Origin of the sequence: Streptomyces sp. NPDC090994 (assembly GCF_044768905.1) — a bacterium.
In the GTDB taxonomy this organism is placed as follows: Bacteria; Actinomycetota; Actinomycetes; order Streptomycetales; family Streptomycetaceae; genus Streptomyces.
Window position 1 is genome coordinate 336,032 of sequence record NZ_JBIVWS010000005.1, and the last position, 56,485, is coordinate 392,516.

Below are 56,485 nucleotides of genomic sequence, written 5' to 3' on the forward strand. Positions count from 1 at the left end.
GAGTCGTAGCGCATGGATATCAGGCCATACCGCCGGCGACGGCCGGCAGGATCGTGACGTTGTCGCCGTCGGTGAGCTTGGTGTCGATGCCGTCGAGGAAGCGGACGTCCTCGTCGTTGAGGTAGACGTTGACGAAGCGGCGCAGCTTGCCGTCGTCGACGATGCGGGCCTGGATGCCCTGGTGGCGGGTGTCGAGGTCGGCGAACAGGTCGGCGAGGGTTGCTCCGGTGCCCTCCACCGCCTTCTGACCGTCGGTGTAGGTGCGGAGGATGGTGGGGATGCGGACCTCGATGGCCATGGCTCAGGGCTCCTGTCGGAAGTGTCGTGGGTTTCGGAGGGCGCGCGTCAGCACGCCGCGGCTCACGGCCGTACGGCGGCAGGGCGGGGTCAACAGATGGCGCTGGCGAGCCTGCACAGGTCGACGTGCAGCCGCGCCACGAGCAGCGTGCCCGGCGTCTTCGTGCTCACGTCGTGGGAAACCATGCGGTCATCGTATCGATTCCCGGTCCGGGTTCTGGAATGTGATCTCATCCTTCGGACGATGTTCATCCGCAGTGCGAGAAGCCCGGGAATCCACCCAGATCAGTACGCCTCGACGACCTTCACTTCCTCCTCCGTGACCTCGCCCTCCACGATGCGGAAGGAGCGGAACTGGAAGTCGCCGGCGCCGTCGGTGTCGGCGGTGGAGACCAGGACGTAGTGGGCGCCGGGCTCGTTGGCGTAGGAGATGTCGGTGCGCGAGGGGTAGGCCTCGGTGGCCGTGTGGGAGTGGTAGATGACCACCGGTTCCTCGTCGCGGTCGTCCATCTCGCGGTAGAGCTTGAGCAGGTCCTGGGAGTCGAACTCGTAGAAGGTGGGCGAGCGGGCGGCGTTCAGCATGGGGATGAAGCGCTCGGGGCGGCCTGCGCCGACGGGGCCCGCGATCACACCGCACGCCTCGTCGGGGTGGTCCGCGCGGGAGTGGGCCACGATCTGGTCGTACAGCGTCTGGGTGATGGTCAGCATGAGAAGCAGGATAAGCAGAGGGGCCGTCCCGTACCGGTGGGTGGTACGGGACGGCCCATATGCCGGACAGCGGCCGTATCGGCAGGCGGACGGGGTCAGCCGATCTTCTCGAACTCCGGCTCTCCGCCGCGCTCGCCGCCCCGCTGGGTGACCTCGGAGTTGCGGCTCTTGAGCACCGCCCAGCCGATGCCGAGGGCGACGGCCCAGCCGGCCATCACGTACAGGCAGACGCGGGCGTCGGCGTCGTAGGCGATCAGGCCGGTGACGAAGAGCAGGAAGGCGATGGCGATGTAGGAGCAGACCGAGCCGCCGGGCGCCGGGAAGGAGGAGGCGGGCAGGCGGCCCGCGACGACCTGGCGGCGGTAGAGGACGTGGCTGATCAGGATCATCAGCCAGGTCCAGATGCCGGCGGCGGTGGCGACCGAGGTGACGTAGCCGAACGCCTTTTCGGGGACGATGTAGTTCAGGACCACGCCGATGCCCATGAAGACCACCGAGACCCCGATGCCGAGGGCCGGGGTCTTCGTCGCCGAGAGGCGGCTGAAGAAGCCGGGGGCCTCGCCGTTGTCCGCGAGGGTGCGCAGCATCCGGCCGGTGGAGTACATGCCGGAGTTGCAGGAGGACAGGGCGGCGGTGAGGACGACGAAGTTGACGATGCCGGCGCCGGCCGGGATGCCGATGACCGCGAACGCCTTGACGAAGGGGCTCGCTCCCCCGGCGAACTCGGTCCACTTCACCACGCAGAGGATGACGGTGAGGGCGCCGACGTAGAACAGGGCGATGCGCCAGGGCAGGGTGTTGATCGCCTTGGGGAGGGTCTTCTCCGGGTTCTCGGACTCGCCGGCGGTGACGCCGACCAGTTCGACGGCGAGGTAGGCGAACATCACGCCCTGGAGGGTCATCAGGGAGGAGCCGACGCCCTTGGGGAAGAAGCCGTCGAAGGCCCACAGGTTGGAGACGGCGGCGGTGTCGCCGGCCTGGCTGAAGCCGAAGGTGAGCACGCCGAGGCCGATGACGATCATGCCGATGATGGCGGTGACCTTGACCATCGAGAACCAGAACTCGATCTCGCCGAAGAGCTTGACGGAGATCAGGTTGGCGACGAACAGCACGATCAGGAAGACCAGGGCCGTCACCCACTGGGGGATCCCGGGGAACCAGTAGTTGATGTAGATCGCGGCGGCGGTCAGCTCCGCCATGCCGGTGACCACCCACATCAGCCAGTACGTCCAGCCGGTGAAGTAGCCGAAGAAGGGGCCGAGGAACTCACGCGAGTACTCGGCGAAGGAGCCGGAGACCGGGCGGTAGAGCAGCAGCTCGCCCAGGGCCCGCATGATGAAGAAGATGATCAGGCCCGCGAGGGCGTACATGACGATGAGGCTGGGGCCGGCCTTGGCGATGTTGGCCCCGGCGCCCAGGAACAGGCCGACGCCGATGGCGCCGCCGATCGCGATCATCTGGACCTGGCGGCTGCCGAGCCCGCGCTCGTAGCCCTCCTCGGGGGCCTGGTCAGGACCCTTGTCCGTGTCGACCTTCGCTGAGGTCATGTGTGGTGCGCCTTTCTCCACAACCGACCCGGGCCTTCTCGGTGGCCGCGGATCGGATCTCGATCCCCCCGGATACTGGAGCTGAGCGGGCCTGACGTCCCGCTCGTGCCTGGCCGGCGGTCCGCCGGCTCGGTGGCGCACCCGGTCGACATTCGGGTGGTGTCGGCCGGGCGATCGTGAAGATTTACCACGACTGCCTCGTGGGACACAGGGCCGCGCTGTGACACACGCCACGGACAGATGGTGGGAAAAGGGCACCGAAGGGTGCACAGCAGGGCGCCAAGGTGACGGGATCGTTATCCGGAGGCGAGGTCCCGCTGAACGGGTTCAGGGCATGAGCGTGGCGACCAGCGTCTCCTGGAGCCCGCCCAGCCACAGGTACGCCATCACCATCGGCTTGCGCGGGTCCTCGTCCGGGAGGCGGTAGAGCAGGTCGGTGTCGTCCTCGTCGGCGATGTCCAGCCGGGAGCCGATGGCCAGGCGCAGGTCGTTCAGACAGCTCAGCCACTGCCGGGACTCGTCCGGCGACAGCTTCAGCACCGCGCCGCCCTCCCCGGCGGAGGCCGCGGCGAGGGCGTCCAGGGAGCCGACCACCGCCAGCGCGTTCTCCCGCTTGCCGGCCCTGAGGTCGTTCTCGGTGAACCGGCGGAACTCGGCGGAGTGCGCCCGCTGCTCCTCGGCCTCGGCGGCCTGCGGGGTGCCCTCGGGGTCGATGTAGGCGTCCGGGAACAGACGCCTGAGCACCGGGTCGGCGGGCGGCTCGCTGGGGCCCTCGGCGAAGAGCTCGGCGAGCGGGTCCTCGGAGGCCTCCCCGCCGGGTCCGGGGCCGATCAGCTCCAGGAGCTGCACGGCCAGCGACCGGATGATGGAGATCTCGACGTCGTCGAGGGCGACGGCCGCGCCGCCGCCGGGGAGCGGTTCGAATTGTCCTGGCATGAAGGGGTGTCAGCTACTTCCCGGTCCTGGCTGCTCGCGGTCCTGCCGGCTGCTTGCGGCCCTGGCTGCTTGCGGTCCTGCCCACTGTGCGGTCCTGCCCACTGTGCGGTCCGCCCCGCTACTTCCGGTCCTGCTGGAGGGTGGCCCACAGGCCGTAGCCGTGCATGGCCTGCACATCGCGTTCCATCTCCTCGCGGCTGCCGCTGGAGACGACCGCCCGGCCCTTGTGGTGGACGTCGAGCATGAGCTTGGTGGCCTTGTCCTTGGAGTAGCCGAAGTACGTCTGGAAGACGTAGGTCACATAGCTCATGAGGTTGACCGGGTCGTTGTGGACGATGGTGACCCAGGGGACGTCCGGCTCGGGCACGGCGAAGGCTTCTTCGGCCGGGTCGGTGCGTTCGATCTCTACGGGAGCGGGTGACGTCACATCACCATGCTGCCACCGCAGGGGGGCGGTCGCACAAACGGGCCTGTGGCGCGGATCAAAATCGTCAGACTGACGAAATGGGGGTACGATTCCGCCATGAACACAGCGGACCTCGGGCTGCCGGTCGACGTTCCCTCGACGGCGCTCTTCACGGACCAGTACGAGCTGACGATGCTGCGGGCCGCCCTGGCGGCGGGCACGGCCGGGCGCCGCAGCGTGTTCGAGGTCTTCACCCGGCGGCTGCCCGACGGACGGCGGTACGGCGTGGTGGCCGGCACCGGGCGGGTCCTCGACGCCGTCGAGAACTTCCGCTTCGACACCGGCGTCCTCGACTTCCTGCGGGAACGGGAGATCGTCGACGAGCCGACCCTGGCCTGGCTGGCGGACTACCGCTTCAGCGGCGACATCTGGGGCTACCCGGAGGGCGAGGTGTACTTCCCGGGCTCGCCGGTCATGCGGGTGGAGGGCAGCTTCGCCGAGTGCGTGCTGCTGGAGACCGTGATCCTGTCCATCCTCAACCACGACTCGGCGATCGCCGCCGCGGCCTCCCGGATGGCCTCCGCGGCCGGGGAGCGTCCGCTGATCGAGATGGGCGCCCGGCGCACCCACGAGCTGGCCGCCGTGGCCGCCGCCCGCGCCGCCTACGTCGGCGGTTTCGCCACCACCTCCGACCTGGCCGCCGGTTTCCGCTACGGCATCCCGACCGTCGGCACCTCCGCGCACGCCTTCACGCTGCTGCACGACCGCGAGCGGGACGCCTTCCGCGCCCAGGTCGACTCCCTCGGCTCGGGCACGACCCTGCTGGTGGACACGTACGACGTGACCGAGGCGGTCCGTACGGCGGTGGAGGTGGCCGGTCCGGAGCTGGGCGCGGTGCGGATCGACTCCGGCGACCTGCTGCTGGTCGCGCACCGGGTGCGGCAGCAGCTCGACGAGCTGGGCGCCCGGGACACGAAGATCGTGGTCACCTCCGACCTGGACGAGTACGCCATCGCCTCGCTGGCGGCGGCGCCCGTGGACGCCTACGGGGTCGGCACCCAGCTGGTGACCGGCTCCGGGCACCCGACCGCGTCCATGGTCTACAAGCTGGTCGCCCGCGCGGAGTCCGACGACCCGAAGGCGCCGCTGGTGCCGGTGGCGAAGAAGTCCAGCGGCGGCAAGACCTCCATGGGGGGACGCAAGTGGGCCGCGCGACGGCTGGACGCGGACGGGTACGCCGAGGCGGAGGTGGTCGGCACCGGGCCGGTGCCCGCCGCGCTGGCCGGCCGGCAGCTCCTGGTCGAGCTGGTCAAGGGCGGTGCGGTGGTCGCCCGCGAGCCGCTGGACGTGGCCCGGGACCGGCACGCGGCGGCCCGCGCCGCCCTGCCGCTGTCCGCCACCCAGCTCTCCCGAGGGGAACCCGTGATTCCGACGGAGTACGCCGCCGAGGGCTCGGGTAGCTAAAGCGAGTGCGCAGCGACACCTCCGGCGGATCTCCGCCCACCTCAGTCATCGCCGTTCCGACAGCCGAAGGACACCGACCATGCGCCGCGCCTTGATCGTCGTAGACGTGCAGAACGACTTCTGTGAGGGGGGCAGCCTCGCCGTCGCCGGGGGCGCCGACGTGGCCGCCGCCGTCACCGAGCTGATCGGGCAGGCGCCGGCCGGGTACCGCCATGTGGTGGCCACCCGGGACCACCACATCGCGCCCGGCAACCACTTCGCCGACCAGCCCGACTACCGGCACACCTGGCCCCCGCACTGCGTCGCCGGGACGGAGGGCGTCGGCTTCCACCCGAACTTCGCCCCCGCCGTCGCCTCCGGCGCGGTCGACGCCGTCTTCAGCAAGGGAGCGTACGCGGCGGCCTACAGCGGCTTCGAGGGCGCCGACGAGAACGGCGTACGGCTCGGGGACTGGCTGCGGGAGCGGGAGATCGACGAGGTCGACGTGGTCGGCATCGCCACCGACCACTGCGTGCGGGCCACCGCGCTGGACGCCGTACGGGAGGGCTTCCGTACGCAGGTGCTGCTCGACCTGACCGCCGGGGTGGCCGCCGCGACCACCGAGCGGGCGCTGGAGGAGCTGCGGGAGGCGGGCGTGGAGCTGTCCGGGAAGCCCGTCGTGCAGTGAGCCGTCACATCGGGGCGGTCGAGGGTCTGAGCAGCGCCCGGATCGGGTGCCACAGCTCCTGGACCGGCTCGGGGCCGGGGGCGGCGGTCTCGGCCGGGGCCGTGCGCCACACCAGGCCGTCCGGGTGGTGCAGTACGGCGGTGATCTCGTCGGGGGTCGGCGGGGCGGCGTTGCCCCGCAGGTAGACGGCGCGCAGGCCGAGGTTGCGCAGCCTGGTCAGGGCGCGCGCCCGGTTGCCGGCGTGGACGAGGACGCGGACGGCGGGGCTCGGCAGGTCGAGCGCCACCACCACGGTGCCGTTGGGCAGCTTGGAGAAACCTCCTGTGGCCATGCGGTCATACCCCCGTGCCAGCCGGTGTCAATAAGAGAACCACACCACGCACCTAAACACGGATCGGCGGCGACCCGCCAGAGGGTCGCCGCCGATCATGCTCTGACCTGCGCTGATGCGGATTATTTCACCGCGGGGCCGACTTCCAGCTCGATCGTGGAGCCGTCGCGGGCCTCCTTGGTGATCTTGATCTTGGTGTTGGTGTCAGTGACCCGGACGCCGCCGGTCGGGTTCGACTCGTCGTAGTAGTCGCTGGCGTGATCGTCGAAGACCGGCACCCCCTTGGCGGACGGGACGCGGGTGACGACGTCCGCCTTGTGCAGGGTGAGGGCGTCGGTGCGGTAGGTGCTGAAGGGCGAGTCGTACGCCTGGAACCTGTTGCGCATCAGCGTGCCGTCGGACCACTTCAGGGCCGTCGGGTGCGCGTCGACGGGGAGGATGAGGCCGGTGCCCGGGTGGACGCTGGTGTTGTCGTCCGCCTGGGAGGTGTCCCACTTCCAGATCAACAGGCCGTTCTGGTACGGGAAGTGCTCCACCCAGTCCGGACGGGTCGTCGAGAAGCCGAAGTTGTACGGGCCCGTCTTCAACGTCGTGTCGTAGGAGACGTACTGGCGGTTCTCCGCGATGTAGTACTGCGCGTAGTCCTTGGTGAAGGACGCGCCGACGCGGGAGAAGCCGGTGGCCGTCCAGGCCGCGTCCGCGGACTCGGCGTCGTCGCTGAACAGCGCGGTGCCGTCGGCCGTGACCGTGATCTCGTCGGCCGTGAAGCCCTTCTGCGCCACGCCGCCGTCGGTCTGGTAGCGGAAGCGGACGTCGATCTTCTGGCCGGCGTAGGCGTCCAGCGGGTACGCCAGCTCCTGGTGGGCGTCGACCGAGCCGGTGAGGGCCGGCTTGTCGCTGCCGTCGCGCGGGATCGCCTGGCCGTCGGCGGTGCCGTCCAGGGGCGTCCAGGTGGCGCCGGCGTCGGTGGAGACCTCGGTGTAGAGGTAGTCGTAGCCGGACTCGATGTCCCACCAGCCGTCGAGGGTGAGTGCGGCGGAGGACTTGCCGGTGAGGTCGACGGTGCGGGCGAGGGTGTTGCGCAGGTCGTCGCCGCTGCCGCTCCACCACTGGCTCGCGCCCTGGGCGGGCTCGACGACCTCGGTGGTGACGGTCTTGTCGGGGAGGGTGACGATCAGCGCCTGGTCGTTCCTGGTGTTGTACTCGGCGACGCCCAGCTTGTGCCGGGACTTCTTCCCCGCCTCGGCGGTGGTGTAGTCGAGCCAGCCGAGCTGGAGCTTGTCCCAGGCGTTCATGTCGCCGGGCAGGTCACCGATGGCGTCCTCGCCCCGGCCGAGCCAGGAACCGGAGGACATCAGCGTCCAGAACCCGGTGGAGTTCTCGCCGCCGGCCGTGTCGTACTCGTCGGGCAGTCCGAGGTCGTGGCCGTACTCGTGGGCGAAGACGCCGAGGCCGCCGTTCTCCGGCTGGATGGTGTAGTCACCGACCCACAGACCGGTGTCGCCGATCTCGGTGCCGCCGAGCTTGTTGTCGTCGGGGCCGGTGGAGCCGGCGTCGGTGCCGAAGGCGTACCAGCGGTGCGCCCAGATCGCGTCCTCGCCCTGCGCGCCGCCGCCGGCCGACTCGTCCTCGCCGGCGTGCACCAGCTGGAAGTGGTCGATGTAGCCGTCGGGTTCGTTGAAGTCGCCGTCGCCGTCGTAGTCGTAGCGGTCCCAGAGGTCGTACTCGGAGAGGTCCGCCTTGATCTCGGCGAGCGAGCGGCCCGCGGCCTCCTGGTCGGCGACCCAGGCGGTGACGCCGTCCTGGACCGCGTTCCAGGCGCAGGTGTCGCAGTCGTTGGAGCCGTAACGGGCCTCGTTGTAGGGGACCTTGACCCAGTCGGTGACCTCGCCGTCGACCGAGTAGCGGCCCGAGGACTGCTTCTCGTAGTACTTCTTCAGCGAGTCGGTGTCCTCGCCGGTGCCGAAGTAGAGGTCCTCGTAGTGCTGCTGGTCGTAATCCGCCAGCCAGTCGGTGCTGTTGTCGACGGAGCGGTCCGGCTCGGCGATCTGGTTGTGCAGCGGGCCGGGGGTGCCGCCGTAGCGGCTGTCGATCTGATCACCGAACTCGACCAGGATGGTGAAGATCTTGTCGGTCTTCTCCCGGCCCAGTTCCACGTACTTGGTGTCGCCCTTCTTGCCCTTGAGGGCGACGACCTTGGAACCGTCGCGGTCCTTGGCGGTGGCGTCGCCGGATATCAGCCGGTTCAGGGCCTCTTGGCGCTGCGCCTCCTGGGTCTTGCTGAGCGGGCCGTCGAGGTCGTGCTCCCGCTGCTTCGTGGGCTGCGGGTCGTGCCGGTCGACGGCGGCGGGCCGGGCGGACGGCGCCTCCTCGGCCGCCGCGGCGGTGGAGAACGTGGCGGTGGCGGTGGCGGCGGCGAGCGCTACGGCTGTCGCGGCCACCCGGAACGTCCAGGGTCTGCTGGTCACTTGAGATCCTCCCCCGCGTCCGCGTGCGGTGCACGCGTGTTCAACGCGTGTAGTCAAGTGACGACATTTGACTGGAGATTCAGAAGAAAAGACAGACCTTGACTTGGACAGATCAAGAGCGTTATGCGGATGCGTGATCCGGTTAACGGACACGTGGGGGAAATGGCGGGGAAACCTGACAGGCGCGTATGACTGTCCACTTGGTGGACGTCATGACACCGTGCGCCCCCCGTGCTGCGCACCGTAGGTCAGGTCACGCTTACCGTTCGTTCCCCTCGGGCATGCGACCGATTAGAGTCGTTTGGCGGAACGCTTGGGAGTCGGCGGAAAGCCAGGCCGACCGCCCGTCTCACCCCCGAGATCACCCCTTTTCGAGGACACGATGGCCATGCCCCGTCCGACTGTCGCACAGTTCGCCTACGGTTCCCTCACCGTGATCCTCTCGACGTTCGCCATGCTGCTGCTGTCGCAGACGACCTCCGCCGGGTGGATCGCCGTCGTCGCCGTCGTGGCGCTCGCCCTGGGACTGCTGGTGGCGATGACCGTACCGACGCCCGAGCCGCGTACGGTCGCCGTCCACCGGCCGGCCGCCACGACCGGCGCCGCCGCCGACGCGGCACCGGTGCCCGTGGCGTCCCGCGCCGCCGGCGAGGCGGTGGGCCAGCGCGCGGCCTGAGGCACACGATCGCGTGACATGTCTGTGGGGCGGCCCCTGGAGGCCGCCCCACAGACATGTCACGGGTGCTCAGCGGGCGCTCACCACCACCGTCTTGGCCGCCTTGTCGTGCAGGCCCTGCTTGTAGGGCCGGTCGAAAAAGCTCCAGCCGCCGCAGATGATCGTCCACACGCAGGCGCAGCAGAACGCGAACGGGACCCACAGCACCGCCGCGCGGATCAGCGAGGTCTGCGTCGAGGGCGTGGACCCGTTGTCCAGGTTCGCGACCCGCAGGCCGAGCCACTTCTTGCCGAGCGTCTGGCCCGTCGCGCCGATCAGGAAGGTGTCGTAGGCGACGTAGAGCACGGCGGCGATCACCGACTGCCAGATGGAGTTGCCGACCCCGACCTGGTCGCTGTCCACGTCGTAGTTCTGCACGTCGAAGGCCCAGGTGAGCAGCCAGACCACGAGGCCGACGAGGATCATGTCGATGATGCGGGCGAGGACGCGCTTGCCGCTGTCGGCGAGCGGCGGCATCCCGGCGAGCGGGTCGGCGGGGCCGCCGCCGTAGGGGTCACCGCCGTAGGGGCCGCCGCCGTAAGGGCCCCCGCCGTAAGGGCCGCCGCCACCGCCGTAGGGAGGAGGCTGGCCGCCGCCGTAGGGCGGGGGCTGCCCGCCGCCGGGCGGAGGGGGCTGCCCGCCGCCGGGCGGAGGCGGGTTGTCGTACGGGGAGCCCGTGCCGCCCGCGCCCGGACCGGTTCCGGACGGCGGGGGCTGCTTCCTGAACGGGTCGTCTTCCGGCGGCTGCCGGCCGGGGCCGGGAGGCGGTTCACTGCTCATGGCCCGAGTGGACCGCGAACCCCCGGGCGGCGCATCCGGCGAGCGGCCGTCCGGGCTACGGAATTTCTTACGCCGTTCGCCGCAGGAGGTCAGCCCGCGACGAACGTACGCGCGGCCTTGTCGTGCCAGCACTGGTGCCACGGCCGGTCGAACAGACACCACAGGACGCCGACGACCCCGATGGCCAGCAGGCCCGGCACGCTGTAGACGAGCCAGCGGCGCAGGGCCGCGCCGAACGACGGCGGCTCGTGCGCCTCGATGTCCCGCACCTCCAGGCCGAACAGCTTCTTGCCCAGCGTGCGGCCCCACTTGGCGGTGGGCAGCGCCTCGTAGAGGACGCCGAAGAGGAGGAGGACGGCGAGGACGATCCCGAGGTACACGGAGGTCGTGCCGTCCAGCAGCCACACGGTGACGGTCTCGCCGGAGAGCCTCGCCTCGTCGATCTTGCCGTTGATGTGGTCGGCGGCCTTCATGCCGAGCGGTACGCCGGGTGCGGCGGTGACGGCGGCCAGCACGACGGTGTCCAGCAGCCGGGCGGCCAGTCGCTTGCCGAGCCCGGCGGGGCGGGCGGCGGCCTGGCGGCGGGCGGCGGCCTGGAAGATGTCCTCGGCGGGCGGCCGCCAGGGCGCCACGGGCTGCTCCTCGCCCCCGGCCCCGGCTCCGGCGAGTTGGTGCACCTGCTGGGCCCAGGAGGACTGTCCGCCGCCGGGGCCGGAGGTCAGGGGAGCCTGGGAGGTCAGAGGGGCCTGAGGGGTCAGAGGGGCGTGGGGAGCCTGCGGGGCCTGCGGGGCGGGCGTGGGCGCCGGGGCGGGGGCGGGTGCGGCGGGTGCCGGAGCCGGGGACTGGGCCGGGACGGTGCCCGGGGTCAGCTGGGGGCCGGACGGAGCCGCCGGGGGCTGGTGGTGGGCGGGGCCCTGCTGGGCGGGGAGGGGCTGGTGGGGCGCCGGGGCCGGCTGGGCGGCGGGGCCCTGGTGCGCGGCGGGGGCGCCCGCGCCGGGGAGGTCGCGGGGGGCGGCCGGGGCCGGGGCCCGGGTCGGGTCCGGGCGCCGGGGGCCGCCCGGGGAGACCGCCCGGAACTTCATCGTGCCCGGGTCGTCGTCACCCCCGGGGGCGGCGGCCGGTCCCCGCGCGGGCGCCGACTGCCGTCCGGCGGCGGCGCCGGGGCGCCGGAACAGGACCGTGCCGTCGGACTCCTCCTCGGGCCCGCCGGCCGACGCCGTACCCTCCCGGCCCGGACCGTCGACGGGGGCCGACGGCCGGGGCACCCTCGGGTCGGCCCCCTGCGGGGACGGCCAGGCGGGCTGCTGCTCCTGGCCGGTGCCGGGGCCGAGGCCCGCCTGGCGGGCGGGGTCGGCGCCCCAGGCCGAGGCGGGCTCGGGGCGGCTGCCGTGCTGGTCCGCCCGTGCGGAGGCCACCGGGGCGGGCTCGTCGGCCGGGTCCTCGTCGAAGAAGTGCGGGCCGGTCTCCTCCACCGAGGGGCCGGCGGGCCGCACGCCGGGCGGCGGGGCGAGCGGTTCGCCGTCCTCGGGCGCCGGGCGGCTGGTGCCCGGCACCCAGGAGGCACCGTTCCAGTACCGGACATATCCAGGAATGGACGGGTCCGGGTAATACCCTTCGCGGGGCTTGTCGTCGCCCGGGGCCGGGGTTGGGGCGCTCATGTCCGTCGTCCCGTATCTGCTCGGTGGTGGTATGGAGGGGTCCACATCTATCAGACCGGCGCATCCCGCACCGCCGGTCCCGCCCTTCCCGCCCCTTTCCGGGCGACCTCACGCAGAGGCTTCACACACTTCCGAGGATTTCCCCGGTGATCTCGTCAGAAGAGCTTGCCGGGGTTGAGGATGCCCAGCGGGTCGAAGGTCTGCTTGACCGCGCGCTGCATCTCCAGCCCCACCGGGCCGAGTTCGCGGGCGAGCCACTCCTTCTTCAGGACGCCGACGCCGTGTTCGCCGGTGATGGTGCCGCCGAGTTCCAGGCCGAGGGCCATGATCTCGTCGAAGGACGCGCGGGCGCGGCGGGACTCGTCGGGGTCGGCGGCGTCGAAGCAGACCGTGGGGTGGGTGTTGCCGTCGCCGGCGTGGGCGCAGACGCCGATGGTCAGGCGGTGCTTCCCGGCGATCCGCTCGACGCCGTCGAGGAGGTCGCCGAGCCGGGAGCGGGGCACGCACACGTCGTCGATCATCGTGGTGCCCTTGACCGCTTCGAGGGCGGTGAGCGACAGCCGCCGCGCCTGGAGCAGCAGTTCCGACTCGGCGGCGTCGTCGGCGGGGACCACCTGGGTGGCCCCGGCCGCCTCGCACAGCGCGCCGACGGCGGCGAGGTCGCCGGCCGCGTCGGGGGTGTCGAAGGCGGCAAGAAGGAGGGCCTCGGTGGTCTCCGGCAGTCCCATGCGGGCCAGGTCGTTGACGGCCTTGACGGTCGTACGGTCCATCAGTTCGAGGAGGGAGGGGACGTGCCCGCCCTCCATGATCCGGCACACGGCGTCGCAGGCGGCGCCCGCCGAGGCGAACTCGGCGGCCAGCACGAGCTGCGCGGGCGGCTTGGGGCGCAGGGCGAGGACGGCGCGGACGACGATGCCGAGGGAGCCCTCGGAGCCGACGAAGAGGCGGGTGAGGTCGTACCCGGCGACGCCCTTGGCGGTGCGGCGGCCGGTCCTCAGCAGGCGGCCGTCGGCGAGGACGACGTCGAGGCCGAGGACGTACTCGGCGGTCACCCCGTACTTGACGCAGCACAGGCCGCCGGAGGCGGTGCCGATGTTGCCGCCGATGGTGCACGTCTCCCAGCTGGAGGGGTCGGGCGGGTAGGCGAGGCCGTGCTCCTCGACGGCGCGGGAGAGCGTGGCGTTGACGACGCCGGGTTCGACGACGGCGATCCGGTCGACCGGGTTGATCTCCAGGACGCGGTCCATCTTGGTCAGGGAGAGCACGATCCAGCCGTCATGGGCGTTGGCGCCGCCGGACAGGCCGGTGCGGGCGCCCTGCGGGACGACGGGGACGCGCAGCTCGGTGGCGACCCGCATGACGTGCTGGACCTCTTCGACGGTGCGCGGCAGGACGACGGCGGCGGGGGTCCCGGCCGGGCAGAAGCTCGCCATGTCGTGGGCGTAGGAGGCCGTGACGTCGGGGTCGGCGAGGACGGCGTCGGCGGGCAGCCCGCCGAGCAGCCGGTCGAGGAGGTCGCCGGTCGTCGCGGTGTCTTCGTCGCGAGGCGCTTCGATACGGCTCATGATCCTCAGGGTGGCACCGGGGGCCATCGGTGTGAACCCCGTCGGCACCGCCCTTCGCCTGCGCGGGTGTCCTGACCGTACGGGCGCACAGTGTGCGGTATGACAATCCGACTTAAGCGGCGTCGGGCCGGGTGGCGGCGGTGGCTGATCGCCTCGGTGGCCGGGTGCGCCGTCCTCGGCGTCGCGCCGTCCCTGCTGCCCGGGGAGCTGTGGCCGCCGGCCCCGGTCACGGCGCCCGCGCCGGGCCCGGCCGCCCTGGCGCGGGGCGCGGTGGCCGCCGGGGCGCCGGCCGCGCTGCCCGGTCTGGCGGTGCTGATCGCCGAGCGGGAGGCCCGGGTGCGGGCGCACCCGCGGGACGCGCGGTCCTGGGCGGTGCTCGGGGCCGCCTACGTCGAGCAGGGGCGGCGGACGGCGGACCCCGCGCGCTACCCGAAGGCGGAGCGGGCGCTGCGCACCGCCCTGCGGCTGGAGGAGTCGCCCGCCGTCCTGGAGGGGCTGGCCGCGCTGGCGGTGGCGCGGCGGGACTTCCCCGGGGCGAAGCGGTGGGGGGAGGCGGCGCGGCGGCTGGCGCCGGAGCGGTGGACCACGCAGGCGGTGCTGATCGACGCGTACACCGGGCTCGGCGACCACAAGGCGGTGGGGCGGGCCCTGGAGCGGCTCGTGAAGCTGCGGCCGGGCACGGCCGCGGTGCGGGCGCGCAAGGCGGCCGTCTACCGGGACCGGGGCTGGCGGGAGGACGCGGTGGCGCAGATCACCGACGCGGTGGCGGTGGCCCGGACGCCGGCCGAGCGGGCGGCGTACCTGGAGCAGGCCGGGCGGCTGGCGTTCGAGCGCGGGGAGCGGGAGGAGGCGCTGCGGTACTTCCGGGAGGCGCTGCGCACCGATCCCGACCAGCGGGCCGCGCAGGCCGGGCAGGGGCGTGCGCTGGCGGCCCTGGGGCGTACGTCGGAGGCGCTCACGGCGTACCGGGCGGCGCTGGACCGGCAGCCGCGCCCCGAGGACGCGCTGGAGCTGGGCGAGCTGTACGAGTCGCTGGGGCTGGGGCGGGCCGCGCGGGTCCAGTACGACCTGCTGCGGGAGCGGGTGCGGGCCGCCGCCGCGGGCGGGGCGGACGAGGAACTGGTGCTGGGGCGGTTCGAGGCGGCGCACGGGGACGCGGCGGCGGCCGTGCGGCGGCTGCGGGCCGAGTGGCGGCGGCAGCCGTCCACCGCCGTGGCGGACGCGCTGGGCTGGGCGCTGTACCGGGACGGGCGGGCCGGGGAGGCGCTGGAGTACGCGGTGCGGGCGACGGACGGGGAGCGCGGGGGCGGGGTGCGCAGTGCGGCGTACGTGTACCACCGGGGGATGATCGAGCGGGAGGTGGGGCGGTACGGGGCGGCTCGGCGGCATCTTCAGGAGGCGTTGCGGATCAATCCGTGGTTCTCGCCGTTGGACGCGCCCCGGGCGCGGGAGGTGTCGGCGGAGCTGGGCGAGCCCTCGGTGGAGAGCCCGCCCTCGGGATAGCGGACCGTCCTTCAGAGGTTGCCGCGCTTGGCCTGCTCCCGCTCGATCGCCTCGAAAAGGGCCTTGAAGTTGCCCTTGCCGAAGCCCATGGAACCGTGGCGTTCGATGAGTTCGAAGAAGACGGTCGGGCGGTCCTGGACCGGCTTGGTGAAGATCTGGAGCAGGTAGCCGTCCTCGTCGCGGTCGACCAGGATCCTCAGCTCGCGCAGCACGTCCACGGGGACGCGGGTCTCGCCCGCCCACTCGCCGAGGGTGTCGTAGTAGGAGTCGGGCGTGTCCAGGAACTGGACGCCGTTCGCCTTCATGGTGCGCACGGTGCGGACGATGTCGTTGGTGTTGAGCGCGATGTGCTGGACGCCGGCACCGCCGTAGAACTCCAGGTACTCGTCGATCTGGGACTTCTTCCTGGCGACGGCGGGCTCGTTGATCGGGAACTTGACCTTGAGGGTGCCGTCGGCGACCACCTTGGACATCAGGGCGCTGTACTCGGTGGCGATGTCGTCGCCGACGAACTCCTTCATGTTGGTGAAGCCCATGACCTGGTGGTAGAAGCCGACCCATTCGTTCATGCGGCCGAGTTCGACGTTGCCGACGCAGTGGTCGACGGCCTGGAAGGTGCGGTCGGCGGGCGGCTCGACGATCGGGTCGGCGGCGGCGTAGCCGGGGAGGTAGGGGCCGTCGTAGCCGGTGCGTTCGACCAGGGTGTGACGGGTCTCGCCGTAGGTGGCGACGGCGGCGAGGACGACCGTGCCGTGCTCGTCCTCGGCCTCGTACGGCTCGGCGAGCGAGCGGGCGCCGTGCTCGACGGCGTAGGCGTGCGCGGCGCGGGCGTCGGGGACCTCGATGGCGAGGTCGATCACGCCGTCGCCGTGCTCGGCCACGTGCGCCGCGAGGAAGCGGCCGTGGTCGGTCGACGGTTTGATGACGGAGGTGAACACGAAGCGGGCGGAGCCGTTCTCCAGGACGTACGAGGCGGTCTCGCGGCTGCCGTTCTCCGGTCCGGAGTAGGCGACCAGCTTCATGCCGAAGGCGGTGGAGTAGTAGTGCGCCGCCTGCTTGGCGTTGCCCACGGCGAAGACGACCGCGTCCATTCCCTTGACCGGGAAGGGGTCGGCCTGCCGGGCGGTGTCGGGAGCGGGGGATGTGGTCTGCGTCATAGCCGCAGGGTCCCCCCGGCCCGCAAGGTGCGCAATAGTTCGCGTCTTTGCTGGGCAGCCTGACCAGTGCTACGGCGGTCAGGCCGGGCGATCTGTACAACATGACCAGGTCGGAGGCGGGGCGGATGGGGATCGACCGGCTGGACGGGCGGATCATCGCGCTGCTGGCGCGGGAGCCGCGGATCGGGGTGCTGGAGATGTCCCGGCGGCTGGGGGTCGCCCGGGGCACCGCGCAGGCGCGGCTGGAGCGGCTTCAGTCGAACGGAGTCATCCGCGGGTTCGGGCCGGAGGTGGACCCGGCGGCGCTCGGCTACCCGGTCACCGCGTTCGCCACGCTGCAGATCCGGCAGGGTCAAGGGGCCGATGTGCGGGCGCACTTGGCGTCGGTGCCGGAGGTGCTGGAGCTGCACACCACCACCGGCGCCAACGACATGCTGTGCCGCCTTGTGGCCCGTTCCAACGCCGATCTCCAACGGGTGATCGACCGGGTTGTCGGTTTTGATGGCATCGTCCGGGCCGCCACGGCGATCGTCATGGAGAATCCCGTCCCCCTGCGGGTCATCCCGCTGGTGGAGCAGGCGGCCGAGGACCGGTGAGCGACCGGGACGACGAGGCGGTGAGCGGCGGTGGACTTCTGGGAGTTCCTCGGCAGCCGCCACCAGCAGCTGCTCGCGGACGCCGGGCAGCACGCCAGCGCCGTCTTCCAGTGCATGGTGGTGGCGACCGTGCTGGGCGTAGCGATCGGTGTGGTCACCTACCGCAGCGAGTGGGCCGGGAACCTGGCGACCCTGGCCACCTCGACGATCCTGACCATCCCCTCGCTGGCCATGATCGGCCTGCTCATCCCGGTCGTCGGGCTCGGGGTGCCGCCGACGGTGACCGCGCTGACCCTGTACGGCCTGCTGCCCATCGTGCGCAACGCGATCGTCGGGCTGCGCGGCGTCGACCCGGCGCTGGTGGACGCGGCCAAGGGCATCGGCATGTCGCGCCCGGCCCGGCTGCTGCGGGTGGAGCTGCCGCTGGCCTGGCCGCCGATCCTGACCGGCATCCGGGTCTCCACGCAGATGCTGATGGGCATCGCGGCGATCGCCGCGTACGCCTCCGGACCCGGGCTCGGCAACGAGATCTTCCGCGGGATCGCCTCGCTGGGCAGCGAGAACGCGCTCAACCAGGTGCTCTCGGGCACGCTCGGGATCATCGTCCTGGCGCTGCTGTTCGACGCCGCGTACGTCCTGCTGGGACGGCTGACCATTCCCAGGGGGATCCGTGCCTGAGCCGACCGCCGCCTCCGCCACGGGGGCCACCATCGAGCTGGAGAACCTCACCAAGCGCTACCACGGCAACCCGCAGCCCGCCGTGGACAACGTCTCCATGCAGATCGGGGCGGGCGAGACGGTCGTCTTCGTCGGCCCCTCGGGGTGCGGCAAGTCCACCACCCTGAAGATGATCAACCGGCTGATCGAGCCGTCCGGCGGCCGGATCCGCATCAACGGCGAGGACGTCACCGACATCGACCCGGTGCGGCTGCGCCGCAAGGTCGGCTACGCCATCCAGTCCTCCGGGCTCTTCCCGCACATGACCGTCGCCCAGAACATCGCCCTGGTGCCCCGGATGACCGGCTGGTCGAAGGCGCGGATCAGGGACCGGGTGGAGGAGATGCTCGACCTGGTGGGCCTGGACCCGGGCGAGTTCCACGGCCGCTACCCCCGCCAGCTCTCCGGCGGCCAGCAGCAGCGGGTGGGCGTGGCGCGGGCGCTGGCCGCCGATCCGCCGGTGCTGCTGATGGACGAGCCGTTCGGCGCGGTCGACCCGATCACCCGGGACCACCTCCAGGACGAGCTGATCCGGCTCCAGCGCGAGCTGCACAAGACGATCGTCTTCGTCACCCACGACTTCGACGAGGCGATCAAGGTCGGCGACCGGATCGCGGTGCTGCGCGAACAGTCGCACATCGCGCAGTTCGACACCCCGGAGGCGATCCTCACCAACCCGGCCGACGACTTCGTCTCCGGCTTCGTCGGCGCCGGGGCGGCCCTGAAACGCCTCAACCTCACCCGCGTACGGGACGTCGGCATCACCGACTACCCGACGGTCACCATCGACGACCCGCTCCAGCACATCTTCGACCGGCTGCGGGACAGCGGCAGCAACGAGATCCTGCTGCTGGACAAGCGGCGGCGCCCCTACAAGTGGCTGCGGCGCGGCGATCTGATGCGGGCCAAGGGGTCGCTCGCGCGGGCCGGGGCGCTGGTGCACGACACGGTGACGCGGGACGCCACGCTGCGGGACGCGCTGGAGGCGGTGCTCACCGACAACGCCGGGCGGGTCGCGGTCACCGGGCGGCACGGCCGGTACGAGGGCGTCGTCGACATGGAGACGCTGATGAACTCCGTGCACGAACTCCTGGAGGCGGACCGGCTGGACGCGCTGGAGCACCAGCACGACCTGGAGGAGGCGCGGGCCGACCGCACCCACGCCGAGCAGGAGGGCTTCGGACCGCCCACCGGGGAGGCTCCGGCGTGATGTGCCCTGCCTCCCGCTTCCCCCGGCCCGGCGACGGCCCCCCGGCCGCCGTCCCGGACGACGGCGCCGACGACGGCGCCACGGAGACCGGCGCCGCCGCTCCCCCGCCGTCCCCGGCCGCCACCCGGCGCCGGATCGGCTGGCGGAAGCTGACCTTCCTGCCGGTGGTGCTGGTCTGCGTGCTGCTGGCGACCTGGCTGTGGTTCCGGCAGGCCGACCTGGACGCGCTGAGCGAGAACGCCCTGTCCGGCGGCCAGGTCACCAAGGCGCTGTGGCAGCACGTCCAGCTCACGGTGATCTCCACCTTCTTCGTCCTGATCATCGCGATCCCGCTGGGCGTCCTGCTCACCCGCCGGATGTTCCGCAAGGCCACCCCGGTCGCCCTCGCCTTCGCCAACACGGGCCAGGCCACCCCGGCGATCGGTCTGCTGGCGCTGCTGGTGATCTGGCTCGGCATCGGCCGCCGCGCCGCCCTGATCGGCATCATCGTCTACGCGATCCTGCCGGTGCTGTCCAACACCATCGCGGGCCTGAAGGCCAACGACCCCACCCTCCTGGAGGCGGCCCGCGGCATCGGCATGTCCCCCTTCGGCGTCCTCACCCGCGTCGAACTCCCGCTCGCCGTCCCGCTGATCCTGGCGGGGGTGCGCACGGCCCTCGTCCTGAACGTCGGTACGGCGACCCTGGCGACGTTCGGCGGGGGCGGCGGCCTCGGCGTGCTGATCACCACGGGCATCACCAGCCAGCGGATGCCGGTCCTGGTGCTGGGCTCGGTGCTCACCGTCGCCCTGGCCCTGCTGGTGGACTGGCTGGCCTCGCTGGCCGAACTGCTGCTGCGGCCCCGGGGTCTGGAGGCGGGCGCATGAGGCGGCCCGGCTGCCTGCTGCTCGCCGCCGCCCTGCTCGCCGGCTGCGGACTGACCAGCGGCTCCCCCATGGCCGACGACGTCGAACCGGGCACCATCGGGCGCGGCAGGCCGCTGGCGGGCGCCGACCTCACCGTCGTCTCCAAGGAGTTCACCGAACAGCTGATCCTCGGCGCGATCATGGGCATCGCCTTCGAGGCGGCCGGCGCCGAGGTGCTGGACCGCACCGGCATCCAGGGCTCCGTCGGCACCCGGGCGGCCGTCGAGAACGGAGACGCCGACGCCACCTACGAGTACACCGGCACCGCCTGGATCACGTACCTGGGCAACAGCGAGCCGGTCCCCGACCCGCACCGCCAGTGGGCGGCGGTGAAGGAGGCCGACGCGGGGAACGGCCTGACCTGGCTGCCGGCCGCCCCGCTGAACAACACGTACGCGCTGGCGACGAACCAGGCGAACTTCGAGAAGCACCGCACCCGGACCATGTCCGAGGTCGCCGCGTTGTCGAAGGAGGACCCCGGCGCGGTGACGCTGTGCGTGGAGGGCGAGTTCGCCAACCGCGCGGACGGGCTGCCGGGGCTGCAGAAGACGTACGGGATGCGCCTGCCGGCCGGGAACATCACGCAGATGGACACCGGGATCATCTACACCCAGACGGCGAAGGGCGCCTGCGCCTACGGCGAGGTGTTCACCACCGACGGGCGGATCGAGTCCATGGACCTGGTGGTGATGGAGGACGACAAGAAGTTCTTCCCCAACTACAACGCGGCGCCCATGATCCGCACCGACACCATGAAGAAGTGGCCGGCCATCGCCGACGTACTCGACCCGGTGACCCGGGCCCTGACCAACGACGTGGCGCGGGAGCTGAACGCCAAGGTCGACGTGGACGGGGAGGACCCGCACCAGGTGGCGCTGGACTGGATGACGGAGAAGGGGTTCGTGAAGGAGGGGTGAGGCGGGCGGCTCAGCAGCGGGGGACGTCGCCCTTGCCGGTGTCCAGGGCGTGCAGCGCGTCGACCGCGCCCTTCAGCGTCGTCACCGGGATCAGCCGCAGCCCCGCGGGCAGCTCGGCCTGCGCGTCCGCGCACTCGTCCTTCGGTACGAGGAACACGGTGGCGCCGTCCCGCCGGGCCGCCTTGGTCTTCAGCGGTACGCCGCCGACGGCACCGACCTCGCCGTCACCGCTGATGGTGCCGGTGCCGGCGATGGTCCGGCCGCCGGTGAGGTCGGAGTCGTCCAGCTTGTCGACGATGCCGAGGGAGAACAGCAGCCCGGCGCTGGGGCCGCCGACGTCGGCCAGCGTCAGGGTGACGTCGACGTCGTCGGGGTCGAGGTCCAGGTAGCCCAGGGCGGCGGCGGTGGCCGTGTCCTGGGACTCCTTCATCTGCTCCTTGTTGTACTGCTCGATCTCCTGCTCGTCGTCGCCGCTCGGGTACACGGCGTCGCGCGGCATGACCGCGCGGTCGGTGGCGAACCAGTTGCCGAGGACGTCACCGAGCGAGACCCTCGTGTCCGGGCCGGTCGCCACGATGGTCGTCATCCGCAGCTGCCCGGTGGTCTCGCGGACGGGGGCGCCGGAGATGGTGATCACCGGGGTGCCGCGGTTCTCGCCGAGCACGTTCGCCGTCATCCCGGGCTGCGCCACGGAGAACGGCAGCGGCGCGAACACCGCCGTGGCGAACAGCGCCACGACGGGCAGGGCGCAGACGGCCAGGGTCTGGGGGCGCGTGAGACGAGAGAGCACGGAGTCAATCTAACGCGGCCCCCTCCGGCGCCCCGCCCCGCGTCACCGCAGCGCCTCCGCCACCTCCCGGGCGGCGTCCATCACCCGCGGTCCGACCCGCTCCGGCACCACGTCCGACAGCATCACCACCCCCACGCTGCCCTCGACGCCCGACACCCCCACCAGCGGCGCCGCCGCCCCGCACGCCCCGGCCTCCAGCTCGCCCTCGGTGAGGGTGAAGCCGGGGTCGGTGGCCGGCTGCTGCCGGGCGGCGAGGATCGCCTTGCCGGCGGCGCCCCGGTCCAGCGGATGCCGGTACCCGGCGCGGTAGGCCACGTGGTAGTCGGTCCAGGTCGGTTCGACGACGGCGACGGCCAGCGCCTCCGCCCCGTCCACCAGCGTCAGGTGGGCCGTGGCCCCGATGTCCTCGGCCAGCGCGCGCAGCGCCGGCATCGCCGCCTCCCGCACCAGGGGGTGCACCTGGCGGCCCAGGCCCAGTACCCCGAGCCCCACCCGGGCACGGCCGCCCAGGTCACGGCGGACGAGGGCGTGCTGTTCCAGAGTGGCCAGCAACCGGTACACGACGGTACGGTTCACACCCAGCCGGTGGGACAGCTCGGTGACGGTCAGCCCGTGGTCGGTTTCGGCGAGCAGCTTGAGGACACGCAGTCCCCTGTCGAGCGTCTGAGAGGTCTCCGCGGTCACGACGCCCACTCCTTTTGTGGTGAGGTCTGCGGCCCCTTCGCGGCGGATGCGTCACCGAGTCCCGTCGGCGACGTGCTTCAGAGGCCGCCGATCGGCCGGCGGCCCGGCGTGTCCGGGCCCGAGTCGCTTCACGGCTGCGCTCCGCGGCGGCGCTGCCACGGGGCGTGTGCGTAGCGTGACAGTAGCGAGCCGGTCCGCTCAGCGGAAGGTTCCGTCCAGAATCCGGTCACCCGACCGGTACGGACTGCCTGTGTTTGTCCGCATACGTACCGCACACGGCCCGTGCCCCGGGGCTCACTTCATGCGCGTGGCCCACTCCTGGACCTTGGCGATGCGCTGCCGCAGCTGTCCGGCGGTGGCCTCGGCGCTGGGCGGTCCGCCGCAGACGCGCCGCAGTTCGGTGTGGATGACCCCGTGCGGCTTGCCGCTCTGGTGGACGTAGGCGCCGACCATGGTGTTGAGCTGCTTGCGCAGCTCCATCATCTCCTTGTGGGAGACCACCGGCCGCCGCTCGGCGGGGAGTTCGAGGAGGTCGGCCTCCTCGTCCGGCTTCTTGCGGCTGTGCGCGATCTGCCGGGCCTGCCGCTTCTGGAGCAGCAGCTGCACCTGGTCGGGCTCCAGCAGTCCCGGGATGCCGAGGTAGTCCTGCTCCTCCTCGCTCCCCGGGTGGGCCTGCATGCCGAACTCGGCGCCGTTGTACATGACCCGGTCGAAGACGGCCTCCGACTCCAGCGCCTCGAAGGAGAACTGCTCCTGCTCGCCGGTGTCCTCGTCCTGCTCCTTGTTGGCCTCGTCCATCTCCTTCTCGGACTCGGCGTAGGGGTCCTCCTCGCCCTCCTTCTTGGGCTTGTCGAGGACGTGGTCGCGCTCGCGCTCCATCTCGTTGGCGAAGGAGAGCAGGTCGGGCACGGTCGGCAGGAACACGGACGCGGTCTCGCCCCGTCGCCGGGACCGCACGAAACGTCCGACGGCCTGCGCGAAGAACAACGGCGTCGAGATGGTCGTGGCGTACACCCCGACCGCCAGCCGCGGCACGTCGACGCCCTCCGACACCATCCGGACGGCGACCATCCACCGGTCGTCGCTGCCGCTGAAGGTGTCGATGTTCTTGGACGCGCCGGCGTCGTCGGACAGCACGAGGGTGGCCTTGCTGCCGGTGATCTCCCGGATCAGCTTGGCGTAGGCGCGGGCGGAGTCCTGGTCGGCGGCGATGACGAGCGCCCCGGCGTCCGGAATGGCCTTCCTGACCTCCGTGAGCCGCTGGTCGGCGGCGCGCAGGACGGACGGCATCCACTCGCCGCGCGGGTCGAGGGCGGTCCGCCAGGCCTGGCTGATCGCGTCCTTGGTCATCGGCTCGCCGAGCCGCGCCGCGATCTCGTCGCCGGCCTTCGTCCGCCAGCGCATGTTGCCGCTGTAGCTCATGAAGATGACGGGACGCACGACCCCGTCCGCGAGCGCGGACCCGTATCCGTACGTGTAGTCGGCGGCGGACCGCCGGATGCCGTCGTTGCCCTCCTCGTACGTGACGAAGGGGATGGGGTTGGTGTCCGACCGGAACGGCGTACCGGTCAGCGCGAGGCGCCGCGTGGCCGGCTCGAACGCCTCCAGGCACGCCTCGCCCCAGGACTTGGAGTCACCGGCGTGGTGGATCTCGTCGAGGATGACCAGCGTCTTGCGCTGCTCGACCCGGTTGCGGTGCAGCATCGGCCGTACGCCGACACCGGCGTAGGTGACGGCGACGCCCTGGTAGTCCTTGCCGAGCGGTCCGGCGCTGTACTCGGGGTCGAGCTTGATCCCGATCCGGGCCGCCGCCTCCGCCCACTGCTTCTTCAGGTGCTCGGTCGGGGCCACGACGGTCACCTGCTGCACGACGTGGTGGTGCAGCAGCCAGGACGCCAGGGTGAGCGCGAAGGTCGTCTTGCCGGCGCCGGGTGTGGCGACCGCCAGGAAGTCGCGGGGCTGTTCCTGGATGTACTTCTCCATCGCCCCCTGCTGCCAGGCCCGCAGCTTGCCGGCGGTGCCCCAGGGGGCACGGCCGGGGAAGGCCGGCGACAGGTGGTGCGAGGCGCTGGAACTGGCGGTGGTAGTCACGGTCTCCGAAGGGGGTCGGTCGGCTCGGCCACGTATGACAACCGGGCCACCCTACCGGCGGCCGGGACCGGGCCACGCCCGGACGCAGGCGGGTCGGCACCGGGTGGGACGGAGGTCACACCACCGTCCCGACCGGCCCTCACGACCTCCCGACGACGTCCCCGCAGCCGCTCGCGCCGCCCGTCGCACCGCCCACCGGACCACCCGTCGCACTGCCCGCCGGACCGCCTGCCGCGCTGCCCGCCGGACCACCCGCCGCACCGCGCGTCGTACTGCCCGCCGCACCACCCGACGCACTGCCCGCCGCGCTGCCCCACGCACTGCCCGCCGCACCACCCGCCGGTCCACCTACCGCACCACCCACCGCACCACCCACCGGACCACCCACCGCACCACCCACCGGACCACCCACCGGACCACCCACCGGACCGCCCACCGGACCGCTCACCGCTCGGCCGTCCGCAGCCGGGTCGCCACCCACGCGCCCACCAGCGCCACCCCCGCCATCGGCAGGAAGACCGCCGCGAACGCCCCCGGACGGGACCCCGCGGCCTCGGTCGCCGTGTGGGTGACCGTGCCGCCGCCGAGCGCGGCGAAGGCCGCTCCCCCGGCCGCCAGCAGCAGGACGTTGGAGAGGCCGTCGGAGATCTGGAGGGCGGCGGAGTTGGTGCCCGCCTCCTCGGGGGCGGAGAGCTTGAGCAGGAGCACGCTGGTGGAGGAGATCACCAGGCCCATGCCGAAGCAGCCGAAGGCCCAGGCGACGGCCACCGTCCAGGCGGGCACGGCGTCGACGAGGACGCTCGGCGCGGCGGCGATGGCGGCGGCGACCAGCACCATGCCGAGGGCCATCAGGCGCTCCCGGTACGGCTCCACCCGGGCCCGGGACTGCAACCAGGAACCCCCGGCCCAGGTCAGCCCGCCCGCCGCCAGCGAGAACCCGGCCAGCGTCGGGCTGAGCCCCCGCTGGGTGACCAGCATCAGCGGGACGAAGGACTCCGCGGCGATGAAGGAGCCGGCCGCGACGCCGCGCAGCAGGACGACCGAGGGCAGGCCGCGGGCGGCCCGGTAGGTGCCGCGCGGGAGCAGCCCGAGCACGGCCGGGACGAGCAGCGCGGCGCCCGCCGCACCCGGCACGACGGAGATCCACCGCAGGTCCTGGGCGGCGTACTGGAGGAGTCCGGCGCCGAGCGAGATCGCGAGGGCCAGCCGGATGCGGCGGCGGTCGAAGGAGGCGGGCGCGCCCGGGGTCACCGGCCCGGACGCCCGCTCCCGTATCCGCGGCAGCGCGAGTGCCAGCGGGACGGCCACCAGGACCGGAATCCCGACGAACACCCAGCGCCACCCCAGGTGCTCGGTCACCGCCCCCGAGGCCAGCGGGCCGACGATGGACGGCACGATCCACCCGGCCGCGAACGCCGCCATGATCGCCGGGCGCAGCCGTTCCGGATAGGCCCGCCCCACGACCACGTACAGGGCGACGATCACCAGCCCGCCGCCGAGCCCCTGCACGGCCCGCCCGAGGATGAACAGCCACATCGCCTGGGCCGTCCCCGACACCAGCAGCCCGGCCGCGAAGCTGCCGATCCCCCACGCCAGCGGCGCCAGCGGACCGCGCCGGTCGGACCACTGCCCCGAGAGCACCATCCCGAACAGGCTCGTCGTGAAGTACCCCGAGAACGCGAACGCGTACAACGACACCCCGTCCAGCTCCCGCGCCGCCACCGGCATCGCGGTTCCCACCGCCGTCGCCTCGAACGCGATCAGCACGATGACGGAGACGATGCCGATGCTCAGGGCCCGGTGGGCGGGGCTGAGCACGGTCTCGGGCTTGCCGGACGGGACGGCGGCGACACCGGTGTCGCGCGATTCGGAGACGGTCATGACCGTCAGCGTAAGAGGCGAAAGCGAGGTTGAACCCTGTCCGGAGACGGGACTCGGCAACGACCTTGGTCCTACGCCCCCAGCCCGTTCATGAACGGCGTATGGCAGTCCCGTTGCAGCCCCCGCCCTTCCCTTGAGCCGGCCCTCCTCCCCCGCCTACGGTCGTCCACGAACGACGCACACGGCCGTGTGCCCGAGTGGTTGAGGGGCTCGCCTGCAAAGCGAGTTACGCGGGTTCGATTCCCGCCACGGCCTCTGGCTGTCCGTCTCAGTTCCGGCTACGAGCGAGGAATGGGTGGTGCCCCGCACCGCAGGCAAGGGCGAGGCATCACAGCGGGGCACTCCCGTTTCGTCAGTCGGTGTCCTCCTTGGGCTTCGGCCACGCCTGGAGGGCGATACGGGCGAGCCACAAGGTGCGCAGCTGAATCCGGTCCTCGTCCCAGCACTCGGCCCATTGCTCGTTGCTCCACTGGTCTCGAAGTCCCTCCGGCGCGGAGAGTACTGACGAGGTCGTCAGCCGCAAGAGGCTGTGAGCACGCAGGCTGTCCTTCTTATGAGGCCATTCCCGATTGCTCAACGACGGGTTGAGCTTCGTGGTGGTGAGCGTGAGATTGCCGAGCTGATGGACCGCCTCCTGCCGTTTCTTCAAGCCCTCATCACTGTCACCGTCGTTCAGCGGCCAGTGCGTCTCCCATTTCTGCGGCAGAACATGCTCGATGTTCAGTTGGGAGTCCGCGCTGGAAAGCGCCGGCGCGTGCTCGGTCTTCGGCGTCCGCAGGTGATTCTCCAGTCCGACCAGCAGTGCCTTCAACCGGGCTCGGTAGGAACGACGGTAGAGATCGTTCGCGATCAGGGCGGCAAGGAACTCTTGGTCGTCAGGCCATAGCCGGGCGTCGGCCGTTTGATTCCGCAGGCTGCGCACAACGGCGTGACCTGCCCGAGCGTGATCGCTCTGCTGAGCATCGGTCAGTACCTGGACGAAGAGTCGGTTGTAGTCCTTCGTCGTCATCAGGCACACGGCTCGCCGCATGAGAAAGGAGTCGATGGCGCGGGCCGCGATCGCTCGCTGGTCGTTCGGTACGTCGTCTGTCGCGTGCAGATAGAGCAGCACCGGCCACGGCGTCATCGTCATGGTCTGCATGCGGTCGACCAATCGGCCGGTGGGATCGGTCAGCGGCAATCCCCGAACCCGCTCATACGTCTCGGCGTAATGCCTGATGTCCCGGATCACGTCCGAAGCCCGTCGGCGACTTTCCGGTAGCCACTTCTTGAAGTCGGCGAACAGATGTTCTACCAGGACGTCTTGACGCTTCTGAACAGTCAGCCAATAGGCCAGGAGCAGGTCGATCAGGGCACGCCTGATGCGTCCGGTGGTGACCTGACCACGCCAGGGTTCGGCATCCAGAGGCAGCCAGGCGCTCATCAACAGCTCTTCGGAGTGCTGGTGCTCCCCTTGCGCCTCGACGGTCTGGAAAAGGAGGTTCTTCACGAGGTCCGCGGCGTCGAGGCGCACTCCACGGTGGTTCAGCGCCTCGAAAATCACCTGAGGGTCGTCACCCGCGTCCAGGATGATCTCGACGAGCTGCATGCGCTCTTGAAGCGTGTAGAACAAGTCGTCGAGCCGCTGGGCTGGGTTGGGTGCGGCCTTGGCCCAATCGCCGATCTCCTGCTCGAACCACACGCGGGCACGGACCAGCCGGTGGTCGGGGGCGGGCGCCGTACCGTCGTCGTCGGTCCCGCGTACGGCCCAGAGGAATGCCGCGCGGTCCTGCGGGAGCGGCCAAACCTTGTAGCGGTCGTCCGGGAACGCCTCGTGAACCGTCTCCGGCCGGTTCTCCAACAGACTCGTGAAACGCCCGACGACGCTGTCGGCGGCAATGTCGTGGGCGACAGCCCGAGCTGCCGCGAAGAGGACCTGCAGCGTGGTCATACGCTGCTGACCGTCGATGATGTGGGACGAACCGAGGCGTCGGGGTGGCCGGTACCGCTCTTGTACGACCACGGCGCCCAGGAAGTAGGTGCGCGGCTTCGACTGCCCCGTACCACTCTGGGGCTCTGTCTCCGTCTCCACTTCCTCCGCCGCCGTCCGGACGTCCGTCCACAAGGGTTCCCAGTTCTCCTCCTGATCCCATACATAGGACCTCTGGAAGATTGGGATCACGCTCTGGTGGTCGTTCGCGAAAACCTTTCCCAGCTTGACGTCGCCGGCCTGCATCGCCCCTCCGGTCCCCCAGCACCTGCATGGTCATCGCAGCGTAACGGCGCAGCGCCAGATCTGATCGCCCTTCCTGTGAACCTCCGCATCCGCAAGACCAATTGGGATGACGGTCCTTGGGCCTAGCATCATGAGCGGGTCGCCCTGGCGTCGGCCAGGAGAGGGTGAGGGAGGATCGGCACTCATGTGGTTCGGGGACCCCGGGCACGTCAGCGATGTCACGATCCGGGCTGCCGCCGAGAAGGCACTTGCGAGCATGCCCGGCAGCGTGCGCGCCGCATGGACGGCAGCGATGGAGGAGGCGCGCAAGGACATCCTCGGCAGCGGCATCGTGCTGGAGTCGAAGCAGTACACGGGCACCTACGACCACCGGTACGACTCCTGGGACATGCCTGTCGCACTGGGCATCGGCATCGACGCCGTCGACGACGGCCACGCCACCGTGCGGCTCGTTCAGCACCGTGCCGGGGGATTCGACACCATCAGTCAGGTCGTGTCGTACATCAACGGAAGACGGCTGTTCCACAAGGTGACCGTGGGCGAGATCCTGCCCGCAGGGTCCCGGACCAGCTACAGCCCGGAGAAGTACACCCTCCAACTCCGCGAGGCGGATGACGCCTACCGCACTCTCCAAGCCGTTTTCGAGGCTCCCGACGGCCGTGCGGAGCGCTACCAAGATCTTCTTCGGTTGACCGCGTCCCTGAAAGAGCAAGCGCGTGCCCTGGAGACGACCGCACCCGCCCCAGCCGAGCCCCGTGCGGTACCCGACTGGTTCGCCTTGTCTCCGACCGAGTTCGAGTACGCCGTCGCCGAGTTGTGCCGCAAGGACGGCTGCACCCGGGTGCGGGCGATCGGCGGGGCCGGGGACCTTGGGGCGGACGTCGTCGCCTATACCCCTGACGGGCGCAAGGTGGTGATCCAGTGCAAGCAGTACCGGGGCAAAGTCGCCAGCCCCGATCTTCAGAGGTTCGCCGGAACCGTGTTCAACATCCACCATGCCGACGTGGCGGTGCTGGTGACCACCGGAACCGTCACCACCCCCGCGGCTCGCCTGGCCAAGGCTGCGGGCATCGAGATCGTGCACGCCGACCGGCTCGACCGGTGGGCCGACGGAAGAGATCAGCCGCCCTGGCATCACAGCCGCACCCCGTTGCCGCCCGAAGGCGGACCCTGACCGGACCGCACAACCTGATTGGAGCCCCCGTTGGCTCCATCGGGCAGAACCTACCCGCGCCAGAAGAAGGACTCGTCGACTCCGTTCCAGGCCTACGACGAGTCCGGCCGACGCGTCCATCTGGGACTGCTCGAGGAACGGGCGTTCTGGGCCTGGGCCACGATCGAATTCCTGCAGCACACTGGCGTCCGGATCGAGGAGATGCTGGAGGCCAGCCCTCACGCCTTGATCCAGTACGTGCATCCACGAGCACGCTTGCGTCCGATGCTCGCTCCTCCGCCCCGAACCCTCCCCGCAAGACCGACTGATCGGGATCCGCGACAACCTGATCGACAGGATCGCCGAGGCCCAGCGAGAGGGTTGGCTCGGCGAAGTCGAAGGCCTCGAGATCAGCGTCGCCGGCGCCGAAGACAAAATGTCTCAGCTCGACGCCGCTCTCAAGCCCACGGTCACGCACCTGGGCCTGCCTACCTTCGCCAGCATCGCCGGACGTACCTCCCCACCGGCCCCGGACCAGCCTTGATACTCGTAGCCGCCTCGAAGACGCACCGCCTAGGCTCCAAGCCATGCGCACAGTGTTCGTGTTCCCCGCAGGTGAGCGAGCTGAGACCATCGCCTCACTTGATCGGCACCTGAACCAGCAGCGCCATCCCTGGACCCTGGACGGCAACCTCTACATCGACATCGACGAAGAGCGGAACGGCTGCCTCTTCGCTGACTGGGAGCCCGCCGGCGTGGCGGTCCTCGACGGGGCCGTCGGATTCCACCCCACCTGGGCAGTGCGGATGGACATCTCCGGTCGGATCGACGGCACCGCAGAAGTTCACCAGCTGATCGCGCTGCTACTCGAACATGGAGGCGTGGCGATCGATGACTACTCCGCCCACCCCTGGACCGTGCAGGAAATCCAGTCCGGAGCAGCGATCGACGGTCTGCGCTTCTTCGACTTCCGCGCCTACCACGAACGCGACCGGGAGCCGGGACGCTCCTGACTCAACGCGCACCCTTGTGCCGAACGGTAGTTCGGAGAAGCGCCGCTGTGCGATCGCCGCAACACACGCCACTGGCGTGGACGGCGGCCCCAGTACAGCCGAGCACCACGCAGTCCGAACCTGGATGACAGCTACTACCGCCAGTGCCCCAAGCACGCCGACACGTGGAGGCCGTGCAGTGCATAGCTCCCTTGAGCACCCCGCCTCGGGGAGGGCCTCGTCCAGGTCAGCCCGCAGAATGGAACGCTTCGAGAACTTCTGGAGCACGCCCTGGCCGGCCAGGACAAACCTGCAAAGCGAGTTACGCGGGTTCGATTCCCGCCACGGCCTCTTTTCCGCGGCCATGAGCCGATCGAGCGGAGCGACAGCGTGCCGTCTGGCGTTCACGGGTCGGCGGAAGAAAAGTGACCCGTATGGAAAAAGTTGCGTTGGACGACGTCGAAAGAGTCGCAGCCAGCGGAAAAGCCGTCATTGCGGCGGACGACTGCACCAGCGTGAGCACCGTCCGGGACGCGATCACCAGCGGCAGGTCGGCGACGTTCTACACGTCCCTGTCACAGGCGAAGGCCGTCAAGACCTGGTACTGGACGCCTGCCCGGGTCAGAGAGACCGGCATCAGGAAGGTGTCGGACGAGGAGAAGGCCAAGATCGCCCAGGAACTCGGCATCGAGGACATCGGCGTGTTCCGGTGCAACCGCATCGAGTGCGAATGCGGTCACATGTACGGCGCCTTCGAGTTCCTGCAGCAAGGAATCAAAGAACACGGCAGGTCCGCGGTGCTGTCGGTTTTCGCCATGAAGAATGCCGCGGTCATGCGCATCAACCCGCCCGATCTCCTCGTCTGCCCGAACTGCGATGAACTCCTGCCGGAACGGATGACGTACGACAACGGCACCTACGGGTGCTGCTTCGGCACCGAGGAATAAGCACCCGCCGAGATCGCAGCGGCCGTCAGGCGGGCTCGATTCCCGCCACGGCCTCCAGTCGCGCCGCCCGGTGCCGGGCCCACAGGGTGAGGGCGAAGGCGGGGAGGTCCGGGGCCAGGGCGCTGAGGGTGCCGGTGGTCGGGTACCAGGTCAGGACGGTGCCCGTGGTGGCGTCCACGGTCACCGTGGCACCGTCCGCCAGGCGGCCCAGACGGACGAGGCGGTCCGCCCGCTCGGGCAGGGCGGGACGGCACTCCTCGTCCTCGTAGTACTCCGCCAGCGTCGGCAGGGGCATGTCGCCGTCGGACTCCAGCCGGAAGGTGAACGCCTCCTCGGGCAGACCCGTCCGGCACAGGAAACGGCGGGTGGGCTCATGGGTGAGGCAGGCCGGGAAGTCGACCTCCTCGAAACGGGTCACCCGTCCCCGGCCGAACTCGCGGTCCAGGAAGCGGTACGGCAGCTCCGGGGCCGGCACGGTGCTACGACGCCCCGTGGCCAGGGCCAGGCAGCCGATCAGCACCGACGTCTTCCACAGCAGCGACAGCTCGCCCCCCGCCGGCGCGCGCCGCACGGCACCCCGGGCCCAGGACGGGTCCTCCACCGACGTCGCGGCGCGCACCAGGGTCAGCAGGGACAGCGCGGACCGGCCGCTCCGGCCCTCCGCGCACACACCGCTCGCCGTCATCGTCGTATCGCTCATCGCCCCGCGCATGGTCTCCCCCGGATGTCGTGCGTGCCCGTGGACGGGACCGGCCGCGCCGCCCCCACCGCTTCGCACACTACGCGCCACCACTGACAACGCCCCCGCGCGCGAAACCCGTTCCCCCACCAGGACGCACCGGCCGCCCCGCACGTTGCCTCCGCACGCCGGGGCACAGGAAAAGCGAGCCCGGGGGACGGCCGGCCCGGCACGTCAGCCCTCGGTGACCACCGCGGCCTGCGGACGGATCGGAAGGCGGTTCACGGACCGCCCCGTCGCCGCCCGCACCGCCGACGCCACGGCCGCCGGCGACGCCACCACCGGCACCGCGCTGACCGCCTTCGCCCCGAACGGCGCGACCACGTCCCGCTCCTCCACGAGCTTCACGATCCGGATGTCCGGGGTGTCCAGCGCCGTCGGCAGGGCGTAGCCGGTCAGGTCGGGGTGGCGGACCAGGCCGCGCGGCGTGCGGAGGTTCTCGGTGAGCGCGATGCCCACGCCCTGCGTGACGCCCGCCTCGATCCGGGTGGCCAGCTGCGCCGGGTTGAGGATCCGGCCGACGTCCTGGGCGACGGCGAGTTCCACGACCCGTACCGAACCCAGCTCTATGTCCACGTCCACCACCGCGCGGATCGCGCAGAAGGACATGCCGACGAAGGCGTCGCCCTGGCCGGACTCGTCCAGCGGCTCGGTGGGGTGCGGGCGGCACTGCGCGGTGGCCCACAGTTCCTTGCCGTCGAGCGCCTCGGCGACCGTGGTCGACAGGACACCGTCGTACGAGGTGATCTTGCCGTCGGTGATCTGCAGCAGCTCGGTGGACATGCCGAACTTGTGCGCCAGCGGTTGCAGGAGCTGCGTGCGGACCATCTTCGCGGCCCGTTCCACCGCACCGCCCGACACCCAGGTGTGCCGCCCCCGGCAGCCCGCGCCGGCCGGCGGCTGGTCGGTGTCGACGGGCGCGACGTGCACCTCGTCGATCCCGAGCGTCTCCTGCACGATCTGCCGGGCCAGCGTCGCGAACCCCTGCCCGGTCTCGACCGCCGCGCACAGCACCGTCGCCACGCCGCCCTGCACCTTCACGGTGGCCGTGGACACCTCGTCCGCGCCCTCCGCGCCCAGCATGTGCACCATGCCGATGCCGTAGCCCACGCCCCGGCGCACCGCGCCCGGTTCGCCCGCGCCCTCGGGACCGCCGGGCAGCAGCCACTCGTCCTCGGGCGTGTCCTTGGGGAGCGCGGGGAGCGGGAAGTCCCGTACTGCTTCCAGGAGTTCGGCGACCGGCGCCGGGCAGGTGACCGTCTGGCCGGTGGGCAGGACGTCGCCGGTGGCCAGCACGTTGCGCAGGCGCACCTCGGCCGGGTCCATGCCCAGCTTCTTCGCGATCTTGTCCATCTGCGCCTCGTACGCGGCGCACACCTGCATCGCGCCCTCGCCCCGCACGTGCCCGGAGGGCGGGTTGTTGGTACGCACCGCCCACCCCTCGATGAACGCGTTCGGCACGACGTACGGGCCGCAGGCGAAGGCGACCGCGGCGGCCAGCGCCTCCGACGACGTGTCGGCGTACGCGCCCGCGTCGAGCAGGATCTGCGCCTCGACCTTGACCAGGCGGCCCTCGGCGTCGGCGTGGTGGCGGTAGCGCAGCAGCGTGGGGTGCCGGTGGACGTGGCCGAGGAAGGACTCCTCACGCGTGGCCGTCAGTTTCACCGGGCAGCCGGTCTTCAGCGCCAGCAGCCCCAGCGGCAGCTGGAAGCCCTGGTCCTCGCGGTCGGCGGTGGCGCCGGGCACGCCGGTGACGACGACCTTCACCTGCTCGGGCGGCAGTCCGAAGGCGGCGGCGGCCGTGTCGCGGTCGGTGTGCGGGTCGGTGGAGGCCAGGTACAGCTCCACGCCGCCGTCCGGACGCGGGACGGCGAGTCCGGCCTCGGCGCCGATGGGGGCCGGGTCCTGGCGGCCGATGCGGTAGAGGCCCTCGGCGACGATCTCGCCGACCGCCTCCGGGTCGCCGTGGCGCAGCGGGATGTGCCGGATCAGATTGCCGTCGGGGTGCAGCGGCTCCGCCTCGAAGGCCTGCTCGGGGTCGGTGACCGGGTCGAGGACCTCGTACTCGACGATGACGGCCGCGGCGGCCATCCGCGCGGTGTCCGGGTGGTCGGCGGCCACGGCGGCGATGGGCTCGCCGTGATGGCGTACGACGTCGGAGGCGAAGACCGGCCGGTCGGCTCTGCCGCGTCCGTGCAGCGGGGTCCCGGGGACGTCCTCGTGCGTGATCACGGCCCGTACGCCGGGCATCTCGCGCGCGTGGCTGGTGTCGACGGACACCACGCGCGCGTGCGGGTGCGGGGAGCGCAGTACGGCCGCCCAGAGCAGGCCCTCGGCCCACAGGTCGGCGGCGTAGGGGAAGGTGCCCTCCGTCTTGGCGCGGGCGTCGGCCGGGTGCAGGGAGGCGCCGAGGCCGTGCGCGACGGGCTCGGGGGCGAGGCCCGGCTCCGCGGTGACCGCGGCCTGGGCGGTGGCTGCCTCGTTGCTCACGCGTGGCCTCCTTCCTGGCCGTGGGGGTGGTCGTACCCGTCCGGGGAGCGGGGGCCGGGTCGGCCCTGCGGGTCGAACGCCGACGGGTCGACGCCGCCGGCGCCGGGGCCCGCCTGGTGCGGGATGCCCGGCTCGTCCGCGGCGGCGTCCGCGGCGTCCGCCTCGGCCTCGGCGGTCGCCTCGCGTTCGGCGACGACCTCCTCGACGGCCCGCAGGAAACCCCGGTAGCCGGAGCAGCGGCACAGGTTGCCGCAGAGCGCCTGACGGGTCTCCAGCTCGGTCGGGGCCGGGTTGCCCTCCAGCAGGTCGTGCACGGTCATCGCCATGCCGGGCACGCAGAAGCCGCACTGCACCGCGCCGCACCGGGCCAGCGCCCGCTGGACGTCGGAGGGCTGTCCGTCGGTGGCCAGGCCCTCGACGGTGCGGACCTCGCTGCCGGCCGCGGTCACCGCGGGCACCAGGCAGGAGGCGACCAGCCGGCCGTCGACCTGCACGTTGCAGGCGCCGCACTCGCCCTGCGAGCAGCCGTCCTTGGCGCCCGCGAGGCCGAGCCGCTCCCGCAGCACGTAGAGCAGCGACTCGCCGATCCAGGCGTCGGAGACGGGCCGGTCGGTGCCGTTGACGCGCAGCACGTAGGAGGCGAGGGGGTGCTCCTCGTGGGACGCGCCGGGCCCGGCGTCGGCGCCGGACTCCCCGGGCACGGGGCCTTCGGGGGCGGGGCCTTCGGGGGCGGGCTCGGACTCCGACCGGGACTCCGGTGCCGAGGGCTCCGGCTCCGGTGCCGGGGCGGTCTGCGGGGAAGGGCCGGTGTCGGACTCCGGGCCGGTTTCCGGGCCGGACTCCGCCTCGGCCTGTGCGTCGGCCTCGGCAGCGGTCGCAGGCTCGGCGTCTGCCTCGGCCTGGGGCTCCGCCTCCGTCTCCGACTCCGACTCCGAATCCGTCTCCGGTGTGGCTCCGGGCGTCGTCTCCGGGGGCGTGCCGTCGTGCGGCGGCTCCGGGGCCGACGCGTACGCGGGGTCCTGGGCGTCCTCGGCCGGGGTCCCGGCTGCGGCGGGCGCCACGGGCTCCTCGGCGGCCTCGGGTGCGGCTCCGGCTCCGTCGGCCGGGGCGGGCGCCTCGGAAGGCCCAGCGGGGCGCTCGGCGGCCTCCTGAGCGTCCTGGGCCCCCTGCGCCTCGTCCGTCGCCGCGCCCGGCTCCTGGGCCGGACGGCCGGTGTCCTCCGCGACGGGCCCGGGTTCCGGCGCGGGTCCCGGCTCCCGCTCGGGTTCCGGCTCGGCGTCCGCGACCGGCCCGGCGGCAGGCCGCACATACGGCCGTACGTCCGTGAACGGCCGCGCCTCCGGGAACGCCTGCGCCTCCGCGTACGCGCGCTCTTCCGGGAACGTCTGCTCGTCGGCGTAGGTACGCGCTTCCGGGAACGTCTGCTCGTCGGTGTACCGACGCTCCTCAGGGAACGCCTCCCCGCTCCCCGGAGCACCGCCCTGAACCGTTTCGGCGCCGTAGCCCGCGCCGTACTCCGCGCCGTACTCCGTGCCATGGCCCGCACCATGACCCGTGTCGTGACCGGAGCCATGACCCATGTCGTGACCGGCGCCATGACCCGTGTCGTGACCGGCGCCGTACTCCGTGCCGTGACCCGCACCGTGCCCCGTGTCGTGGCCGGTGCCGTACTCCGCCCCCGGCTCGCCGGGCCGTTCGTCCCAGGGACGGCCCGCCGCCTGGGTCGCCCACGGGGCGGGCGCGCCGCCCGGGAGGGTGGCCGGCGGGGTGCCGCCCCACTGCTCGACCAGGGACGACGTGGTGAACTCGCCGGACTCGTCCGGCAGGTCGCCCCCGGCGACCGGGATGGACCACTGCCCGGTCACGTCGTGGCCCGGCGCGGGCGCCGTCTCCTCCGCGGCGACGCCCTCGCCGAAGTGCCACTGGCCGGTGGCCCCCGGGTGGTAGGCGAACCGGTCGTCCTGCCCCGCGTAGGGGGCTCCGTACTGGCCGTGCCCGGCTCCGCCGCCCGCGTCGCCGCCGTACTGCCCGGCCGCCCCGTACGGGTCCTGCAGCGCCGCGCCGTACGGCTGCTCGGCGTCCGGACCCGCGTACGGCTGCTGTCCCGTCTCCGGGGCCTGCCACTGCGTGCCGTCGACCGGTGCCGACGGCATCGTCCAGGAGCCGGTGGCCGCCGGGTCGGTACCCGTCGCGGGAGCGACCGTTATCGGCGGGGGCACGAAGCCGTGACCGGGTGCCGCCAGCGGACTGCCGGCACCCCCGTGGGCGTCCAGCAGCGCGTCGATGCCGCCCTCGGGGAGCTGGACGAAGGCGGTGGCGCCGTCGTCGTAGTCGCCCTGGGGCAGCGGATTCCAGCGTCCGCCGCCCTGGGGCGTGCCCTCTCCCTGCTGGTCGTCGGTCACGACAGCGCCCTCCCCAGTGCTCGTCGGGCCAGCGCGGCGACGGTGCGCCGCAGGTGCAGTACGGCGGGCGGCAGCTGCGGTACGGACCCGTCCTCGGCGGGGGCGGGGTCCGGGATGCAGGCCGCGGCGACGTACTCGCCGAAGGCGGCCAGCGCCTCCGGGACGATCGCGCGGTTGTTGTCCCAGTCGATGAGCTGCGCCACCCACTGCTCGGCCTCCAGCGGGCGCAGCGGCATGGGCGCTATGGCGCCGACCGCGCACCGCACCCCACGCCGGGCCGGGTCCAGGACCAGGGCCACGGAGGCGACCGCGCGCCCCGGCCCGGTGCGCCCGGTGGCCTTCAGGAAGACCTGGGGGGCGTGCAGCAGCGGGACGCGTACGTAGCCGATGAGTTCGCCCGCGCCCAGCATCTCCACCCCGGCCAGCAGGTGGGAGACCGGGACCTCGCGGCGGGCTCCGCCCGGCCCCGCGACGATCAGGGTCGCCTCCAGCGCGGCCAGCACGGGCAGCGCGTCGCCGGTGGGAGCGGCCGAGGCGACGTTGCCGCCTAGGGTGCCCGCGTTGCGGATCTGCGGCGGCCCGGCGGCGCGCGCGGCGGCGGCGAGCGCCGGGATGAGGGCGGCGAAGTCGGGGCGGCCCATGCGCGCGTGGGTGAGTCCGGCGCCGAGCAGCGCGTGGCCGTCCTGGTACTGCCAGCCGCGGATCTCGCTGATCCGGCCGAGGCCCACCAGGGCGGCGGGCCTGAGCTGACCGGAGTTGACGGCGGCCATGAGGTCGGTGCCGCCGGCGACCGGCACGGCGGCGGGCCGCTCGGCGAGTGCCGCCACGGCCTCGTCCAGTGTTGTGGGCAGCGTGACGACCTGCGCCGCCTGCGGTGCGTGCGTGCTCAAACCGCTGCCCCTTCCCGCTGTCCCACTGGTCCCGCCCGTGCGCCGTACGGTACGTGCTGACAGGGCGGACGTGGCAACTCTGGCACATCATCGCAGCACCCGGACGCGGGGGTCCGCTAGGAGGCATTCGCCCACCTCGTCGGGGAGATGGGCGGTTTTGGGAGGGCATGACCGGAGATCACGGCCGGCCGCCCGGCGCCGGCCGCCCGTTGCCCGGTGGCTGTCCGTTCGTCACCTGTCCGTTCGCCACTTGTCCGTTCGCCACTTGTCCGTTCGTCACTTGTCCGGGGGCGGGCCGTCGATCGGGCGGCCGAGGACGCCGGGCCGCCGCTGCCAGGGCCGGGGTCCGGCGGGCGGCCGGTAGGCGACGCCCAGGGCGTCGAGGCGGGCGTAATGGCCGGTCATCCGGCGTTCGAAGCCGGCGAAGTCCCGCTCCGCCGGGGCGGGCAGGGCGCTCCAGGCGACCTCGGCGAAGGCGGCGAGCCGCGGGAAGGTCTGGTAGTCCACGCGGGCCGGGCTCTCCATCACCTCGGTCCAGACGTTGGCCTGGGTGCCGAGGATCCGTTCGGCCTCCGCCTCCGTCAACTCCGGCGGAACCGGCTCAAACCGGTACACGTCCTCCAGGGTGCGCACGAACCCGATCGGTACCGGCTCGTCGGCGCCGCCGTCCTGCCGGTGGTCCAGGTAGACGTGCTGCTCGGGGCACATGACGACGTCGTGTCCGGCGCGCGCGGCGGCGATGCCGCCCTGGTAGCCGCGCCAGGAGGAGACCGCCGCGCCCGGCGCGAGACCGCCCTCCAGGATTTCGTCCCAGCCGATCAGGCGCCGCCCACGCGCGGCGAGCCAGCCGGCGAAGTGCGCGATGAACCAGGACTGCAACTCGTCCTCGTTGGCGAGTCCGAGTTCCTCCATCCGCGCCTTCGCGGTCGCCGACCGGCGCCACTGCTCCTTGGGGCATTCGTCGCCGCCGACGTGAATGAACTCCGAGGGGAAGAGATCCAGGAGTTCCTCGAAGACGCCCTCGTAGAAACGCAGGGTGTTCTCGGTGGGGGCGAGGACGTTCGGGGAGATGCCCCAGGTGTCCCAGACGCCGAGCGCCGCCGTGTCGACGACGTCGGTGTTGCCGAGTTCCGGATACGCGGCGACGGCGGCCTGCGAGTGGCCGGGTACGTCGATTTCGGGGACGACGGTGATGTGCCGTTCGGCGGCGTAGGCGACGATCTCGCGGATGTCGTCCTGGGTGTAGAAACCGCCGTGCGGCTTGTCGTCCCACAGCGGTGAGGCGCGGTGGCCGAATTTGGTGCGGGAGCGCCAGGAGCCGGTCTCCGTGAGCTTCGGGTACCGCGTGATCTCGACGCGCCAGCCCTGGTCGTCCGTCAGGTGGAAGTGGAAGACGTTGAGTTTGTGCGCGGCCATCAGGTCGAGATAACGCAGGACGCCGTCCTTGGGCATGAAGTGCCGGGCGACGTCCAGCATCAGTCCGCGCCAGCGGAAGCGGGGGGCGTCCTCGACGGTGACGGCCGGCAGCTCCCAGTCCCGGCCGGGGCGCAGCGGGGCGCGGCGGAAGGCGTCCGGACCGAGCAGTTGCCGCAGGGTCTGCGCGCCCCGGAAGACGCCGGCCGCGCTGCCGCCCGCAAGGCGTACCGGGTGCGCGCGGGTGTCGAGGCGGTACCCCTCGGGCGGCAGGGCCGGGTCGATGCCCAGCTCGATCCGGAGCGGGCCGTCGCCCTCCGCCAGCGGCAGCCCGGTCGCCGCGCCGAGCGTCGCCCGCAGCCAGTGCACGACGCCCTCGGTGCCGGGCCCGGCCGCCAGCCGTGTCCCGGGACCCAGGCGGACCCGCCCGGACCCGCCCCCCGTACGGAGTTCACGCGGCGCGGGGATCAGATCGACGTCCATGGTCACCTCAGTCCTTTCAGTCCTTCACCGCTCCGCCGAGGCCGGAGACGAGTCGTCGTTGCACGAGTACGAAGAAGACCAGCACCGGAATCGTCATCACCGTGGACGCGGCCATCACACCGCCCCAGTCGGGGTCGTCCGGTTTGTAGAAGACCAGCAGTGCCATCGGGAGGGTGGACTGCGAGGTGTCGCTGATGATGAACGACTTGGCGAACAGGAAGTCGTTCCAGGCGGAGATGAAGGAAAACACGCTGGTGGCGACCAGCCCCGGGAAGACCAGCGGGAAAAGGACCTGCCAGAGGAATCTCGCCCGGCTCGCCCCGTCGAGGTACGCGGCCTCCTCCAGGGCCTCCGGCACGGCTTTCACGAAACCCCTGAGCATCCAGATCGCGAAGGGCAGCGAGAAGGCGATGTGGGGCAGGATCAGCGACCCCAGCGTGTTCAACTGGCCGAGGTCCCGCATGAGGAAGAACAAGGGGATGGCGAGCGCTTCCACGGGCACCATCTGGGCCACCAGGAACATGATCAGCAGGGTGGTCCGGAAACGGAACCGGAATCGCGTCACGGCGGTCGCGGCGAGAAACGCGATGAGCGCCGAGGCGACCACCACGACACCCGCCACGACAAGGCTGTTGAGGAAGTAGCGGCCGAATTCCTGCTGCCCGAAGACGCGCCGGAAGGAGTCCAGCGACGGCGCCGACGTCCACGGCCGGGGCGTGCTCGACTCGATCTCCCCGGCCGGCCGGAACGCGCTCAGCACCATCCAGTACAGCGGGAACGCGACGACGGCCGCGATCAGCACCGCCGACGTCTCGGCGGCGAACCTCCACGGACGTCTCACAGTTCCTCCCCCTGGCGCCGCAGCAGCCGCAGGTAGCCGAGGGTCACGGCGAGCAGGATCAGCAGCGTCACGACGCCGATCGCCGAACCGAGGCTGTACTGCGACGAGGCGAACGCCTTCTGGTAGGCGTACACGTTGAGGACGAGGTTCTGCCCGGCGATGCCGCCGCCGTTGGTCATGACGTAGATCTGCGTGAAGACCTTGAAGTCCCAGATCACCGACTGGATGGTGACGACGGCCAGGATCGGCCGCAGCATCGGCGCCAGTACGGACCGCCAGATCCGCCACTGCGAGGCGCCGTCCAGGGCGGCTGCCTCCAGCACCTCGGCGGGCACGGCGCGGATGCCGGCGTAGACGGTGACCATCACGAACGGGAAGGAGCACCAGACCACTTCGAGGAGGACCAGCAGGAAGGCGCTGTACCGGCCGTACGTCCAGGAGTGGTCACCGAGGCCGAGAAACCGGTTGACCGGCCCGAAGTCCGGGTCGAACAGCAGCAGCCACACCGTCGACCCGGTCACCGCCGGCGTCGCCCACGCCCCCAGCGCCGCGAGCATCAGCACCAGCCGGGGCACGGCCCGCACCCGGGTCAGCAGCACGGCGAGCGCGCACCCGACGGCCAGTGTCGCAGCGACACAGGCGGCGGCGAACACGACCGTGGCCAGCAGCACCCGCCAGAACTCCGGGTCCCCGAACAGCTCCCGGTAGTTCCCCAGCCCCTGGAAGGACGTCGGCTCGCCGCCACTGACCTGGGCCTGGGTGTACTCCAGGAAGGAGATCAGCCCGAGCTGGTAGACGGGGTAGACGAGCAGCCCGCCGAGGACGACGAGAGCGGGGGCGAGATAGATCCAGGGGGTGGAGAAGCGCGCCCCGTACGGGCGCGGGGCCGTGTCCGATGTGCGGCTGCCGCCGCGTGGGCGCGCGGAACCACGACGCGCCCGCGCCCGGGAACCCACCGTCACAGCGCGGACCCGGGAACCCACCGTCACAGCGCGGACCCGATCTTCGCCGCCGCATCCCCCGCCGCCGCGGCAACCCCCTTCTTCCCGCTCACCACCTCCTGGAACATCGTCGGCAGCACCGCCGACGAGTCGATCCGCGCCCACCCGGCCGACACCGGCACGAACTCCGTCCCGGCCTCCAGCGTCTCGACGAACGGCTTCACGAACGGTTCCGCCCGTGCCGCCTCCCCCCGCACGTCCGTGAAGGTCGGCAGGAAGCCCATCGCGTCGAACAGTTCGCGCTGCGTCGCCTTCGAGGCGAGCCGCTTCATCAGGTCCACGGCGAGCGTGCGGTGCGAGGTGGACCTCAGTACGCCGATGTTGTTGCCGCCCGCGAAGGCCGGCGCGACCGACCCGGGCTCCACCCCGGGCAGCGGCACGACCGCGTACTTCCCCTGCACCGCCCCCGCCTCCACGGCCGCGTGGCTGAAGTCGCCCCCGATCGCCATCCCCGCCTTGCCGGCCGCGAAGGCCGTCACCGTGTCGTTGCCGCCCATGCCGGCGCACTTCGCCGCGGGGCAGTTGTCGTCGCCGAAGAGGTCGGTGTACGCCTCGATGCCCGCGCGGGAGGCGGCGCTGTCCAGGTGGGTCAGCTCGCCCCCGTGGGCCCACAGGAAGGGCAGCGCGCCGTAGGTGTAGGCGCCGCCGACGGCGAGGCCGTACAGGCCGGGTTCGGCGGCGCGGATCTTCCGCGCGGTGGCGGCCAGTTCGGCCAGTGACCGGGGCGGCTCCAGGTCCAGTTCCTCGAACAGGTCGGTCCGGTAGTACAGGGCCCGTACGCCGACGAAGAACGGCGCTCCGTAGACCTTGCCGTCCACCGTGACCGACCGGCGGGCCGTCGGGTCGGTGTCCCGCGCCTCGTCCCAGGCGCCGAACTCGGCGGTGACGTCGGCGAGTCCGCCGTCGGCGACGTAGCCGGCGGTGTCGGTGTTGCCGTACTCGATGAGGTCGGGTGCGGAGGCGGGGTCGTTGAAGGCGGCCTTGACGCGCTGGGCGCGGGTCTCCACGGGGATGTACTCGACGGTGACGTCGACGCCGTCGTGGGCCTTCTCGAAGCCCGCCACGGCCGCGTCGACGACCTTCTCCTTCGGCTCGTTGCCGACCTCCTGGAAGAGCCAGACGCGCAGGGTGCCGGTCTTCTCGTCCGCGCCGGAGGACGAGCCGCCGGAGGTGCCCGGCGCGCAGGCGGTGGCGGCGAGGACGGTGAGGAGCAGAACCAGTCGGACGGGGAGCTTCATACAGCGGTCCTCCGCAAGCAGGCGTTGCAACATACGCAATGGCAATTTCGCTCTGCACAACACCATGGAGGCTAAGTACTACATGAACATGTCCACAAGAGGTCTGAACCATTTCCGCCGGGCAGGACCACCGGCCAGGACAGCGCAAAGGCCCCCGAAGCGCGCCGGTACGGGGGCGCTCAGGGGGCCTGCGGGAAGGACGGTGCGCTACTTCTTGTCGCCGCCCTTGCCCTTGCCGTCGTCCCCGCCGCCGCTCATGGACTCGTAGATCTCCTTGCACATGGGGCACACCGGGTACTTCTTCGGGTCGCGGCCCGGCACCCAGACCTTGCCGCACAGCGCCACGACGGGCGTGCCGTCGAGGGCGCTCGCCATGATCTTGTCCTTCTGGACGTAGTGGGCGAAGCGCTCGTGGTCGCCGTCGCCGTGGGACACCTGTGGCGTCGGCTCTACGAGGGTCCCCGTACCAGTCCCGCGCTCGGGCTCAAGAGTGCTCATAACCGCCAAGGGTACTGAAGATCACACACTTCAGTTGAGCGACGGGTCGTCCGGGTACGTCGCCACCATCGCCAGCTCGCTGCGCTGGCGGCGCAGCACCTCGCGCCAGAGCCGCTCGGGCAGCGGCGAGGAGACGTCGCCGGGCTCGGACTCGACCACGTACCAGGCGCCCTCGGCCAGTTCGTCCTCCAGCTGGCCCGGGCCCCAGCCGGCGTACCCGGCGAAGATCCGCAGGCTGCCCACGGCGGGCGCCAGCAGCTCCGGTGGCGCCTCCAGGTCCACCAGGCCGATCGCACCGTGCACCCGGCGCCAGCCCAGCGGGTCGCCGTCGCCGTCCCCGGGGACCACGGCCACCCCGAGGGCGGAGTCCAGGGAGACCGGGCCGCCCTGGAAGACGACGCCGGGGTCGCCGGCCAGCGCCGCCCAGCCGTCCAGGATGTCGCCCACCCCGACCGGGGTCGGCCGGTTGAGGACGACGCCGAGGGAGCCCTCCTCGTCGTGGTCGAGGAGCAGCACCACCGCACGCTCGAAATTCGGGTCCGTCAGGGCGGGTGTGGCCACGAGCAGCCGCCCTGTGAGCGAGGACACCTCGGTCATGCCTGACATGATCCCGCATCTTCCCGCACGGTGGGGAGGCAATCGGGGGCACCGGAGTGAACGCAGCTCAGGCGATGCCCCGGCACGCCCCGCCGCGCGCCCGCCACCGTGACCCCATGTGGCCGCCGGGGAACGCCTCGTGTTGTGACACGGCCGTGAAATGGCTGTGCCCTCCCTGGGCTTACGGCGCGGGGGCGGGGGACGATTACCCTTTCCCTTCTGGTCCCCTGCCCCACCCCACGGAACGCGAGATTGATGACCGTCAACGGCGCTGATGACGTACTGCTTGTCCACGGCGGAACCCCGCTGGAGGGCGAGATCCGTGTCCGCGGTGCGAAGAACCTCGTACCGAAGGCCATGGTGGCCGCGCTCCTCGGCAGCGCGCCGAGCCGGCTGCGCAATGTTCCGGACATCCGCGACGTGCGGGTCGTGCGCGGACTGCTGCAACTGCACGGCGTGACGGTCCGCCCGGGCGACGAACCGGGGGAGCTGGTGCTCGACCCGACCCATGTGGAGAGCGCCAACGTCGCCGACATCGACGCCCACGCGGGCTCCAGCCGCATCCCGATCCTGTTCTGCGGGCCGCTGCTGCACCGGCTCGGCCACGCCTTCATCCCGGGCCTGGGCGGCTGCGACATCGGCGGCCGGCCCATCGACTTCCACTTCGACGTGCTGCGGCAGTTCGGCGCGACCATCGAGAAGCGGGCGGACGGGCAGTACCTGGAGGCCCCGCAGCGGCTGCGCGGCACCAAGATCCGGCTGCCGTACCCGTCGGTCGGCGCCACCGAGCAGGTGCTGCTGACGGCGGTGCTCGCCGAAGGCGTCACGGAGCTGTCGAACGCGGCCGTCGAGCCCGAGATCGAGGACCTGATCTGCGTCCTGCAGAAGATGGGCGCGATCATCGCGATGGACACCGACCGGACCATCCGCGTCACCGGCGTGGACGAGCTGGGCGGCTACACCCACCACGCCCTCTCCGACCGCCTGGAGGCCGCCTCCTGGGCGTCGGCGGCGCTGGCCACCGAGGGCAACGTCTACGTCCGCGGCGCCCAGCAGCGCTCGATGATGACGTTCCTGAACACCTACCGCAAGGTGGGCGGCGCCTTCGAGATCGACGACGAGGGCATCCGCTTCTGGCACCCGGGCGGCCGGCTGAAGTCCATCGCCCTGGAGACGGACGTGCACCCCGGCTTCCAGACCGACTGGCAGCAGCCGCTGGTGGTGGCGCTCACGCAGGCCACGGGCCTGTCCATCATCCACGAGACGGTCTACGAGTCCCGGCTCGGCTTCACCTCGGCGCTGAACCAGATGGGCGCCCACATCCAGCTCTACCGGGAGTGCCTGGGCGGCTCCGACTGCCGCTTCGGCCAGCGCAACTTCCTGCACTCGGCCGTCGTGTCGGGCCCGACCCGCCTGGAGGGCGCCGACCTGGTCATCCCCGACCTGCGCGGCGGCTTCTCGTACCTGATCGCGGCCCTGGCCGCGCAGGGCACGTCCCGGGTGCACGGCATCGACCTGATCAACCGGGGCTACGAGAACTTCATGGAGAAGCTCGTGGAACTGGGCGCGAAGGTGGAACTGCCGGGCAAGGCACTGGGCTAGGTGTATTGACCCGCAGCAACGCCGATGGGGCGGTCACCCGAGTCCGGGTGACCGCCCCATCGGCGTTGCGCTGAGTGCCCCGTAAGAGGCGCGGGGAACTGCGCGACCAGCCACAACGGGCCCGCAGTCACCCCTGAGCCCTTACTTGCCCTTCGCCGCTTCCTTCAGCTTGGAGCCCGCGGAGACCTTCACGCTGTAGCCGGCCGGGATCTGGATCGGCTCGCCGGTCTGCGGGTTGCGGGCGGTGCGAGCGGCACGGTGGGTGCGCTCGAAGGTCAGGAAGCCGGGGACGGTGACCTTCTCGTCGCCCTTGGAGACGATGTCGCCGACGACCTCGGCGAACGCGGCCAGTACGGCGTCGGCGTCCTTGCGGGTCACCTCGGCGCGGTCGGCCAGCGCGGCCACCAGCTCACTGCGGTTCATGTTGTTACTCCCGTGTTCTTCTTGCCGTTGAGGCGTGGCACGCGGCGTAGCCGCATGTTGGGCAGGTCCGTCGCCAGACCCACGCGCCCAGGGAGGCATCCTGCCTCTACCTGCGGCGGTAAAGCCAATCCGGCACCCGCAGGAGTCACGAGAACACCCGCGGGAGTCACACGAAGAGACTGCCCGGGCCCGGCCGCCCACCCTAAGGGGCCGCCGGAGGGCGCCGGACCAGCGACGCGCGGTGAGGACCGCCCCGCCTCCGTGGCGATCCTCACACCATGCGCGCGGTGTCCCCGGGGACTGTCCCCGGGACCTAGGAGACGGTGGCGCCCGCCGCCTTCGCGGCCTCGCGCACCGCGCCGGCCACGGCGCCCGCGACCTTGTCGTTGAAGACGGACGGGACGATGTAGTTCGGGTTCAGCTCGTCCTCGGTCACCACGTCCGCCAGCGCCGTCGCGGCGGCCAGCATCATCTCGGTGTTGACGGTGCGGGACTGGGCGTCCAGCAGACCGCGGAAGACACCCGGGAAGACCAGTACGTTGTTGATCTGGTTCGGGAAGTCGCTGCGGCCGGTGGCCACCACCGCGGCCGTCCGGCGGGCGACAGCGGGGTCGACCTCGGGGTCGGGGTTGGCCAGCGCGAACACGATCGCGCCGTCCGCCATCGCGGCCACGTCGTCGCCGTCCAGGACGTTCGGGGCGGAGACGCCGATGAAGACGTCGGCGCCGCGCACGGCCTCCTTGAGGGTGCCGGTGAGGCCCTCGGGGTTGGTGTTGTCCGCGATCCAGCGCAGCGCCGACTCGGGGGCGGCGTCGACCAGGTCCTCGCGGCCGGCGTGCACCACGCCGTGGATGTCGGCGACGACGGCGTTCTTCACCCCGGCGGCCAGCAGCAGCTTCAGGATCGCCGTACCGGCCGCGCCCGCGCCGGACATGACCACCCGGACGTTCTCGATGCCCTTGTCGACCACGCGCAGGGCGTTGGTGAGGGCGGCGAGGACGACGATGGCGGTGCCGTGCTGGTCGTCGTGGAAGACGGGGATGTCCAGGGCCTCGCGCAGCCGGGCCTCGATCTCGAAGCAGCGGGGGGCGGAGATGTCCTCCAGGTTGATGCCGGCGAAGCCCGGGGCGATCGCCTTGACGATCTCCACGATCGCGTCGGTGTCCTGGGTGTCCAGGCAGATCGGCCAGGCGTCGATGCCGGCGAACCGCTTGAACAGGGCCGCCTTGCCCTCCATGACGGGCAGCGCGGCCTTGGGGCCGATGTTGCCGAGGCCGAGGACGGCCGAGCCGTCGGTGACCACCGCGACGGAGTTGCGCTTGATGGTGAGGCGGCGCGCGTCCTCGGGGTTCTCGGCGATCGCCATGCAGACGCGGGCGACGCCCGGCGTGTAGACCATGGAGAGGTCGTCACGGTTGCGGATGGGGTGCTTCGACGCCATCTCGATCTTGCCGCCGAGGTGCATCAGGAACGTACGGTCGGAGACCTTGCCCAGGGTGACGCCCTCGATGCCGCGCAGTTCCTGCACGATCTCGTCGGCGTGGGAGGTCGAGCCGGCCGCGATGGTGACGTCGATGCGGAGCTTGTCGTGGCCGGACGCCGTGACGTCGAGGCCGGTCACCGAGCCTCCGGAGGACTCCACGGCCGTGGTGAGCTGCGAGACGGCGGTTCCGCTCGCGGGCACCTCCAGCCTGATGGTCATCGAGTAGGAGACGCTGGGCGCCGTAGCCATGGCCGACTTCTTCCTCTGCTTAAACCGTGAACCGTGTCGCTTGGTCGTGCCGTCCGATGGTCGCACCTACCCCTCAGTACGTGGTAGCCGCCCCCACTTTCGGAAAACGAGTTCCACCATACGAGAATCTGGTGAACGTGAGAAGAGAACTCCGGGACGGGAATGGTCTCGCGGGGATCGTTTGTTACCTTGGACGTGGCACCGGCCCGATCCAAGCCCCCGGGCCCAACCTTCGTCGCTACGAGCGACCACTTGCCGCGAGGCGAGCATGGCGGGTCGGTGTCATTGACTTCACGAACGAGGCCCGCACCGGACGCCGGTGCGGGCCTCGTCGTGTACGGCGATCAGTCGCGCAGCAGGTCCGGCACGCCCGCCGCGTCCGGCTCGTCCCGCTCCCCGGAGACGACCGTGAGCTGCTGGGTGGCCCGGGTCAGGGCGACGTAGAGGACGCGCAGTCCGGCCGGGGACTCGTCGGCGATCTCGGCCGGGGAGACGACCACCGTGGCGTCGTACTCCAGGCCCTTGGCCTCCAGGCTGCCGAGCGCCACCACCCTCCCCCAGTCTCGGCTTCGCTCGCCCGGGGGGACCCCCGTCCCGAGGCCCGCCAGCCAGCGCCGGGCCTCCTCACGGCGGTTCATGGCGACGACGACGCCGACCGTGCCGTCGACCCGGTCCAGGAGCCGCGCGGCCTCCTCGCGGACGGTGTCGGCCAGGGAGCCGCGGACGACGGCGAAACGGGGCTCGACACCCGTGGAGCGGACCGCCCGCGGGGACCGCGAGCCGGGCATGGCGAGGGCGAGCACCTTGGCCGCCAGCTCGGCGATCTCGGCCGGATTGCGGTAGTTGACGGTCAGCTCGAAGCGGCGGCGCGGGCGGGTGCCCAGGGCCTCGTCGCGGGCGGCGGCGGCCTCGTCCGGGTCGGACCAGGAGGACTGGGCCGGGTCGCCGACCACCGTCCAGGTGGCGTGCCGGCCGCGGCGGCCGACCATGCGCCACTGCATCGGCGTGAGGTCCTGCGCCTCGTCGACGATGACGTGGGCGTACTCGGTGCGCTCCTCGGCCAGCCGCTCGGCCCGCTCCCGCCGGCTCTCCTCGCGCTGCGGCATCAGCTCCTCCAGGCCGGTGAGCTGGTCCAGCGGGTCCAGCTCGCGGCGCTTGCGGGGGCGGGCCGGGGCGCCCAGGATCGCCTGGAGCTCGTCGAGCAGGGCGATGTCGTGCACCGAGTACCCCTCGCGCCGCAGCGAGCGGGCCACCTTGCGCACCTCGCCGGGGTTGAGCACCCGCCGCGCCCAGCGGCCCAGCCGCTTCTCGTCGGCCATGGCGGCCAGCACCGAGCGCGGCGTCAGCTCCGGCCACCAGGCGTCGAGGAAGGCGATGAACGGGTCCTCGGAGGTCACGTCCTCGTCGAAGGAGGAACGCAGCTCGGCGGCGAGCTCCGGGTCGGTGTGCCGGGTGCCGGCGCCGGACTTCGCCCACAGGGCGTCCAGGAGCAGCTTGCGGGCGCGGGGGCGCAGCAGGTTGACGGGGGCGGTGCCGCCGAGCGCGGTGCGCCGGATCTCCGCCAGCTCCTCGGCCTCCAGTTCGAGGCGGCGCCCGAAGGCGACGACCCGCAGCCGGGCCGGTGAATCGTTCAGCTCCAGGGCCCCGCGCGCGGCCCGGCGCAGCACCTTCAGCATCCGGGCCGAGCCCTTGGCGCGGGCGGTGGCCGGGGAGTCGTAGAGCGTGGCCTCGGCGCCGGACGCGTCGTCCGCCAGGGAGCCGATGGCGCGGATGGCGACCTGGCCCTCCTCGCCGAGGGAGGGCAGGACGCCCTCGGTGTACGCGACGAGCAGCGGGGTCGGGGAGACGATGAGGATGCCGCCCGCGTACCGGCGCCGGTCCTGGTAGAGCAGGTACGCCGCACGGTGCAGGGCGACGGCGGTCTTGCCGGTGCCGGGGCCGCCCTCGACGTAGGTCACGGAGGCGGCGGGGGCGCGGATGACCAGGTCCTGCTCGGCCTGGATGGAGGCGACGATGTCCCGCATGGAGTGGGTACGGGCCTGGCCGAGGGCGGCCATCAGGGCGCCGTCGCCGATCACGGGCAGTTCCCGGCCGTCCAGGTATGCGGTGATCTCGGGGCGCATCAGGTCGTCCTCGACGCCGAGGACGCGCCGCCCCTTGGAACGGATGACGCGCCGGCGCACGACCCGCCCCGGGGCGACCGGGGTGGACCGGTAGAACGGCGCGGCGGCGGGCGCCCGCCAGTCGATGACCAGCGGGGCGTACTCCGCGTCCAGGACGCCGATCCGGCCGATGTGCAGGGTCTCGGCGATGTCGGCGGTGTTGTCGGGCCGTACCGCCCCCTCGGCGGGCTCCACGGCCGTGTAGGCGCCGTCCGGCCCCTTCTTGCCGTCCTTGCCCCGCAGCAGGTCGATCCGGCCGAACAGGAAGTCCTCGAACTCGCTGTTCAGCCGGTTGAGATGGACGCCCGCCCGGAAGACCTGGGCGTCCCGTTCGGCCAGCGCGCCGGGCGTGCCGACCTGGCCGCGCCGGGCGGCGTCGTCCATGAGGAACTCCGCCTCGTGGATCTTCTCCTCAAGGCGGAGGTACACCCGGTCCAGGTGCGCCTGCTCCCCGCTGATCTCTCGGTCTCGTACGGAGTCGTCCCCTACGGCGTCTCTGTCCGAGTCGACGGCCGAATCCTGTTGTGCCTGTGCGGCCACCGGGCCCCCTTCTGACGTGCTGGGCAGCCGTCAACCGTACGCGAAGGGGGCCGGTGAAGCTACGCGTCGACCTCGACCAGACGCTCGCCGCCGAAGGTCATGACCTCGAAGTGGTCGATCTGGTTCGGCTGGAAGGCGGCGCCGCCGTGCACGTAGAGCGGCTGTTTGGCCTTGTCGGTGGTGGCGTCCGGGATGCCGTACCCCCACTCCGGGACGGACCACGACGTGACCGTCTCGCGCTCGCCGTTCTTGCCGACGGCGATCAGGGCGCACTTCTCCGGTCCCTTGACGTTCTTCAGCTCCAGGACCGCGTGCGTGCCCCACGCCTTCTTCTCGACCGCCACGGTCGCGCTGACCTGGGTGGCGGGGTCGGTGGCGCTGACCCGGTCGGTCATGTCGCCGAACGCCTCCTGGGCGGGGCCGGCGCTCTGCCGGGCCTCGCCGGTCCGGCCGCCGCCGTCCCCGCTGGTGGTCGCCACGGCGGCGAACGGGCCGCCGACGATCAGCGCGGCGGCGGTGCCCACCAGGTAGAGGTTGCGGCGCTTCTTGCGGGCCCGCCGCTCGGCGACCTCGTCGACGAGCTTCTCCGCCAGCCGCGGCGCGGGCCGGGCGGACAGGGACTCGCCGAGCGCGGGCGTGCCCACGCCACCCGGTACGCCGCCCGCGCCGCCCGGCACGCCGGCCAGCGCGGCCATCATCGGCTCCAGGCCGGCCAGCTCGTCGAGCTGCTGGGCGCACCACTCGCAGCCGGCCAGGTGCCGTTCGAAGGCGGTGGCCTCGGCCTCGTCGAGGATGCCGAGGGCGTAGGCGCCGACGGTCTCGTGCTCGTTCGGCACCTCGGGCTCCCGCATGGGGCCAGCCATACCCGAACCTCCCGCGCCGAATCCCCCGTGCACACCGTTCGTCACGCCGTCACCCCCCGCTCCTCCAGTGCCAGCTTCATCGACCGCAGGGCGTAGAACACCCGGGAGCGGACCGTGCCGCTGGGTATGCCCAGGGTCTCGGCCGCCTCATTGACGGTACGCCCTTTGAAGTACGTCTCGACGAGCACTTCCCGGTGGGCCGGGGTCAGGTCGTCGAGCGCGTCCGACAGCGTCATCAGCCACAGCGCCTTGTCGATCTCGTCCTCCGCGGGGATGACCTCCAGCGGCGACGGATCGACCTCCTGCGGCCGGGCCTGCCGGCTGCGATGGCCGTCGATGACGATGCGCCGGGCGACCGTCACCAGCCAGGGGCGTACCGATCCGGTCGCCCGGTTGAGCGAACCGGCGTTCTTCCAGGCCCGGATGAGCGTCTCCTGCACGACGTCCTCGGCGCGCTGCCGGTCCCCCGCGACCAGCCGCAGCACGTACGCCAGCAGGGGTCCGGCGTGTTCCCGGTAGAGCGCCCGCATCAGGTCCTCGTCGGGTTCCGAGGCGGACCTGGCGGACATCCGATGTCGGGCCCTCGTACCGCGTTCCTTGGCCACGACGGGATCCTTGCGCACGCCCACCTCCGGTGTCCGGGGGTTCCCCCGAGTCGGTCGCTCGTCCATTCGGTACGGACGGGGAGGGTGGGGTGTTCAAAGGCGGCGGACAGATTTACCGGCGTCTCCGGTGTTGAGTACGGGTACTCATGCCCGGGCGGGCGCGCGGGGCCAGGCTGGTCCTACCTCAACCACCGTTTGACCAGGGAGACTTCACGATGCCGACACCGCGCCTGCGCCGGTTCCTCACGCTCGCCACGGGCAGCTGGCCCGCCCGGGGCTACCTGGCCCTCGTCGCCGTCTCCCTGCTGCTGACGCTCCTGTTCCCGGACCTCGCCCTGCCCGTGGACCCCACGCTGCTCACGGCACCGCTGTCGTTCGCGGGGGTGGCCCTGCCCTTCGGGCCGGGCAGCGCGGCGGAGGGGGCGGCGCTGACGCCGGCCGTCGGGCTCTGGCTGCTGTGGCTGCTGCTGTGCGCCTTGGTGAACGCCGCGGTGCTGGGTGCCCTCGTCGAGGACCGGCCGCCGGTCGCACGGGCGCCCCGGGCGGAGGCGGCGCCCTCGGCCGGCGGCCGCGCGCACCGGCTGCGCGCCCTGCTGGCGCCCGCGGTGGACAACTGGCCCGCCCGCGGCTACCTCGCCCTCGTGGCGGCCTCGCTGGGCTTCTTCCTGTACGCCGTGTACCTGTCGCCGGACCCGGGGTTCGCGGGCGTCTGGCCGACGCTGGCCACGGCACCGCTCGGTTTCGTCGCCCTGCTGGCGGTGACGCCCGTCTCCGGCTGGCTCGGGACGCTCGCCTTCTCCGTGGGCGTGGCCCTGTCCGGTCTGTTCAACGCGGTCCTGCTGGGCCGGCTGGTCCGCCGGGTACGGCTGCCGCGGACGCCGGTGCGCCCTCGGGAGGCCTGAGCGCGCTGCCCCAGGGGTGCGGGGCTGTGCGTGATCCGCGACCGCCCCCGAGGCGCCGCGGACAGTGCACCACCTCGGGGCTCACGCGGCCCCGCGGACAGCGCACCACCGCCGGGCTCACGCGGCCCCGCGGACAGCGCACCACCGCGGGGCTCACGCCCGGGCCGGTGCGGCGGCGCGGCGCCGGTGGCGGGCGACGCGTTCGCGGTTGCCGCAGATCTCGCTGGAGCACCAGCGCCTGCGGCGGCCCCGGGACGTGTCCAGGTAGACCACCGGGCAGTTGTCCCCCTCGCACTGGCGCAGGCACGCGCGGGCGGCGGGGTCGGTGAGCAGTTCCACCGCGTCCCGGGCGAGGGCGCCGAGCAGCGCCGCGCACTCGGGCGGCGCGGTCAGCTCCCGTACGAGGTCGCCGCCTTCCGTGGGCAGCGCCCGGGGGGCCGGGGGCGCGGTGCGGGCGAGGTCGTTGACGCGGGCGAGCGCGCGGGCGTGCGGGTGCGCGCCGGGGGTGAGGTGGTCGCGTACCAGGCGCGCGGTGTGGGCGCGCAGGTCGCGGAAGCCGGTGAGCCAGGCGTGGTCGGCGTGGTCGAGGAGGGTGCCCGGCGGGACCAGTCCGGAGCCGGTGATCCAGGCGCGCAGGGTGTCGACGGAGTCGAGGCGTTCGCCGGGATGGGCGGTGGCGAGGAGGTCCAGGCAGGGTCGTCCGGTGTCGAAGCGTGCCATGTTCCTGTCACCGCCCGGGCTCTGGGACTGGGGACCGTCCTCCCACAGTGCCTGCCCGCCCGGACGGCCGGAACCCCCCGTACCGCCCGGGGTGGCTACTCGTCTCCGTACTTGGTCTCCGCCGACGGGTCCAGGGCGAGCCGGTAGCCGCGCTTGACGACGGTCTGGATCAGCTTCGGCGCGCCCAGGGCGGTGCGCAGCCGGGCCATCGCCGTCTCGACGGCGTGCTCGTCGCGTCCGGCGCCGGGCAGGGCGCGCAGCAGCTCGGCGCGGGGCACCACCCAGCCGGGGCGGCGGGAGAGCGTACGCAGCAGGGACATCCCGGCGGGCGGTACGGGTTTCAGCTCGCCGTCCACCAGTACGGCGTGCCCGCGGATCTCCACCCGGTGCCCGGCGACCGGCAACGACCGTGCCCGGGCGGGCAGTTCCCGGCACAGCAACTGCACCAGGGGCCCGAGCCGGAACCGCTCCGGCTGGACGGTGTCGATGCCGCGGGACTGGAGCGGCAGCGCGGTGACCGGGCCGACGCAGGCCGGCAGCACGTCGTGGCCGAAGGCGGTGAGCAGCTCGGGCAGCAGGCCGCGTTCGTCGGCGCGGGAGAGCAGGGACGCGGCGGCGGGCGCGCTGGTGAAGGTGACGGCGTCCAGACCGCGGGAGACGGCGGCGTCGAGCAGCCGGTCGACGGGCCCGATGTCCTCCGGCGGCATCCACCGGTACACCGGTACGCCGACCACCTCGGCACCGCCCGCCCGCAGCGACTCCACGAACCCCGGCAGCGGCTCCCCGTGCAGCTGGACGGCGACCCGGCGCCCGTCGACGCCCTCCTCCAGCAACCGGTCCAGCACCTCCGCCATGGACTCGGACGACGGCGACCACTCCTCGGTCAGCCCGGCGGCCCGTACCGCGCCCTTGACCTTGGGGCCGCGCGCCAGCAGCTCCACCGTGCGCAGCCGCCCCAGCAGGGCCTCGCCGAGCCCCCACCCCTCGGCGGCCTCGATCCAGCCCCGGAACCCGATGGCGGTGGTGGCGATGACGACGTCGGGCGCCTGGTCGATGAGTTCCTTGGTGGCCGCGAGCAGCTCACTGTCGTCGGCGAGCGGCACGATCCTGATGGCCGGGGCGTGCAGCACGGCGGCGCCGCGCCGGGTGAGCAGGGCCCCCAGCTCGTCGGCCCGGCGGGCGGCGGTCACGCCGACGGTGAAGCCGGCCAGGGGTCCGTGGTCGTCGGTTCGCTGCTGTACGTCGTCCATGGCCTCGTCCCGCTTGGATCACTTGCGCCCATCGTGCCGACCGAGCCTGTCAACGGCTCGTGACAGGCTCGGTTCGGATGTATGTCACCGGTGTTACGTCACACGTTGGAGTAGCTGAGCTGCGCGTTCTCCTCCGTGCGGGCGGCGGCGTCCGGGGCGCCGGCCGCCGTACGGCGAAGGTATACCGACCAGGTGAGCGCGAAGCAGGCGGCGTAGAAGGCGAGGAAGGCGACGAAGGCGCCGGTGCCGGAGCCGTAGGAGAGGAAGGACTGCCGGAAGGCGAGGTTGATCCCCACGCCGCCGAGGGCGCCCACGGCGCCGATCAGCCCCATGGAGGCCCCGGACAGCCGCCGCCCGTAGGACGCGGCGTCCTCCCCCGTCAGCCCCTTGGCCTCGGCCTTCGCCTGGAAGATGCCGGGGATCATCTTGAAGGTCGACCCGTTCCCGAGTCCGCTGAGCACGAAGAGCACGACGAACGCGGTGACGAACAGCCCCAGCGAGTCCCGCATGCTGGCGACGATGAGCACGGCGGTGGCGGCGCCCATGGCGACGTAGTTCCACAGCGTGATCCTCGCGCCGCCGTACTGGTCGGCGAGCTTCCCGCCGACGGGCCGGATGAGGGAGCCCAGCAGCGGACCGATGAAGGTCAGGTAGGCGGCCTGGAGCGGCGTCCGCCCGAACCCGCTCTGCAGCACCTGCCCGAAGGCGAAGCTGTACCCGATGAACGACCCGAACGTCCCCACGTACAGGAAGGCCATGATCCAGGTGTGCCGGTCGCGGGCGGCGTCCTTGGCGGCGCCGGTGTCGTTCTTCACGGACGCGATGTTGTCCATGAAGAGCGCGGAGAGGACGGCGGCGACGACGATCAGCGGGATGTAGATCCCGAGCAGGACCCGCGGCCCTCCACTGGCCCCGATGATGGCGAGCGAGGCGAGCTGGATGACCGGCACCCCGATGTTCCCGCCGCCGGCGTTCATGCCGAGCGCCCAGCCCTTCTTCCTGAGCGGAAAGAAGGCGTTGATGTTGGTCATGGAGGAGGCGAAGTTGCCGCCGCCGATGCCGGCCAGCAGGCCGACGAGGAGGAAGGTCGAGAAGGGCGTACCCGGCTCCATCACCACGAACGCGGCGACGGTCGGCACCAGCAGCAGACTGGCCGAGATGATCGTCCAGTTCCGTCCGCCGAAGATCGCGACGGCGAAGGTGTAGGGGACGCGGACGACGGCGCCGACCAGCGTCACCACGGACGTGAGCAGGAACTTGTCGGCGGGGGTGAGCCCGTACTCCGGTCCCATGAAGAGGACGAGCACGGACCACAGGGTCCACACCGAGAACCCGATGTGCTCGGAGAGCACGGAGAAGAACAGATTCCGGTTGGCGATCCTCGCGCCGGTCCGCTGCCAGAACGACTCGTCCTCGGGATCCCAGTGCTCGATCCAGCGACCTCCTGCTGCCATGACGCCTCCACGCTCCTCCGGGCTTCGGAATTCCGAAGGTAGGGAGGCCGCGTTTCGGCGCTGTGGCTGTGGGTGACCGGTGGGGAACGTTGCTCTCACCCTGCGGGGGGCGGGGATGAGAGATCCTGGAGCGTCAGTTCCGCCCGGACGGACTTCCCGTTCCGCTCCGGCCGTACGGTGAGCCGGGCCGCGAGCCCTTCGACAACCGTGAGCCCCCGGCCGGTCTCGTCCCCGGGGGCGGCTGTCCGCCGTACCGGCCGACGGGGCGAGGAGTCCGCCACGGTCACCCGCACCACCCCGGCCGCCGGGTACTCCAACGTCAGCCGACACCACCCCGGCT

At 72.0% G+C, this 56,485-nt stretch carries 51 protein-coding genes and 1 tRNA gene (2 of these 52 cut by a window edge); 15 read left to right on the top strand and 37 right to left on the bottom strand.

Translation table 11 applies throughout. The features are described 5' to 3' along the window. The 7 genes from ACIQR3_RS14405 to clpS all read right to left on the bottom strand — a co-directional run. Positions 1-14 carry the start of a PLP-dependent cysteine synthase family protein gene (locus ACIQR3_RS14405; RefSeq protein WP_403538258.1) on the bottom strand. The gene continues 937 nt to the left of window position 1, outside the view, so only the first 14 of its 951 coding nucleotides appear in the window; it begins with the start codon at positions 12-14; its stop codon lies off the left edge, out of view. 5 nt (positions 15-19) lie between these two features. Continuing rightward, positions 20-298, bottom strand: a complete 279-nt coding sequence (locus tag ACIQR3_RS14410) for a MoaD/ThiS family protein (protein ID WP_215166482.1) — start codon at positions 296-298, stop codon at positions 20-22. A gap of 89 nt (positions 299-387) precedes the next feature. After that, on the bottom strand, positions 388-483 hold the full coding sequence (locus ACIQR3_RS14415) for a putative leader peptide (RefSeq protein WP_374198371.1): 96 nt from the start codon (positions 481-483) through the stop codon (positions 388-390). A gap of 99 nt (positions 484-582) precedes the next feature. Then, positions 583-1,005 (bottom strand): Mov34/MPN/PAD-1 family protein, encoded by a 423-nt coding sequence (locus ACIQR3_RS14420; protein WP_403538259.1) that lies wholly within the window; start codon positions 1,003-1,005, stop codon positions 583-585. Positions 1,006-1,100: 95 nt separating this feature from the next. Further along, a complete protein-coding gene (locus ACIQR3_RS14425) occupies positions 1,101-2,552 on the bottom strand; it encodes an amino acid permease (protein ID WP_403538261.1) in 1,452 nt (483 codons plus the stop codon). Positions 2,553-2,879: 327 nt separating this feature from the next. Then, positions 2,880-3,488 carry a DUF2017 domain-containing protein gene (locus ACIQR3_RS14430; protein WP_403538262.1) on the bottom strand — a complete coding sequence of 203 codons (609 nt, stop codon included), beginning with the start codon at positions 3,486-3,488 and terminating at the stop codon, positions 2,880-2,882. Between the two features lie 118 nt (positions 3,489-3,606). Then, positions 3,607-3,915, bottom strand: coding sequence for an ATP-dependent Clp protease adapter ClpS (clpS, locus tag ACIQR3_RS14435; RefSeq protein WP_403538264.1), 309 nt, complete (start codon positions 3,913-3,915; stop codon positions 3,607-3,609). A 96-nt stretch (positions 3,916-4,011) separates the two neighbouring features. Between clpS and ACIQR3_RS14440 the strand changes: the two genes are divergently transcribed. Next, positions 4,012-5,358, top strand: coding sequence for a nicotinate phosphoribosyltransferase (locus ACIQR3_RS14440; protein ID WP_403538266.1), 1,347 nt, complete (start codon positions 4,012-4,014; stop codon positions 5,356-5,358). Positions 5,359-5,437: 79 nt separating this feature from the next. Continuing rightward, positions 5,438-6,025 carry an isochorismatase family protein gene (locus ACIQR3_RS14445; protein ID WP_403538268.1) on the top strand — a complete coding sequence of 196 codons (588 nt, stop codon included), beginning with the start codon at positions 5,438-5,440 and terminating at the stop codon, positions 6,023-6,025. Between the two features lie 4 nt (positions 6,026-6,029). Here ACIQR3_RS14445 and ACIQR3_RS14450 read toward each other — a convergent pair whose 3' ends face one another. Further along, the gene (locus tag ACIQR3_RS14450; RefSeq protein ID WP_403538269.1) at positions 6,030-6,356 is read right to left on the bottom strand and encodes a hypothetical protein; all 327 of its coding nucleotides are present in this window, start codon (positions 6,354-6,356) and stop codon (positions 6,030-6,032) included. A 122-nt stretch (positions 6,357-6,478) separates the two neighbouring features. Next, positions 6,479-8,824 (bottom strand): immune inhibitor A domain-containing protein, encoded by a 2,346-nt coding sequence (locus ACIQR3_RS14455; protein WP_403538270.1) that lies wholly within the window; start codon positions 8,822-8,824, stop codon positions 6,479-6,481. A gap of 388 nt (positions 8,825-9,212) precedes the next feature. On the opposite strand from ACIQR3_RS14455, the gene ACIQR3_RS14460 reads away from it, so the two are divergent. Next, complete coding sequence (locus ACIQR3_RS14460) at positions 9,213-9,500, top strand: hypothetical protein (protein WP_403538272.1); 288 nt, start codon at positions 9,213-9,215, stop codon at positions 9,498-9,500. 69 nt (positions 9,501-9,569) lie between these two features. Here the strand turns inward: ACIQR3_RS14460 and ACIQR3_RS14465 are convergent, their stop codons facing one another. The 3 genes from ACIQR3_RS14465 to ACIQR3_RS14475 all read right to left on the bottom strand — a co-directional run bounded on the left by ACIQR3_RS14465 (position 9,570) and on the right by ACIQR3_RS14475 (position 13,542). Further along, entirely contained in the window at positions 9,570-10,319 is a 750-nt protein-coding gene (locus ACIQR3_RS14465; protein ID WP_403538274.1) for an RDD family protein, read from the bottom strand. 89 nt (positions 10,320-10,408) lie between these two features. Further along, positions 10,409-11,977 carry an RDD family protein gene (locus tag ACIQR3_RS14470; protein WP_403538276.1) on the bottom strand — a complete coding sequence of 523 codons (1,569 nt, stop codon included), beginning with the start codon at positions 11,975-11,977 and terminating at the stop codon, positions 10,409-10,411. A gap of 155 nt (positions 11,978-12,132) precedes the next feature. After that, positions 12,133-13,542, bottom strand: coding sequence for an FAD-binding oxidoreductase (locus ACIQR3_RS14475; protein ID WP_403538277.1), 1,410 nt, complete (start codon positions 13,540-13,542; stop codon positions 12,133-12,135). Between the two features lie 99 nt (positions 13,543-13,641). Here ACIQR3_RS14475 and ACIQR3_RS14480 point away from each other — a divergent pair, with 99 nt between their 5' ends. Continuing rightward, entirely contained in the window at positions 13,642-15,045 is a 1,404-nt protein-coding gene (locus ACIQR3_RS14480; RefSeq protein ID WP_403538279.1) for a tetratricopeptide repeat protein, read from the top strand. Positions 15,046-15,056: 11 nt separating this feature from the next. Here ACIQR3_RS14480 and hppD read toward each other — a convergent pair whose 3' ends face one another. After that, entirely contained in the window at positions 15,057-16,202 is a 1,146-nt protein-coding gene (gene hppD / locus ACIQR3_RS14485; protein WP_403538280.1) for a 4-hydroxyphenylpyruvate dioxygenase, read from the bottom strand. 125 nt (positions 16,203-16,327) lie between these two features. Here hppD and ACIQR3_RS14490 point away from each other — a divergent pair, with 125 nt between their 5' ends. Genes ACIQR3_RS14490 through ACIQR3_RS14510 form a run of 5 tightly spaced genes read left to right on the top strand, consistent with a single transcriptional unit; the run spans position 16,328 to position 20,547 of the window. Next, a complete protein-coding gene (locus tag ACIQR3_RS14490; protein ID WP_403538453.1) occupies positions 16,328-16,798 on the top strand; it encodes an Lrp/AsnC family transcriptional regulator in 471 nt (156 codons plus the stop codon). A 30-nt stretch (positions 16,799-16,828) separates the two neighbouring features. Next, on the top strand, positions 16,829-17,476 hold the full coding sequence (locus ACIQR3_RS14495; RefSeq protein WP_403538282.1) for an ABC transporter permease: 648 nt from the start codon (positions 16,829-16,831) through the stop codon (positions 17,474-17,476). Then, entirely contained in the window at positions 17,469-18,725 is a 1,257-nt protein-coding gene (locus tag ACIQR3_RS14500; protein WP_403538283.1) for a betaine/proline/choline family ABC transporter ATP-binding protein, read from the top strand. Before ACIQR3_RS14495 ends, ACIQR3_RS14500 begins: the two co-directional genes overlap by 8 nt. Beyond that, positions 18,725-19,591: an ABC transporter permease gene (locus ACIQR3_RS14505; RefSeq protein ID WP_403538285.1), complete on the top strand. Its 867-nt coding sequence runs from the start codon at positions 18,725-18,727 to the stop codon at positions 19,589-19,591. Before ACIQR3_RS14500 ends, ACIQR3_RS14505 begins: the two co-directional genes overlap by 1 nt. Next, the gene (locus ACIQR3_RS14510; RefSeq protein WP_403538286.1) at positions 19,588-20,547 is read left to right on the top strand and encodes a glycine betaine ABC transporter substrate-binding protein; all 960 of its coding nucleotides are present in this window, start codon (positions 19,588-19,590) and stop codon (positions 20,545-20,547) included. The genes ACIQR3_RS14505 and ACIQR3_RS14510 overlap by 4 nt, the downstream gene beginning before the upstream one ends. 10 nt (positions 20,548-20,557) lie before the next feature. On the opposite strand, the gene ACIQR3_RS14515 is transcribed toward ACIQR3_RS14510, so the two are convergent. From ACIQR3_RS14515 to ACIQR3_RS14530, 4 genes are all read right to left on the bottom strand, one after another. Next, positions 20,558-21,337: a S16 family serine protease gene (locus ACIQR3_RS14515; RefSeq protein ID WP_403538287.1), complete on the bottom strand. Its 780-nt coding sequence runs from the start codon at positions 21,335-21,337 to the stop codon at positions 20,558-20,560. Positions 21,338-21,379: 42 nt separating this feature from the next. After that, entirely contained in the window at positions 21,380-22,021 is a 642-nt protein-coding gene (locus ACIQR3_RS14520; protein WP_403538289.1) for an IclR family transcriptional regulator, read from the bottom strand. 294 nt (positions 22,022-22,315) lie between these two features. Next, a complete protein-coding gene (locus ACIQR3_RS14525) occupies positions 22,316-24,112 on the bottom strand; it encodes a DEAD/DEAH box helicase (RefSeq protein ID WP_403538290.1) in 1,797 nt (598 codons plus the stop codon). A 444-nt stretch (positions 24,113-24,556) separates the two neighbouring features. After that, a complete protein-coding gene (locus ACIQR3_RS14530; protein ID WP_403538291.1) occupies positions 24,557-25,993 on the bottom strand; it encodes an MFS transporter in 1,437 nt (478 codons plus the stop codon). Between the two features lie 183 nt (positions 25,994-26,176). Between ACIQR3_RS14530 and ACIQR3_RS14535 the strand changes: the two genes are divergently transcribed. Continuing rightward, a tRNA-Cys gene (locus ACIQR3_RS14535) sits at positions 26,177-26,248 on the top strand. 97 nt (positions 26,249-26,345) lie between these two features. Here ACIQR3_RS14535 and ACIQR3_RS14540 read toward each other — a convergent pair. Next, complete coding sequence (locus tag ACIQR3_RS14540; RefSeq protein ID WP_403538293.1) at positions 26,346-28,208, bottom strand: DUF262 domain-containing protein; 1,863 nt, start codon at positions 28,206-28,208, stop codon at positions 26,346-26,348. Positions 28,209-28,392: 184 nt separating this feature from the next. Between ACIQR3_RS14540 and ACIQR3_RS14545 the strand changes: the two genes are divergently transcribed. The 3 genes from ACIQR3_RS14545 to ACIQR3_RS14555 all read left to right on the top strand — a co-directional run bounded on the left by ACIQR3_RS14545 (position 28,393) and on the right by ACIQR3_RS14555 (position 31,300). Beyond that, a complete protein-coding gene (locus ACIQR3_RS14545) occupies positions 28,393-29,382 on the top strand; it encodes a restriction endonuclease (RefSeq protein WP_403538294.1) in 990 nt (329 codons plus the stop codon). 566 nt (positions 29,383-29,948) lie between these two features. Continuing rightward, positions 29,949-30,374, top strand: a complete 426-nt coding sequence (locus tag ACIQR3_RS14550; protein ID WP_403538296.1) for a hypothetical protein — start codon at positions 29,949-29,951, stop codon at positions 30,372-30,374. 413 nt (positions 30,375-30,787) lie between these two features. Beyond that, positions 30,788-31,300 carry a hypothetical protein gene (locus ACIQR3_RS14555; RefSeq protein WP_403538454.1) on the top strand — a complete coding sequence of 171 codons (513 nt, stop codon included), beginning with the start codon at positions 30,788-30,790 and terminating at the stop codon, positions 31,298-31,300. A 25-nt stretch (positions 31,301-31,325) separates the two neighbouring features. Here the strand turns inward: ACIQR3_RS14555 and ACIQR3_RS14560 are convergent, their stop codons facing one another. From ACIQR3_RS14560 to ACIQR3_RS14605, 10 genes are all read right to left on the bottom strand, one after another. Then, the gene (locus tag ACIQR3_RS14560) at positions 31,326-32,000 is read right to left on the bottom strand and encodes an SUKH-4 family immunity protein (RefSeq protein ID WP_403538298.1); all 675 of its coding nucleotides are present in this window, start codon (positions 31,998-32,000) and stop codon (positions 31,326-31,328) included. A 213-nt stretch (positions 32,001-32,213) separates the two neighbouring features. Further along, positions 32,214-34,529: a xanthine dehydrogenase family protein molybdopterin-binding subunit gene (locus ACIQR3_RS14565; RefSeq protein WP_403538300.1), complete on the bottom strand. Its 2,316-nt coding sequence runs from the start codon at positions 34,527-34,529 to the stop codon at positions 32,214-32,216. Beyond that, positions 34,526-36,931: a 2Fe-2S iron-sulfur cluster-binding protein gene (locus tag ACIQR3_RS14570; protein ID WP_403538302.1), complete on the bottom strand. Its 2,406-nt coding sequence runs from the start codon at positions 36,929-36,931 to the stop codon at positions 34,526-34,528. The genes ACIQR3_RS14565 and ACIQR3_RS14570 overlap by 4 nt, the downstream gene beginning before the upstream one ends. Next, the gene (locus ACIQR3_RS14575) at positions 36,928-37,821 is read right to left on the bottom strand and encodes an FAD binding domain-containing protein (protein ID WP_403538303.1); all 894 of its coding nucleotides are present in this window, start codon (positions 37,819-37,821) and stop codon (positions 36,928-36,930) included. Before ACIQR3_RS14575 ends, ACIQR3_RS14570 begins: the two co-directional genes overlap by 4 nt. A gap of 276 nt (positions 37,822-38,097) precedes the next feature. Then, the gene (locus ACIQR3_RS14580) at positions 38,098-39,717 is read right to left on the bottom strand and encodes a beta-N-acetylhexosaminidase (RefSeq protein WP_403538305.1); all 1,620 of its coding nucleotides are present in this window, start codon (positions 39,715-39,717) and stop codon (positions 38,098-38,100) included. A gap of 16 nt (positions 39,718-39,733) precedes the next feature. Next, positions 39,734-40,558: a carbohydrate ABC transporter permease gene (locus ACIQR3_RS14585; RefSeq protein ID WP_403538307.1), complete on the bottom strand. Its 825-nt coding sequence runs from the start codon at positions 40,556-40,558 to the stop codon at positions 39,734-39,736. Beyond that, a complete protein-coding gene (locus ACIQR3_RS14590) occupies positions 40,555-41,520 on the bottom strand; it encodes a carbohydrate ABC transporter permease (protein ID WP_403538309.1) in 966 nt (321 codons plus the stop codon). The genes ACIQR3_RS14585 and ACIQR3_RS14590 overlap by 4 nt, the downstream gene beginning before the upstream one ends. 23 nt (positions 41,521-41,543) lie before the next feature. Beyond that, positions 41,544-42,797, bottom strand: coding sequence for an extracellular solute-binding protein (locus ACIQR3_RS14595; protein ID WP_403538311.1), 1,254 nt, complete (start codon positions 42,795-42,797; stop codon positions 41,544-41,546). Positions 42,798-43,004: 207 nt separating this feature from the next. After that, positions 43,005-43,295 (bottom strand): DUF3039 domain-containing protein, encoded by a 291-nt coding sequence (locus tag ACIQR3_RS14600; RefSeq protein WP_215165489.1) that lies wholly within the window; start codon positions 43,293-43,295, stop codon positions 43,005-43,007. A 30-nt stretch (positions 43,296-43,325) separates the two neighbouring features. Then, positions 43,326-43,892: a YqgE/AlgH family protein gene (locus ACIQR3_RS14605; protein ID WP_403538312.1), complete on the bottom strand. Its 567-nt coding sequence runs from the start codon at positions 43,890-43,892 to the stop codon at positions 43,326-43,328. A 255-nt stretch (positions 43,893-44,147) separates the two neighbouring features. Here ACIQR3_RS14605 and murA point away from each other — a divergent pair, with 255 nt between their 5' ends. After that, entirely contained in the window at positions 44,148-45,494 is a 1,347-nt protein-coding gene (murA, locus tag ACIQR3_RS14610) for a UDP-N-acetylglucosamine 1-carboxyvinyltransferase (RefSeq protein ID WP_215165487.1), read from the top strand. A gap of 141 nt (positions 45,495-45,635) precedes the next feature. Here the strand turns inward: murA and ACIQR3_RS14615 are convergent, their stop codons facing one another. The 5 genes from ACIQR3_RS14615 to ACIQR3_RS14635 all read right to left on the bottom strand — a co-directional run bounded on the left by ACIQR3_RS14615 (position 45,636) and on the right by ACIQR3_RS14635 (position 51,843). Beyond that, the gene (locus ACIQR3_RS14615) at positions 45,636-45,917 is read right to left on the bottom strand and encodes an HU family DNA-binding protein (protein ID WP_004987462.1); all 282 of its coding nucleotides are present in this window, start codon (positions 45,915-45,917) and stop codon (positions 45,636-45,638) included. A 313-nt stretch (positions 45,918-46,230) separates the two neighbouring features. Then, positions 46,231-47,649: an NAD-dependent malic enzyme gene (locus ACIQR3_RS14620; RefSeq protein WP_403538314.1), complete on the bottom strand. Its 1,419-nt coding sequence runs from the start codon at positions 47,647-47,649 to the stop codon at positions 46,231-46,233. 344 nt (positions 47,650-47,993) lie between these two features. Continuing rightward, a complete protein-coding gene (locus ACIQR3_RS14625; RefSeq protein ID WP_403538316.1) occupies positions 47,994-50,351 on the bottom strand; it encodes a HelD family protein in 2,358 nt (785 codons plus the stop codon). A 59-nt stretch (positions 50,352-50,410) separates the two neighbouring features. Beyond that, positions 50,411-51,214, bottom strand: a complete 804-nt coding sequence (locus ACIQR3_RS14630; RefSeq protein WP_403538318.1) for a zf-HC2 domain-containing protein — start codon at positions 51,212-51,214, stop codon at positions 50,411-50,413. A 41-nt stretch (positions 51,215-51,255) separates the two neighbouring features. Further along, on the bottom strand, positions 51,256-51,843 hold the full coding sequence (locus ACIQR3_RS14635; RefSeq protein ID WP_403538319.1) for a sigma-70 family RNA polymerase sigma factor: 588 nt from the start codon (positions 51,841-51,843) through the stop codon (positions 51,256-51,258). 191 nt (positions 51,844-52,034) lie between these two features. On the opposite strand from ACIQR3_RS14635, the gene ACIQR3_RS14640 reads away from it, so the two are divergent. Further along, complete coding sequence (locus ACIQR3_RS14640) at positions 52,035-52,721, top strand: SCO4225 family membrane protein (RefSeq protein ID WP_403538320.1); 687 nt, start codon at positions 52,035-52,037, stop codon at positions 52,719-52,721. A gap of 153 nt (positions 52,722-52,874) precedes the next feature. Here the strand turns inward: ACIQR3_RS14640 and ACIQR3_RS14645 are convergent, their stop codons facing one another. The 4 genes from ACIQR3_RS14645 to ACIQR3_RS14660 all read right to left on the bottom strand — a co-directional run. Beyond that, positions 52,875-53,441 (bottom strand): CGNR zinc finger domain-containing protein, encoded by a 567-nt coding sequence (locus tag ACIQR3_RS14645; protein ID WP_403538321.1) that lies wholly within the window; start codon positions 53,439-53,441, stop codon positions 52,875-52,877. Positions 53,442-53,536: 95 nt separating this feature from the next. Further along, positions 53,537-54,691 carry a uroporphyrinogen-III synthase gene (locus ACIQR3_RS14650; protein WP_403538323.1) on the bottom strand — a complete coding sequence of 385 codons (1,155 nt, stop codon included), beginning with the start codon at positions 54,689-54,691 and terminating at the stop codon, positions 53,537-53,539. Between the two features lie 98 nt (positions 54,692-54,789). Continuing rightward, a complete protein-coding gene (locus tag ACIQR3_RS14655; protein ID WP_403538325.1) occupies positions 54,790-56,145 on the bottom strand; it encodes a nitrate/nitrite transporter in 1,356 nt (451 codons plus the stop codon). A 95-nt stretch (positions 56,146-56,240) separates the two neighbouring features. Beyond that, positions 56,241-56,485, bottom strand: the 3' portion of a protein-coding gene (locus tag ACIQR3_RS14660) for an ATP-binding protein (RefSeq protein WP_403538456.1). The gene runs 184 nt beyond the window's last position; the window shows 245 of its 429 coding nt (coding positions 185-429); its start codon lies beyond the right edge, outside the window; its stop codon occupies positions 56,241-56,243.

Excerpts from the sequence above, each read along its gene's own strand:
- ACIQR3_RS14410 (WP_215166482.1), bottom strand. The coding sequence starts at position 298 with ATGGCCATCGAGGTCCGCATCCCCACCATCCTCCGCACCTACACCGAC.
- ACIQR3_RS14415 (WP_374198371.1), bottom strand. The coding sequence starts at position 483 with ATGGTTTCCCACGACGTGAGCACGAAGACGCCGGGCACGCTGCTCGTG.
- ACIQR3_RS14420 (WP_403538259.1), bottom strand. The coding sequence starts at position 1,005 with ATGCTGACCATCACCCAGACGCTGTACGACCAGATCGTGGCCCACTCC.
- ACIQR3_RS14425 (WP_403538261.1), bottom strand. The coding sequence starts at position 2,552 with ATGACCTCAGCGAAGGTCGACACGGACAAGGGTCCTGACCAGGCCCCC.
- ACIQR3_RS14430 (WP_403538262.1), bottom strand. The coding sequence starts at position 3,488 with ATGCCAGGACAATTCGAACCGCTCCCCGGCGGCGGCGCGGCCGTCGCC.
- ACIQR3_RS14440 (WP_403538266.1), top strand. The coding sequence starts at position 4,012 with ATGAACACAGCGGACCTCGGGCTGCCGGTCGACGTTCCCTCGACGGCG.
- ACIQR3_RS14445 (WP_403538268.1), top strand. The coding sequence starts at position 5,438 with ATGCGCCGCGCCTTGATCGTCGTAGACGTGCAGAACGACTTCTGTGAG.
- ACIQR3_RS14450 (WP_403538269.1), bottom strand. The coding sequence starts at position 6,356 with ATGGCCACAGGAGGTTTCTCCAAGCTGCCCAACGGCACCGTGGTGGTG.
- ACIQR3_RS14460 (WP_403538272.1), top strand. The coding sequence starts at position 9,213 with ATGCCCCGTCCGACTGTCGCACAGTTCGCCTACGGTTCCCTCACCGTG.
- ACIQR3_RS14465 (WP_403538274.1), bottom strand. The coding sequence starts at position 10,319 with ATGAGCAGTGAACCGCCTCCCGGCCCCGGCCGGCAGCCGCCGGAAGAC.
- ACIQR3_RS14470 (WP_403538276.1), bottom strand. The coding sequence starts at position 11,977 with ATGAGCGCCCCAACCCCGGCCCCGGGCGACGACAAGCCCCGCGAAGGG.
- ACIQR3_RS14475 (WP_403538277.1), bottom strand. The coding sequence starts at position 13,542 with ATGAGCCGTATCGAAGCGCCTCGCGACGAAGACACCGCGACGACCGGC.
- ACIQR3_RS14480 (WP_403538279.1), top strand. The coding sequence starts at position 13,642 with ATGACAATCCGACTTAAGCGGCGTCGGGCCGGGTGGCGGCGGTGGCTG.
- hppD (WP_403538280.1), bottom strand. The coding sequence starts at position 16,202 with ATGACGCAGACCACATCCCCCGCTCCCGACACCGCCCGGCAGGCCGAC.
- ACIQR3_RS14490 (WP_403538453.1), top strand. The coding sequence starts at position 16,328 with ATGGGGATCGACCGGCTGGACGGGCGGATCATCGCGCTGCTGGCGCGG.
- ACIQR3_RS14505 (WP_403538285.1), top strand. The coding sequence starts at position 18,725 with ATGTGCCCTGCCTCCCGCTTCCCCCGGCCCGGCGACGGCCCCCCGGCC.
- ACIQR3_RS14510 (WP_403538286.1), top strand. The coding sequence starts at position 19,588 with ATGAGGCGGCCCGGCTGCCTGCTGCTCGCCGCCGCCCTGCTCGCCGGC.
- ACIQR3_RS14530 (WP_403538291.1), bottom strand. The coding sequence starts at position 25,993 with ATGACCGTCTCCGAATCGCGCGACACCGGTGTCGCCGCCGTCCCGTCC.
- ACIQR3_RS14540 (WP_403538293.1), bottom strand. The coding sequence starts at position 28,208 with ATGCAGGCCGGCGACGTCAAGCTGGGAAAGGTTTTCGCGAACGACCAC.
- ACIQR3_RS14545 (WP_403538294.1), top strand. The coding sequence starts at position 28,393 with ATGTGGTTCGGGGACCCCGGGCACGTCAGCGATGTCACGATCCGGGCT.
- ACIQR3_RS14550 (WP_403538296.1), top strand. The coding sequence starts at position 29,949 with ATGCGCACAGTGTTCGTGTTCCCCGCAGGTGAGCGAGCTGAGACCATC.
- ACIQR3_RS14555 (WP_403538454.1), top strand. The coding sequence starts at position 30,788 with ATGGAAAAAGTTGCGTTGGACGACGTCGAAAGAGTCGCAGCCAGCGGA.
- ACIQR3_RS14560 (WP_403538298.1), bottom strand. The coding sequence starts at position 32,000 with ATGAGCGATACGACGATGACGGCGAGCGGTGTGTGCGCGGAGGGCCGG.
- ACIQR3_RS14580 (WP_403538305.1), bottom strand. The coding sequence starts at position 39,717 with ATGGACGTCGATCTGATCCCCGCGCCGCGTGAACTCCGTACGGGGGGC.
- ACIQR3_RS14595 (WP_403538311.1), bottom strand. The coding sequence starts at position 42,797 with ATGAAGCTCCCCGTCCGACTGGTTCTGCTCCTCACCGTCCTCGCCGCC.
- ACIQR3_RS14600 (WP_215165489.1), bottom strand. The coding sequence starts at position 43,295 with ATGAGCACTCTTGAGCCCGAGCGCGGGACTGGTACGGGGACCCTCGTA.
- ACIQR3_RS14605 (WP_403538312.1), bottom strand. The coding sequence starts at position 43,892 with ATGACCGAGGTGTCCTCGCTCACAGGGCGGCTGCTCGTGGCCACACCC.
- murA (WP_215165487.1), top strand. The coding sequence starts at position 44,148 with ATGACCGTCAACGGCGCTGATGACGTACTGCTTGTCCACGGCGGAACC.
- ACIQR3_RS14615 (WP_004987462.1), bottom strand. The coding sequence starts at position 45,917 with ATGAACCGCAGTGAGCTGGTGGCCGCGCTGGCCGACCGCGCCGAGGTG.
- ACIQR3_RS14620 (WP_403538314.1), bottom strand. The coding sequence starts at position 47,649 with ATGGCTACGGCGCCCAGCGTCTCCTACTCGATGACCATCAGGCTGGAG.
- ACIQR3_RS14630 (WP_403538318.1), bottom strand. The coding sequence starts at position 51,214 with ATGGCTGGCCCCATGCGGGAGCCCGAGGTGCCGAACGAGCACGAGACC.
- ACIQR3_RS14640 (WP_403538320.1), top strand. The coding sequence starts at position 52,035 with ATGCCGACACCGCGCCTGCGCCGGTTCCTCACGCTCGCCACGGGCAGC.
- ACIQR3_RS14645 (WP_403538321.1), bottom strand. The coding sequence starts at position 53,441 with ATGGCACGCTTCGACACCGGACGACCCTGCCTGGACCTCCTCGCCACC.
- ACIQR3_RS14650 (WP_403538323.1), bottom strand. The coding sequence starts at position 54,691 with ATGGACGACGTACAGCAGCGAACCGACGACCACGGACCCCTGGCCGGC.
- ACIQR3_RS14655 (WP_403538325.1), bottom strand. The coding sequence starts at position 56,145 with ATGGCAGCAGGAGGTCGCTGGATCGAGCACTGGGATCCCGAGGACGAG.